The 56,569-nt window shown below is 59.7% G+C and carries 53 protein-coding genes and 1 pseudogene (2 of these 54 running past the window's edge); 31 read left to right on the forward strand and 23 right to left on the reverse strand.

What is annotated here, in order from left to right; genetic code table 11:
• The 3 genes from mazG to rlmD all read right to left on the reverse strand — a co-directional run.
• Nucleotides 1-223: the 5' end (the start) of a nucleoside triphosphate pyrophosphohydrolase gene (mazG, locus tag I6L44_RS12770; protein ID WP_216952021.1), read on the reverse strand. The gene continues 575 nt to the left of window position 1, outside the view; only the first 223 of its 798 coding nucleotides appear in the window; it begins with the start codon at nt 221-223; its stop codon lies beyond the left edge, outside the window.
• Nucleotides 224-285: 62 nt separating this feature from the next.
• A complete protein-coding gene (gene relA, locus I6L44_RS12775) occupies nt 286-2,499 on the reverse strand; it encodes a GTP diphosphokinase (RefSeq protein WP_005335588.1) in 2,214 nt (737 codons plus the stop codon).
• Nucleotides 2,500-2,810: 311 nt separating this feature from the next.
• The gene (rlmD, locus tag I6L44_RS12780; protein WP_216952022.1) at nt 2,811-4,133 is read right to left on the reverse strand and encodes a 23S rRNA (uracil(1939)-C(5))-methyltransferase RlmD; all 1,323 of its coding nucleotides are present in this window, start codon (nt 4,131-4,133) and stop codon (nt 2,811-2,813) included.
• 153 nt (nt 4,134-4,286) lie between these two features.
• On the opposite strand from rlmD, the gene barA reads away from it, so the two are divergent.
• From barA to galE, 7 genes are all read left to right on the forward strand, one after another.
• Nucleotides 4,287-7,004 (forward strand): two-component sensor histidine kinase BarA, encoded by a 2,718-nt coding sequence (barA, locus tag I6L44_RS12785; RefSeq protein WP_216952023.1) that lies wholly within the window; start codon nt 4,287-4,289, stop codon nt 7,002-7,004.
• An 89-nt stretch (nt 7,005-7,093) separates the two neighbouring features.
• Nucleotides 7,094-7,573 (forward strand): DUF1456 family protein, encoded by a 480-nt coding sequence (locus I6L44_RS12790; RefSeq protein WP_005335594.1) that lies wholly within the window; start codon nt 7,094-7,096, stop codon nt 7,571-7,573.
• 34 nt (nt 7,574-7,607) lie between these two features.
• Complete coding sequence (locus tag I6L44_RS12795) at nt 7,608-8,495, forward strand: N-acetylmuramoyl-L-alanine amidase (protein WP_216952024.1); 888 nt, start codon at nt 7,608-7,610, stop codon at nt 8,493-8,495.
• A 155-nt stretch (nt 8,496-8,650) separates the two neighbouring features.
• The gene (locus tag I6L44_RS12800) at nt 8,651-9,118 is read left to right on the forward strand and encodes a Dps family protein (RefSeq protein WP_021229540.1); all 468 of its coding nucleotides are present in this window, start codon (nt 8,651-8,653) and stop codon (nt 9,116-9,118) included.
• 289 nt (nt 9,119-9,407) lie between these two features.
• On the forward strand, nt 9,408-11,057 hold the full coding sequence (gene hcp / locus I6L44_RS12805; RefSeq protein WP_216949340.1) for a hydroxylamine reductase: 1,650 nt from the start codon (nt 9,408-9,410) through the stop codon (nt 11,055-11,057).
• Between the two features lie 121 nt (nt 11,058-11,178).
• Nucleotides 11,179-12,168 carry a hybrid-cluster NAD(P)-dependent oxidoreductase gene (locus I6L44_RS12810; RefSeq protein WP_216949257.1) on the forward strand — a complete coding sequence of 330 codons (990 nt, stop codon included), beginning with the start codon at nt 11,179-11,181 and terminating at the stop codon, nt 12,166-12,168.
• 116 nt (nt 12,169-12,284) lie between these two features.
• Nucleotides 12,285-13,298 carry a UDP-glucose 4-epimerase GalE gene (gene galE, locus I6L44_RS12815; RefSeq protein WP_216952025.1) on the forward strand — a complete coding sequence of 338 codons (1,014 nt, stop codon included), beginning with the start codon at nt 12,285-12,287 and terminating at the stop codon, nt 13,296-13,298.
• Between the two features lie 69 nt (nt 13,299-13,367).
• On the opposite strand, the gene I6L44_RS12820 is transcribed toward galE, so the two are convergent.
• A complete protein-coding gene (locus I6L44_RS12820; RefSeq protein ID WP_216952026.1) occupies nt 13,368-14,069 on the reverse strand; it encodes a phosphatase PAP2 family protein in 702 nt (233 codons plus the stop codon).
• A gap of 258 nt (nt 14,070-14,327) precedes the next feature.
• Between I6L44_RS12820 and mpl the strand changes: the two genes are divergently transcribed.
• Nucleotides 14,328-15,698, forward strand: a complete 1,371-nt coding sequence (gene mpl, locus I6L44_RS12825; RefSeq protein ID WP_005362853.1) for a UDP-N-acetylmuramate:L-alanyl-gamma-D-glutamyl-meso-diaminopimelate ligase — start codon at nt 14,328-14,330, stop codon at nt 15,696-15,698.
• On the forward strand, nt 15,695-16,306 hold the full coding sequence (locus I6L44_RS12830) for a flavin prenyltransferase UbiX (protein WP_216952027.1): 612 nt from the start codon (nt 15,695-15,697) through the stop codon (nt 16,304-16,306). Before mpl ends, I6L44_RS12830 begins: the two co-directional genes overlap by 4 nt.
• Before the next feature lie 71 nt (nt 16,307-16,377).
• On the opposite strand, the gene I6L44_RS12835 is transcribed toward I6L44_RS12830, so the two are convergent.
• The gene (locus tag I6L44_RS12835) at nt 16,378-16,992 is read right to left on the reverse strand and encodes a TetR/AcrR family transcriptional regulator (protein ID WP_042079938.1); all 615 of its coding nucleotides are present in this window, start codon (nt 16,990-16,992) and stop codon (nt 16,378-16,380) included.
• A gap of 201 nt (nt 16,993-17,193) precedes the next feature.
• Here I6L44_RS12835 and hpt point away from each other — a divergent pair, with 201 nt between their 5' ends.
• The 3 genes from hpt to I6L44_RS12850 all read left to right on the forward strand — a co-directional run bounded on the left by hpt (nt 17,194) and on the right by I6L44_RS12850 (nt 19,523).
• The gene (gene hpt, locus I6L44_RS12840; protein WP_005335618.1) at nt 17,194-17,724 is read left to right on the forward strand and encodes a hypoxanthine phosphoribosyltransferase; all 531 of its coding nucleotides are present in this window, start codon (nt 17,194-17,196) and stop codon (nt 17,722-17,724) included.
• A 111-nt stretch (nt 17,725-17,835) separates the two neighbouring features.
• Entirely contained in the window at nt 17,836-18,753 is a 918-nt protein-coding gene (locus tag I6L44_RS12845) for an ABC transporter ATP-binding protein (protein ID WP_005354634.1), read from the forward strand.
• On the forward strand, nt 18,750-19,523 hold the full coding sequence (locus I6L44_RS12850; protein WP_005362866.1) for an ABC transporter permease: 774 nt from the start codon (nt 18,750-18,752) through the stop codon (nt 19,521-19,523). Before I6L44_RS12845 ends, I6L44_RS12850 begins: the two co-directional genes overlap by 4 nt.
• Nucleotides 19,524-19,637: 114 nt before the next feature.
• On the opposite strand, the gene I6L44_RS12855 is transcribed toward I6L44_RS12850, so the two are convergent.
• Nucleotides 19,638-21,443 (reverse strand): hypothetical protein, encoded by a 1,806-nt coding sequence (locus I6L44_RS12855; RefSeq protein ID WP_254204221.1) that lies wholly within the window; start codon nt 21,441-21,443, stop codon nt 19,638-19,640.
• A 245-nt stretch (nt 21,444-21,688) separates the two neighbouring features.
• Between I6L44_RS12855 and I6L44_RS12860 the strand changes: the two genes are divergently transcribed.
• From I6L44_RS12860 to I6L44_RS12870, 3 genes are all read left to right on the forward strand, one after another.
• Nucleotides 21,689-22,096 (forward strand): hypothetical protein, encoded by a 408-nt coding sequence (locus tag I6L44_RS12860; protein ID WP_216952028.1) that lies wholly within the window; start codon nt 21,689-21,691, stop codon nt 22,094-22,096.
• Between the two features lie 119 nt (nt 22,097-22,215).
• A complete protein-coding gene (locus I6L44_RS12865) occupies nt 22,216-22,635 on the forward strand; it encodes a MauE/DoxX family redox-associated membrane protein (protein WP_216952029.1) in 420 nt (139 codons plus the stop codon).
• A gap of 4 nt (nt 22,636-22,639) precedes the next feature.
• The gene (locus I6L44_RS12870) at nt 22,640-23,167 is read left to right on the forward strand and encodes a rhodanese-like domain-containing protein (protein ID WP_216952030.1); all 528 of its coding nucleotides are present in this window, start codon (nt 22,640-22,642) and stop codon (nt 23,165-23,167) included.
• Nucleotides 23,168-23,240: 73 nt separating this feature from the next.
• Here the strand turns inward: I6L44_RS12870 and I6L44_RS12875 are convergent, their stop codons facing one another.
• From I6L44_RS12875 to thpR, 10 genes are all read right to left on the reverse strand, one after another.
• A complete protein-coding gene (locus I6L44_RS12875; protein WP_323912906.1) occupies nt 23,241-24,605 on the reverse strand; it encodes a cation:dicarboxylase symporter family transporter in 1,365 nt (454 codons plus the stop codon).
• Between the two features lie 152 nt (nt 24,606-24,757).
• Complete coding sequence (locus I6L44_RS12880) at nt 24,758-25,108, reverse strand: putative quinol monooxygenase (protein ID WP_005354654.1); 351 nt, start codon at nt 25,106-25,108, stop codon at nt 24,758-24,760.
• Nucleotides 25,109-25,132: 24 nt separating this feature from the next.
• A complete protein-coding gene (gene panC, locus I6L44_RS12885; RefSeq protein WP_204382609.1) occupies nt 25,133-25,990 on the reverse strand; it encodes a pantoate--beta-alanine ligase in 858 nt (285 codons plus the stop codon).
• A gap of 203 nt (nt 25,991-26,193) precedes the next feature.
• On the reverse strand, nt 26,194-26,988 hold the full coding sequence (panB, locus tag I6L44_RS12890) for a 3-methyl-2-oxobutanoate hydroxymethyltransferase (protein ID WP_128815565.1): 795 nt from the start codon (nt 26,986-26,988) through the stop codon (nt 26,194-26,196).
• On the reverse strand, nt 26,985-27,494 hold the full coding sequence (gene folK, locus I6L44_RS12895; RefSeq protein WP_216954449.1) for a 2-amino-4-hydroxy-6-hydroxymethyldihydropteridine diphosphokinase: 510 nt from the start codon (nt 27,492-27,494) through the stop codon (nt 26,985-26,987). Before folK ends, panB begins: the two co-directional genes overlap by 4 nt.
• Before the next feature lie 11 nt (nt 27,495-27,505).
• Complete coding sequence (gene pcnB, locus I6L44_RS12900; protein ID WP_216952032.1) at nt 27,506-28,981, reverse strand: polynucleotide adenylyltransferase PcnB; 1,476 nt, start codon at nt 28,979-28,981, stop codon at nt 27,506-27,508.
• 166 nt (nt 28,982-29,147) lie between these two features.
• Nucleotides 29,148-30,056, reverse strand: coding sequence for a tRNA glutamyl-Q(34) synthetase GluQRS (gene gluQRS, locus I6L44_RS12905; protein ID WP_118854600.1), 909 nt, complete (start codon nt 30,054-30,056; stop codon nt 29,148-29,150).
• A gap of 111 nt (nt 30,057-30,167) precedes the next feature.
• Nucleotides 30,168-30,617, reverse strand: coding sequence for an RNA polymerase-binding protein DksA (dksA, locus tag I6L44_RS12910; protein ID WP_005335644.1), 450 nt, complete (start codon nt 30,615-30,617; stop codon nt 30,168-30,170).
• 119 nt (nt 30,618-30,736) lie between these two features.
• Nucleotides 30,737-31,480, reverse strand: coding sequence for a DNA/RNA nuclease SfsA (sfsA, locus tag I6L44_RS12915; protein ID WP_216952033.1), 744 nt, complete (start codon nt 31,478-31,480; stop codon nt 30,737-30,739).
• Nucleotides 31,477-32,019 carry an RNA 2',3'-cyclic phosphodiesterase gene (gene thpR / locus I6L44_RS12920; RefSeq protein WP_216952034.1) on the reverse strand — a complete coding sequence of 181 codons (543 nt, stop codon included), beginning with the start codon at nt 32,017-32,019 and terminating at the stop codon, nt 31,477-31,479. The genes sfsA and thpR overlap by 4 nt, the downstream gene beginning before the upstream one ends.
• Before the next feature lie 178 nt (nt 32,020-32,197).
• On the opposite strand from thpR, the gene hrpB reads away from it, so the two are divergent.
• The 3 genes from hrpB (at nt 32,198) to I6L44_RS12935 (ending at nt 37,498) form a co-directional block, all read left to right on the forward strand.
• Nucleotides 32,198-34,645: an ATP-dependent helicase HrpB gene (hrpB, locus tag I6L44_RS12925; RefSeq protein ID WP_216952035.1), complete on the forward strand. Its 2,448-nt coding sequence runs from the start codon at nt 32,198-32,200 to the stop codon at nt 34,643-34,645.
• A gap of 73 nt (nt 34,646-34,718) precedes the next feature.
• Nucleotides 34,719-37,037, forward strand: coding sequence for a penicillin-binding protein 1B (gene mrcB / locus I6L44_RS12930; RefSeq protein ID WP_216952036.1), 2,319 nt, complete (start codon nt 34,719-34,721; stop codon nt 37,035-37,037).
• A 59-nt stretch (nt 37,038-37,096) separates the two neighbouring features.
• Nucleotides 37,097-37,498 carry a VOC family protein gene (locus I6L44_RS12935; protein ID WP_216952037.1) on the forward strand — a complete coding sequence of 134 codons (402 nt, stop codon included), beginning with the start codon at nt 37,097-37,099 and terminating at the stop codon, nt 37,496-37,498.
• A 78-nt stretch (nt 37,499-37,576) separates the two neighbouring features.
• Here the strand turns inward: I6L44_RS12935 and I6L44_RS12940 are convergent, their stop codons facing one another.
• The gene (locus I6L44_RS12940; RefSeq protein ID WP_005335659.1) at nt 37,577-37,897 is read right to left on the reverse strand and encodes an SMR family transporter; all 321 of its coding nucleotides are present in this window, start codon (nt 37,895-37,897) and stop codon (nt 37,577-37,579) included.
• Nucleotides 37,894-38,280 (reverse strand): multidrug efflux SMR transporter, encoded by a 387-nt coding sequence (locus tag I6L44_RS12945; RefSeq protein WP_005335660.1) that lies wholly within the window; start codon nt 38,278-38,280, stop codon nt 37,894-37,896. Before I6L44_RS12945 ends, I6L44_RS12940 begins: the two co-directional genes overlap by 4 nt.
• A gap of 158 nt (nt 38,281-38,438) precedes the next feature.
• Between I6L44_RS12945 and I6L44_RS12950 the strand changes: the two genes are divergently transcribed.
• The 3 genes from I6L44_RS12950 (at nt 38,439) to ppa (ending at nt 41,793) form a co-directional block, all read left to right on the forward strand.
• Entirely contained in the window at nt 38,439-39,320 is an 882-nt protein-coding gene (locus I6L44_RS12950; RefSeq protein WP_216952038.1) for a LysR family transcriptional regulator, read from the forward strand.
• A 110-nt stretch (nt 39,321-39,430) separates the two neighbouring features.
• On the forward strand, nt 39,431-41,011 hold the full coding sequence (locus tag I6L44_RS12955) for a DUF3369 domain-containing protein (protein ID WP_216952039.1): 1,581 nt from the start codon (nt 39,431-39,433) through the stop codon (nt 41,009-41,011).
• A 251-nt stretch (nt 41,012-41,262) separates the two neighbouring features.
• Nucleotides 41,263-41,793 carry an inorganic diphosphatase gene (gene ppa / locus I6L44_RS12960; protein WP_005335667.1) on the forward strand — a complete coding sequence of 177 codons (531 nt, stop codon included), beginning with the start codon at nt 41,263-41,265 and terminating at the stop codon, nt 41,791-41,793.
• A gap of 28 nt (nt 41,794-41,821) precedes the next feature.
• Here ppa and I6L44_RS12965 read toward each other — a convergent pair whose 3' ends face one another.
• Nucleotides 41,822-42,169, reverse strand: a complete 348-nt coding sequence (locus I6L44_RS12965) for a hypothetical protein (protein ID WP_167557563.1) — start codon at nt 42,167-42,169, stop codon at nt 41,822-41,824.
• Between the two features lie 139 nt (nt 42,170-42,308).
• On the opposite strand from I6L44_RS12965, the gene I6L44_RS12970 reads away from it, so the two are divergent.
• From I6L44_RS12970 to I6L44_RS13015, 10 genes are all read left to right on the forward strand, one after another.
• On the forward strand, nt 42,309-43,199 hold the full coding sequence (locus tag I6L44_RS12970) for a hypothetical protein (RefSeq protein WP_167557564.1): 891 nt from the start codon (nt 42,309-42,311) through the stop codon (nt 43,197-43,199).
• Between the two features lie 220 nt (nt 43,200-43,419).
• A complete protein-coding gene (locus tag I6L44_RS12975; protein WP_005343253.1) occupies nt 43,420-43,962 on the forward strand; it encodes a YtfJ family protein in 543 nt (180 codons plus the stop codon).
• A 44-nt stretch (nt 43,963-44,006) separates the two neighbouring features.
• Nucleotides 44,007-44,306, forward strand: a complete 300-nt coding sequence (locus I6L44_RS12980) for a DUF2607 family protein (RefSeq protein ID WP_201986256.1) — start codon at nt 44,007-44,009, stop codon at nt 44,304-44,306.
• Nucleotides 44,307-44,337: 31 nt separating this feature from the next.
• Nucleotides 44,338-44,934, forward strand: coding sequence for a DUF2796 domain-containing protein (locus tag I6L44_RS12985; protein ID WP_005354691.1), 597 nt, complete (start codon nt 44,338-44,340; stop codon nt 44,932-44,934).
• Nucleotides 44,935-44,938: 4 nt separating this feature from the next.
• The gene (locus I6L44_RS12990) at nt 44,939-45,628 is read left to right on the forward strand and encodes an ABC transporter ATP-binding protein (protein ID WP_115521732.1); all 690 of its coding nucleotides are present in this window, start codon (nt 44,939-44,941) and stop codon (nt 45,626-45,628) included.
• Nucleotides 45,622-46,869, forward strand: a complete 1,248-nt coding sequence (locus tag I6L44_RS12995) for an ABC transporter permease (protein ID WP_216952040.1) — start codon at nt 45,622-45,624, stop codon at nt 46,867-46,869. The genes I6L44_RS12990 and I6L44_RS12995 overlap by 7 nt, the downstream gene beginning before the upstream one ends.
• Before the next feature lie 31 nt (nt 46,870-46,900).
• Complete coding sequence (locus I6L44_RS13000) at nt 46,901-47,374, forward strand: DUF3299 domain-containing protein (protein WP_026034852.1); 474 nt, start codon at nt 46,901-46,903, stop codon at nt 47,372-47,374.
• A gap of 104 nt (nt 47,375-47,478) precedes the next feature.
• Nucleotides 47,479-48,339: a TIGR03899 family protein gene (locus tag I6L44_RS13005; protein WP_047439578.1), complete on the forward strand. Its 861-nt coding sequence runs from the start codon at nt 47,479-47,481 to the stop codon at nt 48,337-48,339.
• A 276-nt stretch (nt 48,340-48,615) separates the two neighbouring features.
• Entirely contained in the window at nt 48,616-50,253 is a 1,638-nt protein-coding gene (locus I6L44_RS13010) for a PAS domain-containing methyl-accepting chemotaxis protein (protein WP_216952041.1), read from the forward strand.
• A gap of 546 nt (nt 50,254-50,799) precedes the next feature.
• A complete protein-coding gene (locus tag I6L44_RS13015) occupies nt 50,800-52,263 on the forward strand; it encodes a hypothetical protein (RefSeq protein ID WP_216952042.1) in 1,464 nt (487 codons plus the stop codon).
• Nucleotides 52,264-52,296: 33 nt separating this feature from the next.
• Here the strand turns inward: I6L44_RS13015 and I6L44_RS20580 are convergent.
• The 4 genes and pseudogenes from I6L44_RS20580 to cysN all read right to left on the reverse strand — a co-directional run.
• Nucleotides 52,297-52,526 (reverse strand): annotated as a pseudogene (locus I6L44_RS20580) (hypothetical protein); the annotation flags it as partial.
• Nucleotides 52,527-52,728: 202 nt separating this feature from the next.
• Nucleotides 52,729-53,319: an adenylyl-sulfate kinase gene (gene cysC, locus I6L44_RS13020; RefSeq protein WP_005335698.1), complete on the reverse strand. Its 591-nt coding sequence runs from the start codon at nt 53,317-53,319 to the stop codon at nt 52,729-52,731.
• A 248-nt stretch (nt 53,320-53,567) separates the two neighbouring features.
• Nucleotides 53,568-55,292, reverse strand: coding sequence for an SLC13 family permease (locus tag I6L44_RS13025; protein WP_216952043.1), 1,725 nt, complete (start codon nt 55,290-55,292; stop codon nt 53,568-53,570).
• Between the two features lie 4 nt (nt 55,293-55,296).
• On the reverse strand, nt 55,297-56,569 hold the 3' portion of the coding sequence (cysN, locus tag I6L44_RS13030) for a sulfate adenylyltransferase subunit CysN (RefSeq protein WP_216952044.1). 155 nt of this gene lie beyond the right edge of the window; only the last 1,273 of its 1,428 coding nucleotides appear in the window; its start codon lies off the right edge, out of view; it ends in the stop codon at nt 55,297-55,299.

Consider the following 56,569-nt stretch of genomic DNA (forward strand, 5'->3'; position numbering starts at 1 on the left):
GCTGGGCGTAAAACACCACCTGAAACAGCAGGTCGCCCAGCTCCCCTTTCAGCCCCTGCCAATCTTCGGTCTCGATGGCATCGGCCACCTCGTAGGCCTCTTCCAGGGTGTGCGGCACTATGGTCTGGAAGTCCTGTTTCAGATCCCAGGGGCAGCCGTTTTGCGGATCGCGCAGGCGAGCCATGATATCGAGCAATTGAGAGAGGTCATAACGTTGGGACATGGGATATTCGCTCAAAAAGGGTCATAAATACAGACCGGCCACTGGGGCCGGTCGGTTCGATATCAAAGCCGCTTGGCGCTGATCACGTCGTTAAGCTGACTGAGCTTGGCCAACGCCCGGTTGAAGGCGTTGATGTTGTAAATCTCCAGCTCCATGTCGATCTCGGCGGTTTGCTCGCGCACGTTGGAGCGCGAGCGCACCCCCATCACATTGATCTTCTCGTTGGCCAGCACGGTAGTGATATCGCGCAGCAGGCCGGAACGATCGTTGGAGATGATCCGGATGGTGAGGCCGTAGCCGCCGGAGTAGTTCTCCCCCCACACCGCATCGATCAGCCGCTCCGGGTTGCGACGGGAAAGCTCTTTCAACTGCTCGCAATCTTCCCGGTGGATCGAAACGCCACGCCCCATGGTGATAAAGCCCTGAATGGAGTCCCCCGGAATGGGCTGGCAGCAGCGGGCGATATGGGTCATCAGGTTGCCAACCCCTTCCACCACTATGTGGTCTTTGGGCTTGTGGCGCATCGGCGCATTGGCCTTCTGCTCCAGCTTCTCCAGCAATCGGCGATCTTCCTCTTCCGCCGTCGGCTTGTTGTAGCAGGTGTCGAGATAATTGAGCACCTGGTTGATGCGGATATCGCCGCTGCCGATACCGGCCAGCAGATCGTCGGTGCTCTCCAGATTGAAGCGGCGCAGCATGTTGCCCTTGTCGATCTTGGACATGCTGAGGTTGTGGCGATCCAGCTCCTTCTCGAACAGCTCGCGACCGGCCACGATATTCTTGTCCCGATCCAGCTTTCTGAACCAGGTTGCTACCTTGGCCCGCGCCCGGCTGGAGCGCAGGAAGCCGGCGTTGGGGTTCATCCAGTCGCGGCTCGGGTTCGGCTCTTTCTGGGTGATCACCTCCACCTGATCGCCGGTCTGCAGCGCGTAGGTAAACGGCACGATGCGGCCGTCAATCTTGGCGCCGATGCAGCGGTGACCGATCATGCTGTGGACGTGATAGGCAAAATCGAGCGGGGTGGCGCCAGCTGGCAGGTCGATCACATCCCCTTTCGGGGTGAAGACGTAGACCCGGTCCTCGAACACCTGACTGCGCAGATCTTCGAGCAGCGAGCCGCTCTCGGAGAGATCTTCCTGCCAGGCGAGCAGCTTGCGCAGCCACTCGATCTTGTCTTCGAAGGTGTTGGCCTTGCCGCCAGCCTGCGCCCCTTCCTTGTAGCGCCAGTGCGCCGCGACGCCGAGTTCGGCATCCTGATGCATCTGGTCGGTACGGATCTGGATCTCGACGGTCTTGCCCTCCGGCCCCACCACTACGGTGTGGATCGACTGATAGCCGTTCGGTTTGGGGTTGGCGACATAGTCGTCAAACTCGCGAGGAATGTGGTGGAACTGGGTATGCACGATACCGAGCGCCGCATAGCAATCCTGCAGCCGCTTGGTCACTACCCGCACCGCGCGCACGTCGAACAACTCGTTGAATTCGAGGTGCTTCTTCTGCATCTTGCGCCAGATGCTGTAGATATGTTTCGGGCGGCCGTACACCTCGGCGTCAACTCCCGCCTCTTTCAACCCATTACGCAGGGATTGCACAAACTCGCGGATGTAGCGCTCGCGGTCGAGCCGCTTCTCGTCGAGCTGCTTGGCGATCTGCTTGTAGGTATCCGGGTGCAGGTAACGGAAGGCGAGATCTTCCAGCTCCCACTTGAGCTGACCGATGCCGAGACGGTTGGCGAGCGGTGCATAGATGTTGGTGATCTCCTGGGCCATCAGCACCCGGGTCTCTTCATCTGCCGTCTTCGCTTCCCGCAGGCAGGCGATGCGCTCCGCCAGCTTGATCACCACGGCGCGCACATCCTCGACCATGGCGAGCAACATGCGACGCACGTTGTCGACCTGCTCCGGCGAGGTTTCGCTGCGATGGAGGGTTTGCAGGGAGCGGATGGCCTCCATCTCCAGCACCCCTTCCACCAGCTTGGCGATCTTGGAGCCAAAGTCCTCGTCCATCCGCTCCTGGCTGATGAGACCGGCTTCGACGAAGGGGTAGATGATGGCGGCCTTGAGGGTACCGATATCCATGCTGAGCATCTGCAGGATGCCCACCATTTCGATGCCGCGCACCAGCAGCTTGCTGGTCAGCGCCTCGTCACCGAGCGTCAGACAATACTGGTAGACGGTTCGCAGCTGATCCTTTTCACTGTCACTCAGGGAGAGCGAGCTGACCCACTCTTCCAGGGTGAAGTTGTCTTTCAAATGAATATCGCGAACCGCAACCATGGTATCAATCCTTTAAATTATCGGGCCGAAAGCTGTCACTTTCTCCCCTCATGAGATTGCCTCAAATGGGGATATCCAGCGCACTTTTCAAGGCATATTGTCCAGAAAGACAATAGAGCGCGCCAACAGGCCCTGCCGAACGACGAGGGTCTAGATTACCCCAATCACATCAGCTCAAACAGCCGCAGACATGCCAGATTACACATCCGCATCGCCGTACCGATGAGCAGGATTACTTCATATACACACCTGCTCAAAGAGTAACGAACATGCCGGATGACCTATCCGGCATCGCCGAACTGATGAGTCATTTACTCCCGTTCAAACAGCGCCATGGACTCCAGATGACCGGTGTGAGGGAACATGTCGAGCATGCCGAGCCGCACCAGACGGTAACCCCCTCTCACCAGCACCTGACTGTCCCGCGCCAGGGTGACCGGGTTACAGGAGACGTAGACCACCCGCTTGGGTGAAAGTTTCACGACGTGTCCCATCACTTCCAGCGCGCCTGGGCGAGCCGGATCCAACAGCACCAGATCAAACCCTTCCCGCGCCCAGGACATGCCGACGATGTCATCGCTCAGGTCGGCTTTGTAGAAACGGGCATTGGTGATGCCGTTGCGACGGGCGTTCTCTTCGGCCCGCTGCACCATGGCCAGTTCACCTTCCACACCCACCACTTCGCGAGCCTGACGGGCCAGCGGCAGGGTGAAGTTGCCGATACCGCAGAAGAGATCGAGCACCTTGTCATCCTTGCTCGCCCCGAGCCATGTCAGCGCCTGCTCAACCATGCTCTGGTTGATGGGGCCGTTGACCTGAATGAAATCGCCGGGAGCAAATGCAAGAGACAGGCCATCCAGCGAGTAGGACGGGGAAAATTGTTGCTGCAGCGCTTCGATGCGATCATCCGCCGCCTGCAGATAGAGGTCGATCCCCTGCGTTTTTGCAAACTCCACCAGCAGGGCGCGATCCGCCTCATTGGGACGGCCGGTGTGACGCAGCAGCATCATGATCCCCTGCTCGGCCTGGATAAGCTCCGCATGGCCCAGCTCGCGCTGGCTCTTGAGGCGATTGAGGCACTCACGCAGCGGGGCAATCAGCGCAGAGAGCGGCTCGGCCAGCACAGGGCAACTGTCGATCTCCACCAGATCGTTGCTGTTGCGACGGCGGAAACCGACCCGGGTGCAGCGACCGTTTTTGTCAAATTTGATGGCCAGACGACAGACCCGGCGATAGGCACGATCTTCACCGGTCAGTACCGGCTCCAGTGCCGGCGCCTTGATGTTGCCCAACCGCTCGAACAGGCTGACCAGTCCGGCCGCCTTGGCGGCTTGCTGATCGGTAACCGACATGTGCTGGGCACTGCAACCGCCGCACTCGCGATAGTGGCCGCAAAAGGGGGCGATACGATTGGCCGCCGGGGTCACCACCTGTTGCAAGGCGGCGTGACCATACTGTTTTTTTTCTTCGGTGATGCGTGCCTTGACGGTCTCGCCGGGCAGTGCCCCTTCGACGAAGATCGCCTTGCCCTGATGGCGACCGATACCGACGCAGTGGTGATCGAGGGTGTCTATCGTAAATTCAATGCGTTGAAGCTGGGTGGACTTCTTTTGGGGCTTGAAAAACTGGGCCATAAAACTTGGTGCCTATAGGTGGCTATGTCATGATTGTGGAATCTGCTGCCGGGTATTGTCCCACAAGAATAATAGTATGACCAAATACGGCCACAGAGCCCGTGTATTGCCATCAACCCTATCGCCAACCCTGTTCACTGGTGGCCTGTTCGTATGACCAAATATGGCCTGAGAGCACGCGTTCTCGCCTTCACCATCCTGCCGACCCTGATCATCGGTGGCCTGATGGCCGGTTACTTCACCTTCCACCGCTACCAGCAGCTGGAAAACAACCTCATTGATCAGGGGATCAACATTATCGAACCGCTGGCGATCGCCAGTGAATACGGGATGACCCAGCACAGTCGCGAATCCCTCAAGCGGCTGATTGGCCTGACCCACCGCAAGAACTCCCCCTTCATCAAGTCCATCGCTGTCTTCACCCAGGACAACCAGCTGTTCGTCACCTCGAACTATCACCGGGATTTCACCCGGCTCAGGCTGCCCGATGGCGAGCCTATTCCGGATCTGACCAGCGTGACGTTTCAGGGGGACGACATCATTTTACGCACCCCGATCCAGGCCGAAACCAGTCTGGATGGCTTCCCGCTGCCCAGCGATGTAGAGCCGCCGATGATCGGCTACATCTCGATGCAGATGGCGACCGATAGGGCCATGCTGCTGCAGTACCGCGACACCTTCTTTGCGGTGATCATGGTGCTCATCGGGGTCGCCTTCAGTACCCTGTTTGGCTTCCGTCTGGTCAAGAGCGTGACCCAGCCCATCACCAACATGGTGCAGGCGGTGCACAAGATCAGGGAGGGGCGGCTCGATACCCGGGTCAGCGGCCAGCTCACCGGCGAGCTGGATATGCTGAAAAACGGCATCAACGCCATGGCCAAGGCGCTCTCCGAATATCACGAAGAGATGCAGCAGAATATCGATCAGGCCACCTCTGACCTGCGCGAAACCCTGGAGCAGATCGAGATCCAGAACGTCGAGCTCGACATGGCCAAGAAGCGGGCGCAGGAGGCGGCCCGGGTCAAGTCGGAGTTTCTGGCCAACATGTCCCACGAGCTGCGCACTCCGCTCAACGGGGTCATCGGTTTTACCCGCCAGCTGCTGAAAACCAGCCTGACCCCGAGCCAGACCGACTACATGCAGACCATCGAGAAATCGGCGCGCAACCTGCTTGGCATCATCAACGACATCCTCGACTTCTCGAAGCTGGAAGCGGGCAAGCTGCAGCTGGAGCATATCCCGTTCAGCCTGCGCGACACCCTCAACGAGACCATGCACCTGCTCGGCCCCAGCGCCCACGACAAGCAGCTGGAGCTCTCCCTGCGGGTGGATGCCGATGTGCCGGATTACCTCACCGGCGACCCCATGCGTCTGCAACAGGTGCTGACCAACCTCACCGGCAACGCCATCAAGTTCACCGAGCAAGGCAACGTGGATGTCCATATCGAGCAGACCGGCAGCGGCAACCACAAGGTGAGGCTCAACGTCCAGATCCGTGATACCGGCATCGGCATCTCCCAAGAGCAGCAACATCAGCTGTTCCAGGCCTTCAATCAGGCCGACTCCTCCATCTCCCGCCGTTATGGCGGCACGGGCCTGGGCCTCGTTATCACCCAGAAGCTGGTGCAGCAGATGGGCGGCCAGATCCGCTTCGAATCGGAACTCGGCAAAGGCTCCATCTTCTCGTTCAGTCTGGATGTGGAGGTCTCCCCCCTGCCCCAGACCGATCAACTGCCGCTGGATCGGATCCGTGGCAAACGGCTCTGGCTGCTGGAACCGGATCCCTTCGCGCAAGCCTCTCTGCTCGCCCTGCTGGCGGAGTGGCACCTCGACGTGCACCCACTGACCAGCGATGATCCCTGGCCCGAGATGAGCGAGCAGGAGATGGTGATCATCGGCAGCAGCACCCTGCATACGCCGCAGCAGGTGATCGGCCGTCTCGACAGACTGAACGGCCAGCAGCAGAACACCATAGTGCTGCTCAGCAGCCACGAGCCAGCGCTCTATGAAGCGATGTTAGCCCATGGCGCCCAGCACTGTCTCTCCAAACCGGTCAACCACCGCAAGCTGCTGCACGCCCTGCTCTCGCCGGAATCGAGCCGCCAGAAGCTGCCTGCTCAGCCTGCGCCGCGCCAGTTGCAGCCCATCAAGGTGCTGGCAGTGGACGACAACGCCGCCAACCTCAAGCTTATCGCCGCCATGCTCAAGGAGATGGTGAGTCAGGTGGTGGTGTGCAAAAACGGCAAGGAGGCGGTCAAGCAGGCCCAGAGCCAGCCGTTCGACATCATCTTCATGGATATCCAGATGCCGATCATGGATGGCATCAGCGCCACCCAGGCGATCCGCAACCAGTCCCTCAACACCACCACCCCGATCGTGGCGGTGACCGCCCACGCCATCCCCGGAGAACGGGAGCGGCTGATCCGGCAGGGGATGGACGACTATCTGGCCAAACCCATCGACGAGAGCATGCTGGCCCAGCTCATCACCGACTTTGCCCATCGCCGCCACCAGAATAATGGTGCCCAACAGATCGACTGGGCACTGGCGGTGCGGCAAGCGGCGGGGAAAGAGCATCTCGCCAGAGAGATGCTGACCATGCTGCTGGCCAGTTTCGACGAAGTGGAACCTGTGCTGGATAGCGCGCTGGCTGGCGAAATTGATGATAGCGAGGTGCTGGCCCAGCTCCATCGCCTCAACGGTGGCTGTGCCTATTCCGGGGTGCCGGGACTGCAACGGCTGCTCTCCCAGCTGGAGCAACAGCTGCGTGACGGCGTGCCGGTGAGCGAGCTGGAACCCGAGCTGCTGGAGCTGCAAGATGCGCTGGAACTGGTGCGCCAGGAGGCACCCCGTTATCTCGGCACGGCTTGATGAGCTTGACCTGAACTGTATCGGCCCCCGCTTTTTCTGACGCGAGGGCCGCCAGATGGTAAAGTTGCGCCGTTTACACAGGAGTCAGCATGACCAACAACGATATTCTGCGCCGTCTGCGCTACGCCCTCACCATCAGCAACGACCAGATGGTCGAGATGTTTGCCAAGGGCAACCTGACGGTCACTCACGCCCAGCTGCACAGCTGGTTGATGAAAGAGGCAGCGGAAGGTGAAGAGCAAGAGGCAGGCTATGTCGCCTGTCCCGACTCGGCCCTGAGCCAGTTCCTCGACGGTTTCATCATCGCCCGCCGCGGTGTGCGGGAAGATGCACCGGCCCAGGTGATCCCGAACCGGATCAACAACAACATGATCCTGCGCAAGCTGCGCATCGGTCTCAACTTCAAGGAAGAGGACATGCTCGGCACCCTCAAGCTCGCCGACTTCAACCTCTCCAAGTCCGAGCTCAGTGCCCTGTTCCGCTCCAAGGATCACAAGCACTATCAGGATTGCGGGGATCAGATCCTGCGCAACTTCCTGATCGGCCTCACGGCCAAATACCGCGGCTGACCAGCCGCGCGACTGACCAGACTGGGCCTTCGACATGTGCCAGCGACTCACACCTCCCACGTTCAGCAGACTGGCTGCGGCAGGGGGATGGCGCTGGCGCTGTCTTCTTCCCCTCTTCTTTCTGCCACTGGTTCTGCTGCTGGGTGGTTGTACCCCGTCCGAGTACCAGCTCTCGACCCGCTATCAGAGCGCCAACCAGAACGAGCGGATCGCCTTTCTGATCCTCCACTACACCGACGAAGATGATGCCAACTCCTTGCGCCTGCTGACCGAGCCGGAGCACAAGGTGAGCGCCCACTACCTGATCCCCCGCAACAGCCACGAGACCCCGCTACCGGTCTATCAGCTGGTGCCGGACAGCGCGCGCGCCTGGCATGCCGGACGCAGCCGTTGGCACCAATATGCCGGGCTCAATGCCAGCTCCCTTGGCATCGAGATCGTCAACCTCGGCTATCCAGCAGAAGATGAGCCGCTGGCCCCCGATGCCCGCCGCTGGCAACCCTATACCCCGCAGCAGATTGCCGCCGTCGGCGCCCTCAGCCGGGAGCTGGCCGCCCGCTACCAGATTCCACCGACCCAGGTGCTGGGCCACAGCGATGTCGCTCCCGAGCGCAAGCAGGATCCCGGCCCTCACTTCCCCTGGCGCCAGCTCTATCTGACGTACGGAGTCGGCGCCTGGCCAGATGAAGGTCGGGTGGCCGAGTTACTGGCCAGCCCCTTGCCCGATTGGGATGCGGCCATGTGGCAACAGCAACTGGCCCGCTATGGCTATGGCCTGCCCCAGACTGGCCAGTGGGATGAGCAGAGCCGCGCCGTCATGGGCGCCTTTCAGCTCCACTTTCGCGCCAGCAGGGTCGATAGCAAACCGGACCGCGAGTGTCAGGCCATCCTGATGGCGCTGCTCGAAAAATACTTCCCCTAATACTCATCCATTGCCCCTGTTGCTGCGTACTGTTTGATAGCCTTTAGCTATCAAACAGTTAGGCACAAGCAATTGTCCCTGCATTTTGCAAGGCGTTACTCTGACTGCGTTCCGAAAGAGAATTTCAAACCGATTTCCAAATCTGGAGGTGAATGATGAAAAGCCCGATTGGTCTTGATACTGCTCAATCACAAGCCCTGGCAGCCGAGTTGAACAAATTGCTGGCCAGCTACCAGATCCTCTACATGAACGTGCGCGGCTTCCACTGGAATATCCGTGGCAACCAGTTCTTCGAACTGCACCTGAAATTTGAAGAGATTTACAACGACCTGCTGTTGAAAGTCGATGCACTGGCCGAGCGGATCCTGACTCTGGATGGCGTGCCAATGCACAGCTTCAGCGACTATCTGAAAGTCTCTGCCATCCCGGAGCAAAAAGGGCTGCACGATGGCCGCGCCTGTGTCGAATCCCTGCTGGAGAGCTTCCGCGAACTGCTGGTCGCCCAGCGCCGTATTCTGGGCCAGGCCGCCGAAGCCGGTGATGAGGGCACTGCCTCCATCCTCTCCGACTATGTGCAGCAGCAGGAAAAACTGGTCTGGATGCTGCGCGCTTATCTGGCCTGATAGTGAACCAAGCCGACTACAGCGTACGTATGCTGGGTTGAGTAAGTTCCGGGCCGAAAGCTCCTGACCAGACCACGGCCCAATCCGTCTGATTGTTATGTTCTGTTGCAAACCTGAGTTGTCTCTCCTTTTATCCACCCGCTTGCCGCCCTGTTTGGGCGGCTTTTTTTGTTTTTGATCTGCATCAAGGGAATCTTAATTGGCAAATTGAATGCCTATTAAGTTTTCCGCGAGAGGAATAGAATCGCCACAAAACAGACAACTGAAATGTCCAATTAGGAGAGGCATGATGTTTTGTGTGCAATGTGAACAGACAATTCGTACCCCGGCTGGCAACGGCTGTGCCTACGCACAAGGTATGTGCGGCAAGACGGCTGAAACCTCGGATCTGCAGGATGTGCTGATCTACACCCTGCAGGGGCTCAGCGCCTGGGCGCTGGCCGCCCGCGAGCAGGGCATCATGGATCGCGAGATCGATGCCTTCGTGCCCAAGGCCTTCTTCGCCACCCTCACCAACGTCAACTTCGACTCGAATCGCATCGTGGCCTACGTCAATCAGGCCCTCGCCTATCGCCAGCAGTTGGCCGATCGTCTGACCGCTATGGCGGTGCAGGTGAACGATTTGCCACAGTCCGCTTACTTCGAACCCGGTGCCGAACTGCTGGAACAACTTGCCCATGCCGCACCAGCCGCACCCAATCGGGGCAAGAGCGAAGTGAACGAAGACATCATGGGGCTGCGTCTGCTCTGTCTTTACGGCCTCAAGGGCGCCGCCGCCTATATGGAGCACGCCCGGGTGCTGGATCAGCAGAGTGACGAGGTGGCCGCCGAATTCCACCGCATCATGAGCTGGCTCAGCACAGATCCGAGCGAAATGGGTCGGCTGTTCAGCTGTGCCATGGAGATCGGTCAGCTCAACTTCAAAATCATGGAGATGCTGGATCTCGGTGAAACCAGTGCTTTCGGCCACCCGGAACCGACCCGGGTCAGGGTCACGCCGATCCCCGGCAAGTGCATTCTGGTCTCCGGCCACGACATGATGGATCTCAAGCTCATTCTGGAGCAGACCAAGGGGACCGGTATCCATGTCTACACCCATGGTGAGATGCTGCCTGCGCTAGCCTACCCCTTCTTCAAGCAGTACCCCCATCTGGTGGGCAACTACGGATCCGCCTGGCAGAACCAGCAGAAGGAGTTTGCCAACTTCCCGGGCGCGGTGGTGATGACCTCCAACTGCATCATCGACCCGAACGTGGGCAACTACTCGGACCGCATCTTCACCCGCTCCATCGTCGGCTGGCCGGGCGTCACCCATCTTGAGGGGGATGATTTCTCCGCCGTGATCGCCAAGGCCCAAGCGCTGGAAGGCTTCAAACACACCGAACTCGAACACTTCATCACCATCGGCTTTGCCCGCAACGCTCTGATGCAGGCAGCACCCGCGGTGATCGAGAAGGTCAAGGCCGGGGAGATCAGCCACTTCTTCCTGGTGGGTGGCTGTGACGGCGACAAGGCCGAGCGCGCCTACTTCACCGAGTTTGCCAAGGCGGCACCGCGCGACAGCCTGCTGCTCACCCTGGGCTGCGGCAAATACAAGTTCAACAAGCTCGACTTTGGCGACATCGGCGGCATTCCGCGTCTGCTGGACGTGGGTCAGTGCAACGATGCCTACTCCGCCATCCAGTTGGCGCTGGCACTCTCCGAGGCGTTCGAGTGCGGGGTCAACGATCTGCCGCTGACGCTGGTGCTCTCCTGGTTCGAGCAAAAAGCCATCGTCATTCTGCTCACCCTGCTCTCCCTCGGGGTGAAAGACATTCGTACCGGCCCGACCGCCCCCGCCTTCCTCACCCCGGCCCTGCTCAAGGTGCTGGAAGAGCAGTTCGGTCTGAAAGGGACCACCACGGCCGAGGCTGACCTGGCCGAGATCCTGGCGGCCTGATCGGCACTTCATGTTGTAAGCGTTTGGCGAGCCGCCCGGCTCGCCTTTTTTCTGGACCCGGCTTTTTCACCAGACGTTTTTCAAACCGTTTCAAACCTTATCAAACCCAAGGAGCCTTGTGATGACCTCTCTCACGCTCACCTGCATTGGCCGCCAACAGAACACCCACGACGTCGTGAGCTGGCAGCTGGCGCCGCTTTCTGGCAGCCTCCCTCCCGTGCTGGCTGGCCAGTGCATCACCCTGCATACCGAGATCAACGGCCAGCCGGAGTGCCGCGCCTATACCCTCTCCTCCAGCCCGCAGGATGCATGCTGGCAGGTCACCATCAAGGATGTGGGACGGGTCTCCCGCCATCTGCACCAGACCCTGCAAGTGGGCGACGAGATCCGGGTGGATGGGCCGTTCGGCGATTTCAACCTGACCAACCTCCCTTGCAAACGGCCACTGCTCTTGAGCGCTGGTTCCGGCATTACCCCCATGTGGGCCATGTTGCGGGACGAGCTCGCCAAACGGCCGGATGCCGATATCCGCTTTATCCATAGCGCCCGCTCGCCAGCAGATGTGATCTTCGCAAATGACTTGGCTGCACTGGCTGAGGCCCATGCCGGTGTACGCCATGCCCTGATTCTGGAGGATGCCCCTGCAGATCACCCCTGGATTGGCCGACTCACCCCCGCCATGCTGGCCGAACTGGCCCCGGATCTGCGCGAACGCCACGTCTATCTCTGTGGCCCGGCACCCTATATGACGGCGGTCAGGACCATGCTGACGGAGCTGGGATTGCCGCCGGAGCAGCTACATCAGGAGTCCTTCGGTCTTCCCCCCGCAGAGCCCACCAAGACCACCAGCGACCACTTCTGGCTGACCCTGAAAAAGAGCGGCAATAAGGTGAAAATCCTGCCGGGTCAGACCCTGTTGGCGGCACTGGAAGCGGCGGGCGAAACCATAATGGCTGCTTGCCGCGCCGGGGTATGTGGCAGCTGTCGTTGCACCACCACAGGTGACATCGAGCGCCAGAGCGTGATGACCTTGAGTGCGCAGGATCTGGAGAGCGGCGTTGCTCTGGCCTGCTCCTGCACCGCAAAAGGGGATATCAGTCTCGATTATTGAGGCGTGGTGAAGGCTTTTTTACAGCGAGGTGAAGGCGTCATCGGTATCCCAACCTTTTCCCAAGTAGACAGGGGCGCTAGACTCTGCCCCAGTTTCACCAGAACACGGGATAAAAAATGACAATACTGGTCACAGGGGGCGCCGGCTATATCGGCTCCCACACCCTGGTTGAGCTGCTGGGCGCGGGGCAGCAGGTCGTGGTACTCGACAACCTCTCCAACTCCTCACCGGAGTCACTCAAGCGGGTCGAGCAGATCACCAGCAAACCGGTCACCTTCGTCGAAGGGGATGTGCTGGACAGAGCCTGCCTGCAGCAGCTGTTCGCCAACAACCAGATCGAATCGGTCATCCACTTCGCCGGCCTCAAGGCGGTCGGGGAGTCGAGCCAGATCCCGCTCACCTACTACCAGAACAACATCAGCGGCACTCTGGTGCTGTGCGAAGAGATGGCCAAGGCCGGGGTTTTCCGGCTGGTATTCAGCTCCTCGGCCACCGTCTATGGCGATCCCGCCTCGGTACCGCTGCGGGAAGATTTCCCCACCAGCGCCACCAACCCCTATGGTCGCTCCAAGCTGATGGTGGAGGAGATCCTGCGCGATCTCGCCAAATCCGATTCCCGCTGGGCTATCGTACTGCTGCGTTACTTCAACCCGGTCGGCGCCCACGAGAGCGGCCTGATTGGTGAAGATCCCAACGGCATCCCCAACAACCTGCTGCCCTATATCAGCCAGGTCGGCGTGGGCAAGCTCAAGGAGCTGGGGGTATTTGGCAACGACTACCCGACCCCGGATGGCACCGGCGTGCGCGACTACATCCATGTGGTGGATCTCGCCATCGGCCACCTGAAAGCACTGGCGCGCATCAAGAGCGACACCGGCGTCTTCACCTATAACCTGGGCACAGGTCAGGGCTACTCGGTACTGGAGATGGTCAAGGCGTTTGAAGCGGCCAGCGGCCGCCCCATTCCCTACCAGATCAAACCCCGTCGCCCGGGCGACATCGCCGAGTGCTGGGCAGAGCCGACGCTGGCCCGTGCCGAGCTGGGCTGGCAGGCAGAGCGCGGTCTGGAGCAGATGATGGTCGATACCTGGCGCTGGCAAAGCCAGAATCCGAACGGCTATCAAAGCTGATCTCTAGCGGACTGATAACAAAACGCCCCGATATCAAGATATCGGGGCGTTTTATTTTGTGGCACTCAATCAGTGAGTCTGACTACGTAATAGTGGTAATGGCGCGAGATAGGGAACGATGCGTCCAATCAGCCGATCCGCCAGCGGGGTCAACAGCAGCCAGGGCAGACAGAGGGTCGCCAGCCCCAGCGCGCCGACGTAGACATCGGTAAACCAGTGGGCGCCAGCCAGAATGCGCGGCGCGGAAAAGATCGGCACCATCAGCAATGCGGTGACTCCCGCCCAGCGCGGCAGATAGCGCAAGGCATAGCCGGCGAAGATCATCAGGAACAGAGCGTGATCCCCGGGGAAGCTATCACCGGAAGAGTCCTTGGTCGGAATACCGCTGATCTGGGTCACCCGCAGCGCATCAGCCACCATCAGGGTCGGGCTGGGTCGCTCCACCGGCAATCGGTGACCAAGCTGGTTGATCACCAGAGCACTCAGCAGCATCACTATCCCCATCGCCACCAGTTGGCGACGACCCGCCAAATCCCGGGCGAAGAAGCAGCGGGCCAGGATCAGCCCCATACAGGCCAGCACCGCCAGGTCGAACAGCCGGTTATTGGTGATAGCCACCAGATCGGCCCACAGAGCCGACTGCCCGAGCCAGCCATTGACGGTATGAAAAATCGCGAGGTCCCACTGATCCCAGGGACCATGAGCGGGCAGCGCAGCCCAACTGATGGCCACCAGACCACCGACCAGATAGCAAAGCAGGAACTTGCCCATGGGGACTCTCCGTTTGAAAAGGGCGATATCGTAAAACTGTAGGGTGCGTCACAAAACCGAAGAATTGTAAGAAAGTGCGACACAAAATCAAGCCTCAAATAAAACCCAACAACCCACTCCAGCCTCGCACACCGCGACAGCGACAATATTTCTGCCTCCAGTGCGTCATCTGTGGGCCTCTCACCATGAGTGCGGCTTGTGCCACCACCGCAACACCCCCTAGAATGCCCACTTCCCTTTACTGCGAAAGGAAGCGGTATGCATATTCACATTCTCGGGATCTGCGGCACCTTTATGGGTGGTCTGGCGGTGTTGGCAAAACAGCTTGGTTATCGGGTGACCGGTTCGGATGCCAATGTCTATCCCCCCATGAGTACCCAGCTCGAGCAACAGGGCATCGAACTGACCGAAGGCTATGACCCCTCCCAACTCGATCCGGCGCCGGATCTGGTGGTGATTGGCAACGCCATGAGCCGTGGCAACCCCTGTGTTGAATATGTGCTGGATCGCAATCTGCCCTACATCTCCGGCCCCCAGTGGCTGCTGGAGCATGTGCTGCAAGATCGCTGGGTTCTGGCCGTTGCCGGCACCCACGGCAAGACCACCACCGCCAGCATGCTGGCCTGGGTGCTGGAGTATGCCAAGCTGGAGCCCGGTTTCCTCATCGGCGGCGTGCCGGGCAACTTCCCGGTCTCGGCCCGTCTCGGCTCCGCCCCCTTCTTCGTCATCGAAGCGGACGAGTATGACTGCGCCTTCTTCGACAAGCGATCCAAGTTCGTCCACTACCACCCGCGCACCCTGGTGATGAACAATCTGGAGTTCGACCACGCGGATATCTTCCCGGATCTCGCCGCGATCCAGCGCCAGTTCCACCACCTGATGCGCACCGTGCCGAGCAACGGCCGGGTGCTGTTCCCGCAAGCCGATGACAACCTCACCGCCGTACGCAAGATGGGCTGCTGGAGCGAAGTGGAGCTGGTGGGTCAGGATGACGCCAAGTGGAAGGCGGTCAAGCTGGCCGATGACGGCTCCGCCTTCGAGGTGTGGCTGGATGGCGAAAAACAGGGCGAGGTGCACTGGGAGTGCATTGGCGAACACAACGTCAACAACGGCCTGATGGCTATCGCGGCCGCCCGCCATGCTGGCGTGATGGTGGAGCACGGCATCGCGGCGCTCTGCCAGTTCAAATCCCCCAAGCGACGGATGGAGCTCAAGGGCGAGGTAGCTGGCATCAGCGTCTATGACGACTTCGCCCACCACCCCACCGCCATCGAAACCACCCTTGGCGGTCTGCGCGCCAAGGTAGGCAGCTCACGTATTCTGGCGGTGCTGGAGCCTCGCTCCAACACCATGAAGCTGGGGGTTCACAAGGAGGAGCTGGCTGGCTGCTTCGATGGCGCCGACGAAGTGTTCTTCTTCCAGCCGCCCAACATCGGCTGGGATCTCGGCGAGGTGACCGCCCATATGACCCGACCGGCCAAGGTATTCAACGATCTGGAGACCCTGATCAACCGGTTGGTGGCCGAGAGCCGCGATGGCGACCATATTCTGATCATGAGCAACGGCGGCTTCGGCGGCATTCATGACAAGCTGATCGCCCGCCTCAAGGATTACCACGGCGAACTATGAACAAAGCGATCACCCTGGCGCTGACCGGCGCCTCCGGCGCCCCCTACGCCCTGCGCCTGCTCCAGTGTCTGGTGCAGGCGGACTATCGGGTCTACCTGCTCGCCTCATCGGCGGCTCGTGTGGTGCTTAAAACCGAGCAGCAGCAGGATTGGCCGGGCTCGCCGAAAGAGCTCTCTGCCTATCTTTGTCGCCAATATGGCGCCAAGGAGGGGCAGATTGTCGCCTGCGGCAAGGAGGAGTGGTTCTCGCCGGTGGCCTCAGGCTCGGCCGCACCCAAACAGATGGTGGTCTGCCCCTGTTCCATGGGCACCGTCTCGGCCATTGCCAACGGCACCTCGGACAACCTGCTGGAACGGGCAGCGGATGTGGTGATCAAGGAGCGCGGCCAGCTGATCCTGGTGCCCCGCGAAACCCCCTTCTCGGCGATCCATCTGGAAAACATGCTGAAACTGGCGCGGCTCGGGGTGACCATCATGCCTGCCGCCCCCGGTTTCTATCATGAGCCGAAAGGCATCGAGGATCTGGTGGACTTTATGGTCGCCCGCATCCTCGATCATCTGGGTGTCGAGCATGAGTTGACCAACCGCTGGGGCTATGGCCACCATTGAGCTGACCGCCACATTCGGCCATAAAAAAACGGCGCCACTCAATGAGTGACGCCGTTTTTCGTTAAGCCGTGTTAGCGAGCCTGAATTGGCGCCGTCACGTACTTGAACAGGAAATCAGTCACCTCTTGGCGCGCCGGGCGCTGAGGTTGATTGATCATCTGCATCATCACATAGCCAAAACCGGTCAAAGAGCGGGCCAGATCCTGTGCTGACAGCACGCTGGTGATCTCCCCTGCATCCATGGCGGTTTGCAGCTCGCTGGCGATCAGCTCAAGGCAGTGATCGAGCAGCCGGGTATAGCGGGGCCATACCTCTTCCCGAACCGATGAGCTCCACTCCAGCCAGATACCGGCATAATCCGGTTGATCGTAGGCGGCATCGACAGAGAGGCGTACATGACGCTGGATTTTGTCGAAAATGGAGCCCTGGTCACCGTATGCCTGCGACAGCATCTGGTTCACAAAGCGTTCGATCTCGGCCAGCACCTCATCTACCAACTCCTCGCGGGTGTTGAAATAGTTGAAGACGGTAGCCACAGAGACCTTGGCCTGTTCGGCTATCTCGGCGTGACCTGCACGGCCAATGCCGCGACGGGAGAACACCTCGATGGCACATTCCATCAATTGGGAGCGACGAGCTTCCGGCGACAGCCGGGTACGACGTCTTATTTCTGCGCGTGGTTCCATAGTTTTTATCATCTAATAGTTATTGATTATGGTGTTTATAGTATTTTAACTAATCATGCCTGAGTGCCTGCTAACTCTATCAATTAAAATAAGCCGATAAAAGCACCACGTATCTCTAGCACCCTTCAACATGAGTGGTAGAATCATCGGTTTTGATATTCATGAACGGCCAAATCCCCTTTGGCCTTATGGGAGTAAGTGATGAAACACACCGTCGAGGTGATGATCTCCGAGGCTGAAGTAGCCGCCCGGATCGCCAAATTGGGTGAAGAGATCACCGCCCGCTATCAGGGTTCTGACGAAGTCGTGATGATTGCGCTGCTGCGCGGTTCCTGCATCTTCCTGGCCGACCTCTGCCGCCAGTGCCAGCTGCCCATCACCCTGGACTTCATGACCGCCTCCAGCTACGGCTCCGGCATGCACAGCACCCGTGACGTCCGCATCCTGAAAGACCTGGACGACGACATCAAGGGTAAGGATGTGGTGATCGTGGAAGACATCATCGACACCGGTTACACCCTCAACAAGGTGCGCGAGATCCTCTCCCTGCGCGAGCCGAAATCCCTGGCCATCTGCACCCTGCTGGACAAACCCTCCCGCCGCGAAGTGCAGGTGCCGGTCGACTGGATTGGCTTCGCCATTCCGGACGAATTCGTGGTCGGCTGCGGCATCGACTACGCCCAGAAGTACCGCAACCTGCCGTTTATCGGCAAAGTGGTACCCCAGGAGTAAGCCAGGTTCAGGAATATCACGGGTGAAGCGGCCTTGCGCCCTTTACTCTGTGCAGGCGGCCTTGGCCGCCTTTTCTGTATCGAGCCGGATTCAACCATCACAGAGGTTGCAATGAACGCACTGGAAATCAGCGGCCTGAAAAAGACCTATCAGGGGGGCGTCGAAGCCCTTAAAGGCATCGATCTTACCGTCAGGCAGGGGGATTTCTTCGCCCTGCTAGGCCCCAATGGCGCGGGCAAATCCACCACCATCGGCGTCATCAGCTCGCTGGTGAACAAGAGCGCCGGCAAGGTGAAGGTGTTTGGCTACGACATCGACAGCGATCTGGAACAGGCCAAGGCCCAGCTCGGACTGGTGCCGCAGGAGTTCAACTTCAGCCAGTTCGAGAAGGTGATCCAGATTGTCACCCATCAGGCCGGTTTCTACGGCGTACCCAAGGCGGAAGCCAAGATCCGCGCCGAGAAGTACCTGCGCCAGCTCGATCTGTGGGAGAAGCGCGACATGCCTGCCCGCACCCTCTCCGGCGGCATGAAGCGCCGCCTGATGATCGCCCGCGCCCTGATGCACGAGCCCAAGCTGTTGATCCTCGATGAGCCGACCGCCGGGGTCGATATCGAGATCCGCCGCTCCATGTGGACCTTCCTCAAGGATCTCAACGAGCAGGGCGTCACCATCATCCTCACCACCCACTATCTGGAAGAGGCCGAGATGCTCTGCCGCAACATCGGCATCATCGACAAGGGTCGTCTGATCGAGAACACCAGCATGAAGAATCTGCTGGGCAAGCTGGGTCGCGAGACCTTCCTACTCGACCTTGCGCCAGGTTCTGCCGTACCTGAGGTACCAGAGTTCAACGGCCGGATGCCGGATGAGCGCACCCTTGAGGTGGATCTCGACAAGAGCCAGTCACTCAACAGCCTGTTCGAGCAGTTGTCGAACCAGCAGGTGCAGGTCGTGAGCATGCGCAACAAGGCCAACCGGCTGGAAGAGCTGTTCGTCAATCTGGTCGAAGAGGGGAGAAAAGCATGAATCTGGCCATCTACTACATCGCCTTCAAGAGCATTCTGGCCAAAGAGGTGAGCCGCTTCACCCGGATCTGGATCCAGACCCTGGTGCCACCGGCCATCACCATGAGCCTCTACTTCGTCATCTTCGGCAACCTGATCGGTTCGCGCATCGGTGACATGGGTGGCTTCACCTACATGGAGTTCATAGTGCCCGGCCTCATCATGATGTCGGTGATCACCAACTCCTACTCCAACGTCGCCTCTTCCTTCTTCAGCGCCAAGTTCCAGCGCAATATCGAGGAGATGCTGGTGGCGCCGGTGCCCAACTACGTCATCATCGCCGGTTACGTGGGCGGAGGCGTGGCACGCGGCCTCTGTGTCGGCCTCATCGTCACCCTGGTGTCGCTGTTCTTCGTGCCGCTGCAGATCCACCATCTGTTCAGCGTCTGCGTCACCGTGCTGCTCACCGCCATCCTCTTCTCGCTGGGTGGCCTTATCAACGCTGTGTTTGCCAAGACCTTCGACGACATCAGCATCATCCCCACCTTCGTGCTGACACCGCTCACCTATCTGGGCGGGGTGTTCTACTCCATCAGCCTGCTGCCCCCCTTCTGGCAGGGTGTCTCCCAGGTGAACCCCATCATCTACATGGTGAACGCGTTCCGTTACGGCTTCCTCGGCATCTCCGACGTGCCGCTCGGCACCGCCTACCTCATCATCATCGGCTTTATCGTGGCCCTCTACGGTATCGCCTGGTGGCTTATCTCCCGCGGCACCGGCCTGCGCCACTAATAACCAAAACGGGCACCTCGCGGTGCCCGTTTTCATTGTCCTGCCCGCCTCGGGATGACTTAGACCCGGATGGCGTGATCCTTGAGCAGCCGGGCGGTGAGCTCAAGCTTCTCGTTACGCTCGGCAGCCCGCTCGGGAACCGTGACGCCCCCCCTGCTCATCGACCCGCTCCTGACCGAAAGCATCGTCGATAGCCTGCGCCATGGCGGTGCGACCAGCCGCGAGATCGGGATCGATCAGGCTCTCCTGCATCCGGATCCGGTTCTCGCTGGCCGCCAGCTGCAGTTCCTCCAACTGGGTGGCGAGAGTGACAATCCGGTTATCGACCCGCTGGGCCAGTTCGAAGAGACGGTTTTCATTCCCTGCCGCCATCGCCAGTCCATCTAGCAGTTCCCCTTTGCGCTGATCAAAGTTGCTTACCGCACGAGCGGCCAGCTCCAGTGCATAAGCCTTGGTAGCCTTGGTAGCCATGGCATTGACTCCGCCCTCCCAACCGACATCGGACCCCACCCCCAGTGTCACGCCAAGGGTAGTATGAAACTTTGCTCCCTGTGGCCCGAAAGCCGCAGTGGCACCGGCCGATGCACCGACCCCCAGATTGGCGGAGGCGCGTACCTTGGCCGAAAGGCTATAGGCATCCGCATACTGGCTCTTGAGCAGACTGAGCTGGGCACTCCCCTCAGCTTTCATACCAGCAAAGGCCGAGGCGTTGGCCGTCACGCTGACCACTGGCCCATTGGGGGTCATGATAGCCGCAGCACCGGCCTCCAGCTTGGCATTGGCGACCACCTCGGCCGAGCCTGCCAGCTTGGCGTTAAGCAGATTGCCGATAGTCCAGCTCCCCTCAACCGACAGCCCCAGCCTGCTCACCAGCTCGGCACTGGCACTGACCAGCCCGAGCCCGCCAAAAGCCTTCTGGCTCACGGGTTCACCCGGTTTCAGCTCCTTGCTGGTAGCAGAGAGAGGGCTCTTGAGCTCGGCCCGTACACCACTCTGATAGTGCTTGCCTGATGCGGCCTCTCCCTGCCAGAGCGCCTTCTCCTGCGCCTCGCGCTCAAGCCAGGGCTCATTCAGTCCATCCACAAGCGCGGTCAGCAGCTCGGTCCTGAGCAGGCCAATCTCCCCCTGCTTGCTCACCTGCTGCTGAATGCTGAGATCCAGAACCTCCTTGAGGTGGCCGAGCTCCAACAACTGACTGTGGGTCAACAGGATATCGCGACCATTCTCATCGGCAGTGGCTTGCGGCTTGAGCTCACCCAGTGCGGGCAGAGCCTGACGCAAGGTCCCGCAAAACAGCTGCCACTCGTGGCTTGCTGCGACCTCTTCACGGGTCGGCGCCCGCTCCAGCCGTCGCACCATCATCCCCTCACTCACCCCGAACATCAGGTCTAGCCCCCCTTGCAGCTCCCGCTTGAACAGGTCGTTGGCCCCCTCCTGTTGCAGGCGAGCCAACTCGCTGCACCACTGGCGGATCTGCTGGTTACTCTCGATAGGCTGATTGACTCTCCCCTGCTCGTTGCAGACCCACGCCAGCTGAAATGAGGGAGGCTTGCCACCCTGCGCCAACGCCTGACGGCGGACAGCGATGTCATCGACCAGTTTTTGCAACACGGGATCCTGCTGACGGGAGCGGTTCTTGCCCGAGTCGATCCAGAACTGCAGCGCCTGTTCGATCTTCGCCAACCCGGCCAATGAAGGCATTGACTGGGCCTGGTAGTGCCGCACTGCCTGCTTGACCGCCTTGAGTTCCGGGCTCTGCCGATGGCCAATACCACGGCGGATCCCCCTATCGAACTCCCGGCTACCGGCATCCAGCAGCCGTAGTCTGGCGTTGCCAAGGCGATCAGTAGCAGGAGGTGTAGCATCAGAGCTTGTCTGCTGATGACGGCTTACATCGATATCCGGGGAGGCAATTTTCATGGCAAGAAACCTGCGTTGATGAGAGAGAAGATCCTCAGCGTACGCCGACCCCCCTTGTCACCCTGTCAGCGATGGTCCCGCTTTTTTAGGATTCGGACTGACCCGTAAAAGATGTATGTCAGCTCACAATTTCGGCACAACCACCCGCCCCGCCGACCAAAAACGCTAAAAAAATGACGACAAGTGATAAGCAACCACCGATCAGCCGCATAGGGTGTCACTCTCTCCCTGCCCGAGGTTTGGCCATGTATCACGCTCTCATCACCGCCCTGTACACACAACTTGGACTTCCGCTTCCGGTGGCCGGACAGACAGCCACCACCCTCGCCATCAACGACGAACTGGTGCTGACGCTGGCAGAGGATGAGGGCCATCTGGTGATCTATCTGCTGCTACCGGGCCACGCCATGCCCAACACGCCCCTGCTCAACCACCTTGGCGACGCGCCGGTGTTTCTGCTGGATCAGACCGAGCAGGGAGAGACCCTGATCTGGGCCCGCGAGTGGCTCGATCATCTGACGGTCGACAGCTTGCTGCTACTGCTCGAGCGGGCCATCGAGCTGGCTGCCGAACTGCTGACCCACCAGCACGACCGGGAGCAATCGACACAGCCACAGCATCCCGCCTCTACAACCGCCACCATCAGGGTCTAGCGCCCCCATTCTGGTCACTGCCCCGCAAAATCGAGATTTATCTTGTCCAGCATGGGTTTAGTCATTGCGGCTCAATCGGGAATTGTTAGAATTTACCACTCTCTATAAAGAGGTAGAACATGCCTGCGTTGTTGCGCATGCTGGCCAATCTGGCGCTGGGGGGATTCTTCCTCGCCTCCGCCGGGTTCAAGCTGGTCTCCCCCGCCCTGTTTGTCGAACAGATCGGCGCCTTTGGCCTGATCTGGCCGCAGCTGATCCCGCCAGTGGCCTGGGGGCTGATCGCCCTTGAGCTCTGTGCTGGGCTTGCGGTCATCGCCAACCGGCGCTGGGGATTGTGGCTGGTGATCGGGCTGCTCGCCCTGTTTATTCCGGTGTTGGGCTATGGCGTTGCCATCGGGCTCGACATCTCTTGCGGCTGTCTGGGCAGAGCTGATCTCAGCTCGTTGCCGGAGGCCATTGTGCGGGATCTGCTGCTACTGACGCTTGCGGGCGCCCTGCTGCGAACTTCCCGCCCCGTTTTTCCCGTACTGAAGGAGTAGTGACATGATGACATTGCGATCCCGCACCCTGCTGGCCTCGCTGATCGCCGCCAGCTTTGCCCTCACGGGCTGTGGCGACAACCAGTTCGAGCAGGAGGTGAAGCTGGAGCAGTCGGCGGTGCAACTGGCGCAAGAGACACAGCAAGGGGGCTATCAGCTGCTGACCGTGGCCGAGCTGAAGACCCGGATGGACAAGGGTGAGGAGCTGGTGATCATCGACACCATGCCCTATGAGGACTCCTACAAGAAGGAGCACATCCCGGGCGCCAAGAACTTTGTCTTCGTGAAAGAGGCGAAAGCGGGCGACAACTGGAGCGAGATTGTCGAGGGAAGCGGTACACCGGAGCAGTTCCAGGCGCTGCTGGGTGAAGACAAGTCCCGTCCTGTGGTGATCTACTGCGGCTTCGTCAAGTGCGGTCGCAGCCACAACGCCGCCGCCTGGGCGGTGACTCAGGGCTATCAGCAGGTCTATCGGGTGCCGGGCGGCATCTTCGCCTGGAAAGGCGCCGGTTACCCCGTCTCTGCCGAGTAACCGAGCCAGGCAACTCGGCCGACATAAAGAAGCCCGCAACTGCGGGCTTCTTTCATATTGGGTAACGCTGGGGTTAGCTGGCGGCCTGCTGCTCCAACACCTGCGTCTCGGCCAGCTGCTGTTTGCCCAGCAAGCGCTTGGTGATCATCGCCGCCATGATGGAGCCGTTGACGTTGAGAGCGGTACGGCCCATGTCCACCAGCGGCTCGATGGCGATCATCACCCCCACCAGCGCGATGGGGAAGTTGAGGGTGGAGAGCACGATCAGCGCGGCGAAGGTGCCGCCACCGCCTACCCCCGCAACCCCGATGGAGCCCAGTGCAATCACCGGCAGCAGGGTGAGCAGGAACAGGGGATTAAACGGGTTGATGCCGAGCATGGGGGCAATCATCGCCACCATCATGGCCGGATAGATGCCGGCACAGCCGTTCTGGCCGAGGTTGGCACCGAACGAGGCGGCAAAGTTGGCGATGCTGGCGGGCACCCCAAGGCGCTGCTGGGTCTCGATGCTGAGGGGAATGGAGGCGGCGCTGCTGCGGGAGACAAAAGCGAAGGTGAGCACGCCCCACACTTCCCGCAGGTAGTGCAGCGGGTTCTGGCCGATCAGCAGCAGGATCACCATGTGCACCGCAAACATCGCCAGAATGGCGACGTAGCAGACCAGAATAAAGCCGAGCAGGCTGAGGATCTCGCTCAGCGGATAGTGAGCCACCACCCGGGCGATCAGTGCCATCACGCCATAGGGGGTGAGCGCAATCACCACCCGCACCATCTTCATCACCCACAGTTGCAGGGTGTCGATGGCCACGGCGGCGCGAGCCCCCGCCTGCGGATGCTCCGCCTTCAGCTGGAGCAGAGCAACCCCGGCCAACACGGTGAAGATCACCACGCCGATCACCGAGAGACCGCGGCTACCCGCCATATCGGCGGCAAAGTTGGTGGGCACCAGCGAGAGCAGCAGGGCAGGCAGGGTCTGGGCACTATCGATGGTGCTCATGCTCTGTTGCAGGGTGACGCTGTCGCTACCGTGGCTCAGCAGCCCGGCTGCGGTGAGACCGCTCAGGTGGGTGATGGTCATCCCCACCATACCGGCGATCATCACCAGGGTCAGCATGGAGCCGATCAGCACGGCGCTGATCTTGCCGAGGGACTGGGCCTGCTCCAGCTTGTTGATGGCGGAGAGGATCGAGGTGAACACCAGCGGCATCATCACCACCTTGAGCAGGCTGACATAGCCGCCGCCGATGATATTGACCCACTCCAGGGTCTGCTGAACGCCGGCATCATCGGCGCCCCAGCCCAGTTGCAGCGCCAGTCCGAACAGGGCACCAAGCAACAGACCCGCAAGCACCTTCCGCGAGAGCGGCAAACCGGTAGGCAACCGGGTGAGAGCAAAACAGAGCAGACAGAAAAAAAGCGATGCAATCAGGACAAACATCATGAATACCTGTAGCGGCCATCAGGCCGAAAGTGGATAGAAACGAAGGGAAATGCGGGCTGGGCCGCAGAACAAAACGCCGGAATGCAGGAGAGTGCAGGCGTGAAAAAGCAGCGGACGCCCGAGGGGGCGTCCGCTGGCATTCGGGGGAATTACTTCTTTACGGGGGCGTCGTACTGTTCGGGTTCGTCGCTATAGACGCAGACGTTCCACTTGGCGGCCAAACCATCTTCCGCCAGACAGTAACGCTCGAAGAAAGCCTTGATCTCCGCGCGCTGGCAGTGCGCCTCGAAAGCCGCCATATCTTGCCAAATCTCGTTGAATACGATGGGAAAGCTTTCCCCCTCGGCAAACGGGCTCGCGATGTGGCGGGTTACCCGATATTGCAGGCAACCATCCTCACGCAGGGTATTGGGCTCGAGCGCCTGCAGCACCTGAAACAGGGCCTGCTCCTGACCGGGTTTGGGCAGGAATTGGGCAATGCAGTAAACCTTCTTGGACATGGAGTCCTCCTGGTTGTGGCGGGCTCAGGCTTGCTGCAGCGTGACCACTTGATTGTCGATAAGGCGGGCCTTGCCAAGATAAGCAGCCATCAGGATCACCAGCTGCGCGCTCTCGTCAGTGGCGGATTCGAGGGTGGCGGCATCGACGATGTCGATGGCATCGGTACGAAAACCGGCGTTGTCGAGACGCTGGCTGGCCTGCGCCACCAAGGAGGGCAGGTGGTGGTCACCCGCTTCAATCTGCTCGGCGATCCAGTTCATGGTGCGCGCCAGCTCGGGGGCGATGACCCGCTCGGCAGCTGTCAGGTAGCCGTTGCGCGAAGAGAGCGCCAGCCCGTCTTCGGCCCGCACGGTGGGCACACCGACGATCTCGATGGGCATCGCCATGTCGGCCACCATCTTTCGAATAAGCGCCAACTGCTGGTAATCCTTCTGGCCAAAGCAGGCCACATCCGGCTGTACCAGATTGAACAGCTTGGTAACGACTGTGCTGACCCCGCGGAAGTGACCCGGGCGCAGCGCTCCCTCCAGCAGATTGGAGAGGCCCGGCACCTCGACGAAGGTCTGGCTGGCCAGACCCTGCGGATACATGATCTCCGGGGTCGGGGTGAACACCATATCGACGCCGGCCGCTTCCAGCGCAGCGCAATCCTGCTCCAGGGTGCGCGGATAGTTGGCAAGATCCTCGGCCTTGTCGAACTGCATCGGGTTGACGAAGATGCTGACCACCACCTTCTCGGCGTGGCTGTGCGCCTCTTTCACCAGCGTCAGGTGGCCCTGATGCAGGTTACCCATGGTGGGCACAAATGCGATGGCACGCCCTTCACGGCGCCATTGGCTGATCTGCTCACGCAGAACGACGGGATTATTTACGACCAACATCAGCAGTTCACCTTCCGATAAATCAAAAAGAGAGACGGGTTGCATCTACCAGTAGCACTCGGGCGGGATGAAGCACGAAAATGGCTATCAGCAGTTCACCTTTAGATGAATCAATAAGAGACGGATTAGCTATACGGGTTAACTGTGCGAGGCTGAGAAGCAGAGACGGGGGCCGCAGCCCCCCCATCATGCAACTGCCAGGGTCAGTTGAAGCTGTGCTCCGGGCCGGGGAAACTCCCCTCGCTCACCTGCTGGACATAGAGGCGGATGGCGGCACGCACATCGCCGGTCTCGGCCAGGAAGTTCTTGGTGAACTTGGGCACATAGCCAGAGGTGACGCCAAAGGCATCGTGCATCACCAAAATTTGACCATCGGTCGCGGGGCCGGCACCAATGCCAATCACCGGGATGCGAAGCGCCTTGGTGATGCGCTCGGCCAGCGCAGTGGGCACACACTCGAGCACCAGCAGCTGGATACCGGCCGCTTGCAGTTCGAGGGCCTGGCGGTAGATCTCCTGCGCCTGAAACTCGTCACGCCCCTGCACCTTGAAGCCGCCAAAGACATGAACGGATTGCGGGGTGAGACCGAGGTGACCACACACAGGCACCCCGTTGCGGGTAAGGTGACGGATAGAGTCACAGAGCCAGTCGCCCCCTTCCATCTTGACCATGCGGGCACCGGCCGCCATCAGGCGGGCAGCGTTCTGGTAAGTCTGCTCGGGGGTGGCGTAGCTCATGAACGGCATGTCGGCGACCACCAGTGCCTTGCTGGCACCGCGCGCCACACAGCGGGTGTGATAGACCATCTCATCCATGTTGACCGCCAGGGTATCCTGACCCCCTTGCAGCACCATGCCCAGCGAATCGCCGATAAGCAGCACGTGGGCCCCCTCGTCGTCGAACAGCTTGGCAAAGGTGGCATCATAGGCGGTGATGGCGGTGAACTTTTGACCTTCCTGCTTCATCTTCAGCAGGCTGGCGGTGGTGATCTTGCTCATAGAGGCTCCTGTACGTCTGCACGCGGGGCAATGATGGCCAAATCATTGTGCGGGCAGCGGGCAACCAGTCGGGCGAGCGGGGTGCCGCAGGGCAGCACCAGAGCAGGCGCAATTTCGGCAAGAGGCAGCAGCACGAACTCCCGCTCCTTCATGCCGTAGTGGGGTACGATCAGGCGCTCATGGTTGATCACCTGATCTCCATAGAGCAACAGATCGAGATCCAGGGTTCTGGGTCCCCACCGCTCATCTTTGCGCACACGTCCCTGTTCCAGCTCGATTTTTTGTAATTGATCCAGCAGCGCAAGGGGTGCGAGCCGGGTGTTGAGCCGGGCCACGGCATTGACGTAGTCCGGTTGGTCAGCAGGCCCCATGGGGCGGCTGCTGTAAAACGACGAGGCCTGCACCAGCACAGATTCCGGCAACCTTGCCAGGGCGGCAACGGCGCGACGAGCCTGACCCAGCGGATCAGACAGGTTGGAACCAATGGCGATGAAGACCTCGGTCATCACGTCTGTGGTCACTCGGCCGTTTTCGGTTTACGACGGCGCGGGCGGCGGCGGTTGCGGCTGTTGCTGCTGCGCTTCTCGCCATCTTGGCTACGGGCTTCGCCGGCCCGACCGCGCTCACCGCTGGCAGGGCGACGGGTCGCTTCACGCTGCAGTTGCGGGCGCACATCCGGATTGGAGGCAACATAGCGCTCCCACCAGCTGGCCAGCTCGCCGAGACCGCGCTCGACCCGGTTGCGCAGCAACAGGAAGTCGAACGCCGCGCGGAACTTGGGATGCTCCATGGCGCGCTCGGGGTGCTTGCCCTGACGACGGGTCAGACGCTGTTGGAGTGCCCAGATGTCGCGGACATCGGTAGTGAAACGGCGAGGTACGGCAATGATCCGCACCTGATTGTCCAGCACCTCGTTGACCGCCAGCATGAAGGCGTCATACCAGGGCAGACCGCTCTCGTTCTCCAGCACCCGACCGCGAGCCTCGACGCAGCCCCACAGCAGGGTGGCGTAGAGGAAGGCGGGGGTGACGCGCTTATCTTCACGAACGCGGGTGTCGGTATCGATCAGCGCCTGCTCGATAAACTGCTCGTAGGGCGAGTTGCCGTGCGGGGTAAACAGCGCAGCCACTTGCGGGAAGAGCTGCTGGAACAGACCATACTCGCGCAGCAGCTTGTAGGTTGCCAGACCGTCGCCAGCCAGGAACAGCTTGAGGGTCTCCTCAAACAGGCGGGCCGCCGGAATATCCTGCAGCAGAGGCGCCAGCGCCTTGATGGGGGCGGCGGTACGCGGGCTGATGGTCATATCCAGCTTGGCGGCGAAGCGCACGGCGCGCAGCATCCGCACCGGATCTTCACGATAACGGGTCTCGGGATCGCCGATCAGCTCAAGCTTGCGCTCGGCCAGATCTTCCAGACCCCCTTCGAAATCGTGCAGGGTGAAATCTTTGGCGCTGTAGTAGAGGGCGTTGACGGTAAAGTCGCGGCGCTCGGCATCCTCTTCGATGGTGCCGTAGACGTTGTCGCGCAGCAGCATGCCTTCATCAGACTGGGCCGACACATGTTTGCTGGTATTGACCTGATGGTGGTGACCCCGGAAGGTGGCCACTTCGATCACGTCACGACCAAAGACAATGTGGGCCAGGCGGAAACGACGGCCAATCAGGCGGCAGTTGCTGAACAGCGCCTTGATCTGCTCCGGCGTCGCATCGGTTGCGATGTCGAAATCCTTGGGCGTCTTCCCGAGCAGCAGATCCCGGACTCCGCCGCCGACCAGGTAGGCTTCGTAGCCGCCCTTGTTCAGGCGATAGAGCACCTTGAGTGCATTCTCGCTGATCTCTTTGCGCGAAATAGGGTGCTGATCACGGCTTAAGGTACGACGTTGACCGGCGACACGGGCTGGAATGGGGGATTCCACCGACTGCTCGCCGTCTTCCTTGCCGAGCACCTTGCGGCAAAAGTTTGCGATCTGGGAAAAAATGGTACACCTCTTCATGACTTCTAGATTGACGGGAGGCCAAAAAATAGCGGCCTATCATAGCTCACGCCTAACCAAATGAAAAACCGTGCCGACAATTGATCCCGCATGAAACCGTCTGCCAGCGAAAATAGCGGTCTATCAGCGCCCAGCTCACGCCTTATTACACGAAAACCGGCTCTTTTTACTCAAGGTCCAGCGGGATTTTCTCGCTGGCGGGCACCCGTTCTAGCTGCCAGTTGGCGATGCCCCATTCGATGATCTCGTCGATCCGGCTTGCCATCAGCTCGGGCGGCGGGCACTGGCCGAGGAAGTGCAGCGCCTGCCACAGGGCGGGTCGCACCTCATCGAGCGCCAGAGCAGGCGCATGGTTCTGCTTGGAGAGCTTGTTGCCATCGGCCAGTACCGCCAGCGGCAGGTGCACCCAGTCGGGCACCGGCGCCCCCAAGGTCTGGTAGAGGGCAATCTGGCGCACCGTGGGCTCCAGCAGATCGGCACCGCGCACTATCTCGGTGATGCCGCTGTCCATATCATCCACCACCACTGCCAGGTTGTAGGCGTAAAGCCCGTCGCGGCGACGGATAATAAAATCCTCCTCGGCAAGCGCCGCCGGGACCGCGATATGGCCCTGCAAGCGATCGTCGAAGTGGTAGACCGGATGGTGCTGGCGCAGCCGGGCGGCGCAACCTTCGGCCGCAAGCCCGAGGGTGCGGCAGTGGCCGCTGTAGAGACCGCCCGCGGCCATGATTTCTCGCCGGGTGCAGCGGCACCAGTAGAGATCCCCCGCCCGATAGAGCTGGTCGATGATCTCGTCATAACGACTATGGCGCGCGCTCTGGAACATCACCTCCCCATCCCACTCGAGGCCATATGCCTCAAGGGTTTTGAGGATCAGGTGCGCTGCCCCCGCCATTTCCCGCGGCGGATCGATATCTTCGATGCGAACCAACCAGCGTCCCTGCTGCGCTCTGGCCTGCAGAAAGCTGCCGAGGGCGGCGATCAGCGAACCGAAATGAAGCGGGCCTGAGGGTGAGGGGGCAAAGCGGCCGACATAGGGGCGCACAAGGGGTGAGGACGGGAAATTCACTGGCATGACTATTCGGGTAAGCGATTCATTGAGGCTGCATTCTGGGGCGCGACCGCCAAAAGCTCAATAAAAAAGGGAGCCCGCGAGCTCCCTTTTTCATATACCAGAGGGTCGGGATCAACCGGCCATCTGTTTTTCCTTGATCTCGGCCAGCGTCTTGCAATCGACACAGAGGTCGGCAGTCGGACGGGCTTCCAGACGACGGATACCGATCTCGATACCGCAGTGTTCGCAGTAACCGAAATCATCGTCTTCAAGCAGCTGCAAGGTCTTCTCGATCTTCTTGATCAGCTTGCGTTCACGGTCGCGGGTACGCAGTTCAAGAGCGAACTCTTCTTCTTGCGCGGCACGATCCACGGGATCCGGGAAGTTGGCAGCCTCGTCTTTCATATGGTCGACGGTACGATCAACTTCCTGCATCAGTTGGTTGCGCCAGGCACCCAGGATCTTGCGAAAATGCGCCTTTTGTTGGTCATTCATGTACTCCTCACCCGGCTTTTCCTGGTAAGGCGCGACACCCGCAATGGCCAGGGGGCCCAGAGATTTCCTGTTTTCGCCTGTTGGCATGCCCTGTCTCCTAATTCAGCACGCTACCCGTGCCATCCATAAATTGAGGGCGACATCTATAGCAGAAGGGTAACGGGTAAGCAAACGAGCCGTACCAATAATGTTACCCACTCCAATATTTATGCACTCCCCTCGGGTAACAGGTGACCAGATTCAAACGGGATAAACCCTTGAGCCACCATGCCTTGCACCCCAACATGGGGCCGATAGCATAAAATTTCAACCCCCGCCGCGATTGCCTGCTCAATTAGCAGACTATAGTGCGGATCTATATGGGTTGCAGGGCGCATCCGGCTTATTCCGGAGTGCAACACCATAAAGAGCAGCACGGCCCTGTGGCCCGCCGCTTTCATCGCCATCAACTCGCGCAAATGCTTGGCACCACGGGCGGTGACCGCATCGGGGAAGTAGCCCATACCCGGATCTTCACGTTCGTCGAGCAGGGTGACCGATTTTACCTCGATGTAACAATTGCCCTTCTCGTCATCTTCCAGCAACAGATCGATGCGACTGTTCTCTTCGCCATACTTCACCTCGGTGCGCAACCGGCTGTAACCCGCCAGCGGAGCGATGGCCTCCTGCTCGATCAGCTCCCGGGCAATCAGGTTGGCGCGTGCCGTGTTGACGCAGATAAAGTGGCCCGCCGGGCTTTCGGCGATCTCCCAGCTGTTGGGCAGCTTGCGCTTGGGGTTATCGGAGGTGGAGTACCAGACCCGGGTGCCCGGATCGGCACAACCGGTCATGGCACCGGTATTGGCGCAGTGGATAGTGATGACCTCGCCGTTATCGAGTTGCACATCGGTCAGAAAGCGCTTGTAGCGGGCCACCAGCTGGCCCGATTGCAGGGGGGGATCAAAGATCACGGGTTAGCCCTCCGCGCGTCTTCTTTTACCCGGGCGCGCAGCGGCCAGCAGGCAAGCGGCTCGTAGCGCACCCCGTCCGGGGTCGAGATGGATTGATAGAGGCAGAACTCGTCAGCCTGCAGCAGAAAATTTGGGGCAGGCAGGGTGGCAGGGGCCTCGACCGCCTTGCGCGACAGGGTGACATGGGGGCGATAACCCTGCTCGCCATTGCCAAGACGCAACTTCTCGCCGTGGCGGCGCAGCGCCCTAGCCAGCACGTTCAGCTCGTTGGGCCACTCTTTCGGGCCAATCCAGGCGGCCTTGGCCCGGCTGAACCAGCCGGTCTCATCCAGCCTGATGGAGAGCGGCGGACAGTGCTGACGCTCTACGGCGGCGATCAGGCGGCGGGTGGTCAACTCGTCCGCCTCACCCAGAAAAGCCAGGGTCAGGTGGAGGTTGGCTTGCGGCACCGGCTGACCGGGCCAGGGCAGCTGATCGCGCCAGGCGATGAGCTCGGGGGCGAGCTCTTTGACGGGCAGGGCAAAGAAGAGTTTGGCCATGTGGTGATAATGCCTTTTTCACGCTCATTGGATGGGCCCATTCTATGGCAGCCATCCGGCCATGTCTCGCCACCCTCCCACCCGAGTGACCATCTCCGCACATCCACTCACGGTGGTGCGGGTGGCTGTGGCAGAATAGGCGCCGTTTTACCGGTTGCCACAGAAGGTGCTCATCGCTTTGTCCCAGCTCCCCATCGTTTCGGTATTACCCGAACTCTTTGCCGCCCTCGACAGCCACACCAGTGTGATCCTGCAGGCGCCCCCCGGCGCGGGCAAATCGACCCTGCTGCCGCTGGAGCTGGTGCGTCAGAACCGGCTGCCCGGCCGCATCATCATGCTGGAACCAAGGCGCCTTGCGGCGCGCAATATCGCCACTTTTCTGGCGCGCCAGCTGGGGGAGAAGGTGGGCGAGCGCATCGGCCTGCGAGTGCGTGGCGAGAGCCGCACCAGCTCAGCGACCCGGCTAGAGATCGTCACCGAAGGCGTGCTGACCCGGATGTTGCAGCAAGACCTTGAGCTGAATGGCGTCTCGCTGGTCATCTTCGATGAGTTCCACGAACGCAGCCTGCACGCCGATACCGCATTGGCCTTCGCCATCGAGAGCCAGCAGGGATTACGCGATGACCTCAAGCTACTGGTGATGTCCGCAACCCTGGATGGCATGGCGCTTGAGCGTCTGTTACCGGATGCCCCTGTAGTTCGCTCCGAGGGGCGCGGTTTTCCCATCGACTACCACTACCGCCCCGCCAATCGCCAGCAGTGGCTGGAGCCGCAGGTCGGCGCCGTGGTAATCGAAGCGCTGGCCGAGCAAGATGGCAGCCTGCTGGTCTTTCTGCCGGGACAGGGGGAGATCGAGCGACTGGCGCAATGGTTGGCAGACAAACTGCCGGACGACGTGACCCTCGCCCCCCTCTACGGCCGCCTCGACATGGCGGCGCAGCAGGCAGCCATCGAACCGGCGCCTGCCGGCCGCCGTAAGCTGGTGCTCACCACCAATGTGGCGGAGACCTCCCTCACCATCGAAGGGATTTCGGTGGTGATCGATAGCGGGCTGGAACGACGGGCCTCCTATGATCTGAAAAGCGGTGTCACCCGACTGGAGACTCGCCAGATAGCCAAATCCTCCGCCACCCAGCGGGCCGGTCGCGCCGGTCGTCTCGGCCCCGGCGTCTGCTACCGGCTCTGGAGCAGCGAGGTGCAGGAGCGACTCGCCGAGCAGAGCCCGCCAGATATCCTCACTCAGGAGCTGACCGGCCTGCTGCTGGACGCCGCCCAGTGGGGAGCAAAGGTGGAAGATCTGCCGCTGCTGGACATGCCCCCCGCCGCTGCGGTGGCCAGCGCCCAGCGGCTGCTGGTGGCCCTTGGCGCCATGAAGCCGGAGGGTGAGCAACAACTCACTCCCGCTGGCCGCGCCATGGCGGCCTTCGGTACCCACCCTCGCCTCGCTCGCATGCTGCTGCGCGCCCGCGAGCTGGAGTCCGAGGGTCTGACAGGGATTGTCGCCGATGCCGCTTATCTGGTGGCGTTGCAGGAAGAAGATCTGCGAGGATCGGAGCGCCTCTTTGTGCTGTTCCACCGCCGTCAAAGTGCCCTGCGTCAGGGGGCGGCTCGCTGGTTTGAACGGCTTGGCGTGCGCCCTGCCAGTGCGCAGGGTCAGTGGCTGGGGCTACTCTGCGCCCTCGCCTGGCCGGATCGCATCGGCAAACTGCGTAGCGGCAGTCGCTATCAACTCAGTGGTGGGGTGAGCTGCGATCTGGTAGAAGGTCATCCCTGTCAGGGACAAGGGGCGCTGATCGCCATCGAGATGGGGCAGAACGATCGCGGCAGCCGCATCTTTATCGCCGAACCGGTCGATCTGGACGAGCTGGTACGCCTGCTGCCGGAGCTGGTGAGCGAACGGCAGTGGTTCGACTGGGATGAGCGGGAAGAGCGGGTGCGCGCCGAGCGCCAGCAGGTGATCGGCGAGCTGGTGCTGAGCCAGCGACCGCTGACCGAACTCTCTGACGAGCAGAAAGGGCGCTGCCTGCTGCAGGGCATCCGCCGCAAGGGGCTGCACGTGCTGCCGTGGGACGAGAGCAGCGAAGGGCTGCTGGCCCGTCTGCGCTGCGCCCGTGAGTGGCTGCCCGATGAGGAGTGGCCAGCCATGGATGACGACAGCCTGCTGGCCGACCTAGAACAGTGGCTGCTGCCAGCGGTGAGCGGTATGACCCGGCTGGAGCAGCTGAAGAGGCTCAATATGAGCGACATCCTGCGCCAATCCCTGCCCTGGCCGTTGCCCAAACGGCTGGACGAGGCGCTGCCGAGTTACTTTGCAGCGCCCACCGGCAGCCGGGTGCGGATCCGCTATCAGCCAGGGCAGGCACCGGTGATCCCGGTGCGGATTCAGGAGATGTTCGGGCAAGGCTCGACCCCCTGCGTGGCCGATGGCCGGGTGCCGCTGGTAGTGGAGCTGCTCTCCCCTGCCCAGCGACCGCTGCAGATCACTGCCGATCTGGCTGCTTTCTGGGCTGGATCCTACGAACAGGTGAAAAAAGAGATGAAGGGACGCTATCCCCGCCACTACTGGCCGGATAATCCGCTGGAGGCGATGCCGACCAGGGTCACCAAGAAGAAGATGGGTATCTAGGTTCGATTGGCCAGGCCCGATCGGACGTTCGCGAATGCGACATAACAAGTAGAAAAGAAAGCAAAGAGGATTTATGGCAACCCAACGACGCAAGCGAGCCCCCAAGAAGGCAGCGCCCAAACGCACCATCTGGCGCAAGCTGTTCTGGCTTGGCTTCAAGCTATCTCTGGTGGTGGCGGCCTTTATGGTGGTGTTTGGCATCTACCTCGATACCAAGGTGCGCGAGCGCTTCGATGGCGAGAAGTGGCAGTTGCCGGTGATGGTCTACAGCCGCCCGCTGGAGCTCTACCCCAGCCAGCGCCTGTCGCGAGACCAGATGCTGCGCGAGCTCAACATGCTGAGCTACAAGCAGGTGCGCCAGCCTCACACGCCGGGTGAATACACCATCAACGGCAACCGCATCGAGCTGATTCGCCGCCCGTTCGAGTTCTATGATGGCGCCGATGGAGCCCGCGGCCTGCGCCTCACCTTCAACGGCCCGCGCCTTGAGGGGATCCAGTCGCTGGAGAACCAGCGCCAGCTCGGTTACGCCCAGATGGACCCGGTGCTGCTCGATCGCCTCAATACCGAAGATCGGGAAGATCGCCTGCTGGTGCGTATCGCCGAAGTGCCCGACAGCCTGCTGGTGACCCTGCTCACCACCGAAGATCGCGACTTCTACCAGCATGGCGGCGTCTCGCCAGTGGCCATCATGCGCGCCATGTTCGCCAACCTGATCGCGGGTCGCACCGTGCAGGGGGGCAGTACCCTGACCCAGCAGCTGGCCAAAAACTTCTTCCTGACCCGTGAACGCAGCCTGTGGCGAAAGCTGCAGGAAGCCTATATGGCGGTGCTGATCGACTATCGCTATAGCAAGGACGAGATCCTGGAGTCCTACCTCAACGAGGTCTATCTGGGGCAAAACTTCTCGCAAGGGGTCTATGGTTTCGGCCTCGCCTCCTACTTCTACTTCGGCATTCCGGTCAACGAGCTGGATATCGATCAGGTCGCCCTGCTGGTCGGTCTGGTGAAAGGCCCCTCCTATTACGACCCATGGCGCTTCCCGGATCGGGCCAAGACCCGCCGTGATCTGGTGCTGAAGCTGCTGATGGATCACGGCAGCCTGACCCAGGCCGAGTATGAACTGGCCAGCCGCCAACCCCTCGGCATCATCGCCCGTGGCCAGATGAGTTATGGCCGCACCCCGGCCTTTATGGGACTGCTCAAGCGAGAGATCCAGAGCCGCTTCGGCGCCGATCTGCTCAAGCAGTCCGGCCTCAAGATCTTCACCAGTCTCGACCCCATCGCCCAGCACGCGGCCGAGCGGGCGGTCGAATCGGGCCTCGCCGATATCGAAAAGCTGCGCGGCAAGAAGAAGCTGGAGGCGGCCATGGTGGTCTCCGACTGGCATAAGGGCGAAGTCGTCGCGCTGGTGAGTGGCCGCGATCCCCGCTACGCAGGGTTCAACCGGGCGCTGGATGCCCGCCGCCAGATCGGCTCGCTGGTGAAACCGGCGGTCTACCTCACCGGTCTCTCCAACGGTCTGACGCTCGCGACCCCGCTCAAAGATCAGCCGATCCGCATTCGCGGTCAGGATGGTCAGGTCTGGACGCCGCAAAACTACGATCGCAAGTTCCGCCAGAGCGTGCCGCTGATGGATGCGCTGGCCAGCTCCCTCAACGTGCCGACCGTCAATCTCGGTCTGCAAGTCGGGCTGGAAAAAGTGGTCGATACCCTGCACAAGCTGGGAGTCCAGCAGGAAATCAAGCCCTACCCGTCGCTGGTGCTGGGGGCGGTGGCCCTCTCCCCGCTGGAGGTGAACCAGATGTATCTGCCCATCGCCAATCAGGGGCTGACCCAGCCGCTGTCGGCCATTCGCGCCGTGGTGAACGGAGATGGCAGCCTGCTCTATCAGCATGATCAGACCGCCAAGCGGGTCACCGACCAGCAAGCGAGCTGGCTGACCCTGTTCGCCATGACCAAGACAGTGAGTCAGGGCACGGCACGCGCGCTCAGTGCCAAGTTCCCCGGCGCCACCATGGCAGCCAAGACAGGCACCACCAACGAGCTGCGCGACTCCTGGTTTGCCGGGATGGACAACAACGAACTGGTCAGTATCTGGGTCGGTCGCGACGACAACACCCCGGCAGGTTTGACCGGTGCCAGCGGAGCCCTGCAGCTCTTTAGCGGCTACATGAGCCAGCGCGGCGTCAACAGTCTGGGATTGAAGATGCCGGAAGGGGTCACCTGGGCTAACTTCTCCCGCGCCAGCGGCACCCGCGTCACCAGCGACTGCCCGGGCAGCCTGCAGGTGCCGGCCAAGGTATCGACCATGGGCTCACCGACCAGCTGCAGCAGCCCGGGTACGCCACGCAGCGCACTGGACGACTGGTTCGGTGGATTCTTCAACTGACCGAGGGAGACGGGTAGCCCGGGCTGCCCGTCTCGCCATCCCGCTTACAAGGAGTCACCATGCACCAGCCGCTGTTTGAGGCCATCCACCACGTTGCCATCATCGCCAGCGATTACGCTCGCTCGCGCCACTTCTACCACGAGGTGCTGGGGCTACCCATTATCGCCGAGACCCTGCGCGAAGCACGCCAGTCGTGGAAACTGGATCTGGCCCTGCCGGACGGCAGCCAGCTGGAGCTGTTCAGCTTCCCCGCGCCTCCCGAGCGCCCCTCCCGCCCCGAGGCGTGCGGCCTGCGCCATCTCGCCTTTCGGGTCAGCGATCTTGACCGGGTTATCGCCCATCTGCTGGCCCATCGGGTCGAGGTAGAGCCGGTCCGGGTAGACGAGCTGACCGGCAAGCGCTTTACCTTCTTCGCCGACCCCGACGGCCTGCCGCTGGAACTCTACGAAGCGCCGTGCTGAGCCTGAGTCGGTCAAACAGTCGGCCAAACAAAAAGCCGCCCGGCGAAACCGGGCGGCTTTTCTTATTGCTTCAGGTTATCAGGCGGTAGTCAGCATAACGACAGCCAGCGCCATCACCATCATGCCAGCCCAGCCGATGGGCTTGAGCCGCTCACCGAAGAAGAGCAAACCGCCAAGCGCCGTACCGACGATGCCGATAGCCCCCCAGGTGGCGTAGGCAACAGCCAGGTCAATCTGGCCGCCACTTACCGCTTCCGAGAGCAGGGTAAAGGCGCCGAGTACCAGCATGATCCCGAGGAATCCCCACCCCTTGTAACGAAAACCCTTGGAGCGGTTGATGGCCATGTTGGCGCCGATATCGATCAGTGCGGCACCCAGTACAATCACAAACGGACTCATGCTGTGGCCTCCGCTTCTACTGACTTGTCTGCGGGCTCATCATGGGTCTCCCCCATGGTCACCATAACAATCCCCACTATCGCGAGAGCCAGGCCAATCAGCTCCTGAACGGTCACATCGTAACCAAGGAACATGACCGACACTATGGTGATCAAGGTGATCCCGAGCCCCTCCCAAAGCGCAAACGCAATACCAATGGAGATTGTTTTGGCGGCTTTCGCCAGCAACCAGTACGAGAAACCGATCAACAGCCACATCGGGATGTAGTTCATCCAGCCAGCTCCCTGCTCGGGGATCATGGCCATGCTGGAGGTACCGGCGACCTCGGTCACGATGGCGCCGGTCAAAAACAGCCGGGCCAGAAACATACGACTTAATAACATATAAGATGCCTTTGTTGCTTCGACGGGAGAGATGGTAAACGGGGAGAAGCAACTCGCGACAATCGCTCAGCGTCGATTATTCCGACGCCACAGGTTTGCCTTGCCTTGGTTCGACACGCTAAGGTGATGGTGAAAAACTCCGCCATAGCCTGTAAAACATGAAGCTATATCAGATAGAACTCTTTGTAGAGTCCGCCAATAGTGGCTCTATTGCCAACACTGCCCGTCGCCTCGGCAAAAGCCGCAGCGCCGTCAGCACCTCCATCGCGGCGCTGGAAGTTGAGCTTGGCGTCGAACTTTTTGAACGAGGTGCCAATCAGAGTCGCCTGACCGAGATCGGCGAGCTGGTGCTGGATGATTGCACTCGCCTGCTGCAGGCAGCCAACAGCTTGCAGCAGAAGTGCAAACATTACGCCTCGGGGGCCGAAGTGGCGCTGCGGGTTGCCCGCGATGACGCCATCCCCGAGCAAGTGTGGCGCGAGATGCTGGCCGCCTTGCACAGCCAGTTTCCCGGCACCAGTATCTCGCTGGTGCTCGCCTCTCCGCCTGAACTGCCAGCGCTGGTGGAAGAGGGGTTCGTCGATGCCGCTTTTGGCCTTATCACAGAAGATCAGGAGCGCAGCGGCCTCAATATCGACGTGCTCAACCCGATCCGCACCCTGATGGTGGTGGCCCCCAGCCATCCGCTGGCCGGACTGAAGCGGGTCAAACAGCAGGATCTGACCGATCACACCCAGGTCACCCTCTCGTATGTAGATGAATTTTCGGTAAAAAGCCTGCTACCTGTGGGAGGCCAGCATATAGGTCTCTCCAGCTTCGAGTTGATGCGCAATGCGGTGCTGGACGGACTGGGCTGGGCGGTGCTCCCCTCGCCACTGATCCAGAGCCAGCTGCGACAAGGCACCCTGCTGACCCTGAAGCACAAGTTCAGCCTGCAGTGGCGAGACTATGGCGTCTATCTGGCAGAAAATGCCTATCACGGCAAAGTATTGGCCTGGTTGAAAAAATCGATCCAGAGTTATCTTGAGCCTTTCGAGTAAAGATGAAAGAGGCGGTGCCAGCTCACGATATCTGCTTATCCTGATGATCCTGACAGAGGTGATCGTGCATACTCTTCACATACTCATTGAGCGCCGGAGGCGTAACCGATATGAGCAGTGCCCAAGACAAGGACGATATCTGGCTGGATGACGACATCATCGAACTCGATGATGAAGAGGTCGTGGTCCCCAAGGCACTCAATCCCTGGCAAGTGCTGATCGTGGATGATGAGCCGGATATTCATCACGCCACCCGGCTTGCCCTCTCCAATATTCAATACAAATCTCGCCCGCTCGAGCTGCTCAACGCCTATAGTGGTGCAGAAGCCGCCACCATGCTGGAGGCCAATCCCAGGATTGCCCTGATCCTGCTGGATGTGGTGATGGAGACCGAAGATGCCGGTTTGCGGCTGGTGCACCGGATCCGCAACGAGATGCGCAACTCGCTGGTGCGGATCGTGCTGCGTACCGGCCAACCCGGTCAGGCACCGGAACAAAGGGTGATCCTCGATTACGACATCAACGACTACAAGACCAAGACCGAGTTGACGGTACAAAAACTCTTCACCACCGTCATCGCCTCCCTTCGCTCCTACGAAACCCTCAGCGCCATCGACAAGAGCCGACAGGGACTCGGCAAAATTCTGGAGGGCGCGGGCGATCTCTACCATCTCCATTCACTCAAGGAGTTTGCTTCCGGCGTGCTCAAACAGATCAGCGCCATTCTCGATGTGGGCACCGAAGGGGCCATCTGTGCCGAACGCCGTCCAGGCGAACATGGGCTTGAGATCCTGGCGGCAACCGGAGACTACGAGGCGCTGCTGGAGGAGAAGAGCCTTGATGAATTTTCTGCCCTGAAAGAGTCGGTCATGAAGGCGTTAAACGAGCGCTGCAACCGCTTTGAACACCCGCAGGACTCTCTCTATATTGCAGCCCAGAATGGCCGCGAGTTCGTGTTGAGCTTCACCCCGACCCAGCCTCTGGATCCTCTCGAGTGCGACCTGCTGGATGTCTTCTGCCAGCGCATCTCGGCGGCCTACGACAATCTCTATCTCTACAACCAGCTGCTTCGTGCCCAGGAGGCCACCGTGGTGGCGCTGGCGGCGCTGGCGGAGTTTCGTGATTCCGATACCGGCGAGCATGTCTTGCGGGTGCAGAAGCTCTCGGATGCCATCGTGGCCGAATTGAAGCAGATGGCGGTCTACCCGGAGCAACTGACTCCGGAGTTTGTCGAAATGATCGGTATGGCTTCCATCCTGCACGATGTGGGCAAGGTGGGCACCCCGGACCATATCCTGCACAAGCCCGGCCGTTTCGACCCGGAAGAGCGGGCCATCATGGAGCAGCACGCCGGTATCGGCGCCAATATCCTGCACAAGGCGGGCGAAATGGTGGAGGGAACCAGCTACCTCTCGCTGGGGGCAGAGATCGCCCGGGGCCACCATGAGCACTTCGATGGCAAGGGCTACCCGCAGCAGCTGGCTGGCCAGCAGATCCCGCTGTCGGCGCGGATTGTGGCGGTAGTCGATGTGTTCGATGCCCTGCTCAGCAAGCGCCCCTACAAGGAGCCCTGGACGCTGACGCAGACCATGGAGTATATCCAGTCCCGCTCCGGTACCCAGTTTGACCCTCATGTAGTGACAGCCCTGTCGCGACTGGTCAACGAGTCGAGACTCCCCTACTCGCTCTGACCCTCTTTACTCGCAACTCCACATGCTCTGCCGGTGACCTTGCTCACCGGCAGAGCATCAAAACAGCCGTTTTGTTGCATCCCGCACACATCAAAGTGCCGCAAAGTTGTTGCATCCCGCACACATCAAAGTGCCGCAAAGCGGAAACATCCCCCTTCTTTGTTAACGATAACCGCTGAAATATGGTCATTTAACATCACATCGCTATAATATCGGCCTGCAAACCTGATACTAACAACGAAGGAATTATCATGAGCCTGAACCTGGTACCGGCTGGCAAGAGCCTGCCCGACGATATCTATGTCATCATCGAAATCCCGCAGAATGCCGACCCGATCAAATACGAAGTCGACAAGGACAGCGGTGCTATTTTCGTTGATCGCTTCATGTCTACCCCGATGTTCTATCCGTGCAACTACGGCTACGTGAACGCGACCCTCTCTCTGGATGGTGACCCCGTCGACGTACTGGTTCCGACCCCCTACCCGCTGCTGGCCGGCTCCGTCATTCGCTGCCGCCCGGTTGGCGTGCTGAAGATGACCGACGAATCTGGCGAAGATGCCAAGATCGTTGCCGTGCCGCACTCCAAGCTGACCAAGCAGTACGACCACATCCAGGATGTGAACGATCTGCCGGAACTGCTGAAAGCCCAGATCCAGCACTTCTTCGAGCGCTACAAAGAGCTGGAAGCGGGCAAATGGGTCAAGGTGGAAGGTTGGGGCGACAAGGCCGCTGCCGAAGCCGAGATCAAAACCTCTGCCGAGCGTTACGCTGCCAAGTAAGCATCACTCGGTTTGTAAAAAAGGCGCCTTATGGCGCCTTTTTTGTCGGTGTTTGCGGCAGCAGACCGGCCGCCTCTTCGGCAGGATTGCCCTGAATGTATATTTCACGGCCATCTTTCTGGTAGGGACGATAGTAATCACCGCCACAGCGATAGCCGCCGCCCGGCTGGCTCATCAGCTCGCAGTTGACCGGCAACACCTCCAGCCACTTGATGGCCTGCTGGTAGCGCAGCCACTCCTGCCATTCGTGTTCGCGCGCCAGCTGGTCACGCAGGGCAAAGGTATCCGCAACGGACATCCCCTTGTTGACGATCACCTGACCCGCCATGGCTGGCAGGCTGAGCAGCCCAAACAGCACTATGATCCAAGGCTTCATAACCCCTCCAGAGTGACTTAATTTCACAATTAAATTAAAAGTCACATCAATCTGTTATCCAGATCACAAAACGAAACATCACCAAAGTGGTGCCGGCTCACCTAGTTGTTAATTATCGTCCACGGCAGGAAGCACCACCATGAAGCTGACCCCCGCGCTGTTGCTCAGCCTCACTCTCTACACCACCCTTGGCGCCACAAGCAACGCCAGCGAGATCAACATGAGCTGGCAGTGGCAATCCACCGATGGCCAGCGCAAGCACTTCCAGCTGACCACCGACGATCAGGTGATGGCCGCCAGTCGCCACGAGATGAGCCTGCTGAAGGCCTCTCTCACCAATCCGCTGGAGACCCTTTACGCCTATATCAGCCCACGGCTCTACAACAGCATCAACCTGATCAATCAGAGCAGCCCCGAGACAGCTACCAAGTTTCGCAATCTGGAGCAGGCCTTCACCCTGCGGGACGACAGCATGGAGTCGCTGCTATTCTGGCAAGCCTACCAACAGTATCAGGAGGATGCCTTCTACCAGATGAGGGTGATACCCTGCGTCCATCCTGCCAATCGCAAACTGCCTTGCGTACGCCCCGATTACTCCCAGCTCTTCTACCACTTCAAAGGGCACCTCAAGCCACTGGCGCAGCAGTTTGCCGCCAAGGATCTCGCCACCAGCGTCAGCCTGATGCAAGAGTGGCTAAACGCCATCCCCACCCAGCCGGAGCAGCTGGATCACTTCGCGCCGCCGCTGCAGGCACTGCAAGATAACAAGGCCGACAGCGATGAGAAGGCTCTGCTGATGGCCAGCCTGCTGGCAGAGCTGGCCCCGCAATATGTGCTCAGCATCATCTATCCGGATATCAGCATCGGCAGCGTCTCCCCTGCCTGGCTGGCCATTACGGCAGACAGTGGCGTACCCGGTGATGTGGTGGTGATCAACAATCAGCGCCATGTGCTGCTGACCGGCTCGTCCCTGCTGGCCCAGCAGATGACCATGGCCAAGATCCCCCTCATTAGCGAGTCGCTCTACTGACGCAGACAGCTCAGACCAGCAGCCAATTCATTGATTTTTATCGATGTCATGCCATCCTAGCCGCCCTTGCCAGCCAACCACCTGACTGGCGGGGCGCCGACGCTTCTGAATTGCGATCTTATTTAACACTTTTTAAACAGATCCGATCAGTTTAGGATGAAGCTCGCCCATTCCCTCAATCCGAAACTCGTTATAACATAACAAATGGAGTGTCATCAGGATGAAACATCTCGTACTTACTTTGGCGCTGCTGCCATCTCTGGTCTTTGCTCACAACTTCAAGGATGGCAACCCGGTGCCGCTGGTCAATGTCAGTGACAAGGGCGAGCTGGTACTGAATGGCAAGGATATCGGCTACCAGCCGTGGCAGAGCACCTCGCTCACCGGCAAGGTGTTTCTGATCCAGCATATTGCCGGCCGCTCCAGTGCCAAGGAGCTGAACGCCCCGATGATCGAGGCGATCAAGGCCGCCAAGTTGCCGCAAGACAAGTACCAGACCGTTACCGTCATCAACAGCAATGACGCCATCTGGGGCACCTCCGGCTTCGTGAAGAGCAGTGCCGAGGACAGCAAGAAAGAGTTCCCCTGGTCCGCCATGGTGCTGGATGCCAAGGGCATGGCGCGCAACGCTTGGGATCTGACGCCGGAAAGCTCGGCGATCATCCTGCTGGATAAAGAGGGCAAGGTGCTGTTTGCCAAAGATGGCCAGCTCGACGCCAACAACATTGCTACCGTGATGGGGCTCATCAAGTCCCATCTCTAAGTCAGAGAGAAAGGGCGCTGATGGCGCCCTTTCCATAAGGGTCTATGGGTCGTATCAAGCTGAAAATCTGGATCTTGCTGCTGGGCTGGTTATGGCTGCAGCCTGCCCTTGCCCGGCACCAGTTTGAATCTGCCCTGCCCGGCCACGACGACCATCACTGCCTGGTTTGCGCCCTCCATCTGGATGGCAAGCAGGTCATCACCGCCACCCCCTATTGCTTCCCCGGTTCGACCTCTGTTCTGCCCGCAGTTGCAACCATGCAGCGCTCGGCAGATACCGCCACGCTTCACAGCTATGCCATCCGTGCGCCGCCCGCCTCTGTTTTTCTCTATCCCTTTGTTTAATTTAGCTATTTGTTTTGAAAAAGGATTAAAGATGAAAGCAGTTACTCTGTTGCTGGCCGCTGCGGCCTTTGGCGCTCACGCCAATCACGACGAACACGAGAGCCACAGCCACGGCGCCCACGAGCATGGCCACGGCCACCTCAATCTGGTGGTCGATGGCGACCAGCTGATGATCGAACTGCAGGCCCCTGCTGCCGATCTGGTGGGCTTCGAGCACGCCGCCAAGAGCGATGAAGAGAAGGCACAGTATGCCAAGGCGGTCGCCCGCCTCCAGCAGCCTGACGCCCTGTTCCGCTTCGACCCGGCCGCTGGCTGCAAACTGACCCAGCAGGAGTTGCAAGCCGCCAAAGAAGAGCATGATCACGACCATGACCATGACCATGACCATGACCATGACAAGGCTGCCAGCGACAAACATGAAGACCACCATGATCATGACGAAGCGGGTCACGCCGACATGGGCGCAATGTACACCTACACCTGTGCCACCCCGGCCAAACTGACCGGCCTTGAGGCGACCCTGTTCAGCGTCTATCCGAGCCTTGAGAAGCTGAGCGTGCAGGGGATCCTGCCCACCGGCCAGACCGCAGGCGAGCTGACCCCGTCCGCCAACAAGCTGAGCTGGTAACGCCATGAAAAAAGCCGTGGTTGAGATCCGCGATCTGGCCTTTGCCTGGCCAGGTGGCGACGCTGTACTCGATCTGCCCGCCCTCACCATCCGCGAGGGTGAGCGGGTCTTTATCAAGGGCCCATCGGGCTCCGGCAAATCGACCCTGCTCGGGTTGCTGGCCGGGATCCAGACCGCCAACCACGGCACCCTGGAGGTGCTGGGCCAACCATTGGCCCGGCTCTCTGGCCGTGCCCGTGACCACTTCCGGGCGGCCAATCTGGGTTATATCTTCCAGCAGTTCAATCTGCTGCCCTTTCTCTCGGTGCAGGACAACGTGACCGCTGCCCTCACCTTTTCGCCCGCCAAACGGGCTCGCCTGCAAGGGAGTCCGGAGCAGGAGGCGCGCCGTCTGCTGGCGGAGCTGCAACTGCCGGATGACGCACTGCATCGCCCCGTCCATGCCCTCAGCATCGGCCAGCAGCAGCGGGTTGCTGCCGCACGGGCGCTGATCGGCTCGCCGCCACTGGTGATCGCCGACGAGCCCACCTCGGCCCTCGACACCGACAACCGGGCGGCCTTTATCAAGCTGTTGTTCGAGGAGTGCGACAAGCAGGGCTCGACCCTGATCTTCGTCAGTCACGACCCTTATCTCGAACCCCTGTTCCCGCGGGTCGAAAACCTGCAACAGCTCAACCGGAAGGCATCATGCTAAAGCTAGCCCTACAAAGTCTCTGGGCCCGCCGACTCACCGCCGGGCTCACCCTGCTGGCCGTCGCCATCAGCGTCACCCTTCTACTCGGGGTGGAGCGGGTGCGCACCCAGGCCCGCGAAAGCTTCTCCAATACCGTCTCGGGAACCGATCTCATCGTCGGTGCCCGCTCTGGTCAGGTGAACCTGCTGCTCTACTCGGTGTTTCGCATCGGCAACCCCACCAACAACGTGGGGTGGGACTCCTATCAGGCCATCAAGCAGAAACCCGGCGTCGCCTGGACCATCCCGCTTTCCCTTGGTGACTCCCACAAGGGATTTCGGGTTCTCGGCACCAATGGCGACTACTTCACCCACCTGAGGTACGGTCAGCAACAGTCGCTGCAACTGCGGGAAGGGCGACCGTTCGAGACGCCGTTTGAAGCTGTGCTCGGCGCCCAGGTGGCCGAGAAGCTCGGCTATCACCTTGACCAATCCATCGTCATCGCCCACGGCGCTGGCAACACCTCGTTCAGCCAGCACGACAATCTGCCATTCAAGGTGGTGGGTATTCTGGCGCCGACCGGTACGCCCATCGATCGCACCATCCATGTGCCGCTGGCGGGGATCGAGGCGATCCATCTGGGCTGGGATACCGGCCGCCACAGCAAGAACGTGACACCTGAGCAGGCGCTGGCGCAGGATCTCACCCCGAAAACCATCACCGCCTTTATGGTGGGCTTGAGCAACCGGATCCTGGCGTTCCAGCTGCAACGCAGCGTCAACACCTATCCCAAGGAGCCGCTGATGGCGATCCTGCCGGGGGCCGCCCTGCAGGAGCTGTGGAGCCTGATGAGCGTGGCGGAAACCGCGCTGTCGGTGATCGCCGGTTTTGTGGTAGTCGCGGGCCTGATCGGCATGCTGACTACCCTGCTGGCGGGGCTTAACGAGCGGCGCCGGGAGCTCGCCATCTTGCGATCCCTCGGCGCAGGCCCTGCCCACCTGTTCCTGCTGCTGGCGCTGGAGGCCATGACGCTGACCACGGTCGGCATTACTCTCGGGGTCGCCGTGCTCTATCTGGGGCAGGGGCTTGCCTCGCCCTGGCTGCTCAGCCACTATGGCCTGCAACTGAGTCTGGGGCTTCCGAGCGCCTACGAGTGGCAGTTGCTGGGGGTAGTGTGGCTGGCAGGCATGGTGATCGGCCTGCTCCCTGCTGCACGCGCTTACCGCTACAGCCTGAGCGATGGCATGAGCATTCGCGTCTAGCGAGACGCCCAAAATCGAAACAGAAGGACAGATGATGAAGTGGAAAATTGTGGCGCTGCTCGCCAGCCTGCTGGTGCTGCCCGCCCTGGCCGCCGATTACAAGACCATCGACTGGGATGTGCTCATCCCGGAAGGGGAGAAACTGCTGCCACCGCCCCAGGTCAATCACGAAGATCCCATGTCGGTTCCGCAACCGGTGGGTGGGGTAAACAAGAAGCTGGACAACCAGGATGTGCGCATTCCGGGCTTCGTAGTGCCGCTGGAAGGAGATGCCAAGAAGATCACCGCCTTCCTGCTGGTGCCCTACTTCGGCGCCTGCATCCATGTGCCGCCGCCCCCCACCAATCAGGTGATCTATGTGAGCTACCCCAAGGGGGCGCCGGTGGATGATCTGTGGGATGCCATCTGGGTAAAGGGCAAGATGCGCACGGTCAGCTCCAGCCACGAGATGGCCACCGCCTCCTATTCGATGGAAGCGGTCGAGGTGAGCGTCTACGAGGAGTAATCCTCCCGTTGCAAAAAAAGCGGCCTCCACGGAGGCCGCTTTGTTATCTTGGCATCCCGGTTGGAGTAACATTCAGCTCCAGAACCTGTGCGAATGGAGTCAGCATGGCAGACCTCCCCCCCCCGAAAAAAGAGAGTTCGATCCTGAGCAGCCAGGAGCAGACCCTGCGTCTGGCACGCAGTCGCGGTATCGACGGCATGCTCACCCGCAATACCGACAGCACCTTTGAACAGCGCGCCACCTTTCGCCATCTGGCGGATCAAGCTGCCCGCCAGCGTAATCTGGAAGCCATCATGGTGATGGCCTCCCGCCACTGCGAAGAGACCGCCGCCGGCGGCGAGATGGACAGCGACTGGCTGACCCGCTTCCTGCAACTGGCGGAAGATATCAGCATGGTGCCGATGCAGCAGCTGTGGGGGCGGATCTTCGCGCTGGAAGTCGCCACGCCGGGCCGCTTCTCCATCCGGGCGCTCGCCACCCTCAAAGAGATGACCCAGCGCGAGGCCCAGCTGTTTCAGCGCATCTGCTCGCTGACCTGCCACTACACCGGCAGCGACGAGCAGCGACTGCTGCTGGGGCTGCACAAGGGGGCCACCCTGCTGAGCCGTGCCAAGGCAACCCGCCTTGGCCTTGGCAAATACCGACTGCCCTACAACGCCCTGCTGCAACTGTTTGAGCTCGGGCTGCTGCATCGCGCGGAGCTGGAGTCCGGCCCGCTGCCCGCCGATGGGGTCGAGCTGGAGTTCGGCAACCAGCGCTGGCGGCTGCAATGCAAGCAGAACAACATCACCCTGCTCTACTACCGGCTCACCCCTGTGGGCAACGAGCTCGCCCAGCTGCTGCAAGAGTCGCCGCTGGAGGAGTACCTGCAGGATCTGAAAACCGTGCTGGTGCAGGGTATCCAGATTGAAGTAATGCAGCTCGTCAGCGCCCCCTCCTCACCCGCTCCCGACCCTCTCCCCTGATCTCTGGCGGGGCAGCGGATGCCCCGTCGGTTCGTGGCTCCTTCGCATCAAGCTTCTGGCTCCCAGCTCATGGGCTTGACCAGAATAGGTTGCAAATTGCAGATGCCGCAGAGGCACACCCCGTCAGCTCCGTTGCATATTGCAAACAGCAACGATCTTTTCCTGCCAAAACGGCACTAATAACACATCAATCATTAGCTTTTGCCAGCTGGCCCGCCCTTTGCACACGTCTTGATGCAGATCAAAATTTAACCACCACAGCTCGGGAGCAAGGCCATGAGAATCAATCAACCGGTTACCCAAAGAGAGCGTCTCTATCCAGACCACCAGAGCCTCATCTCCACCACGGATCTGGAGAGCCGCATCACCTACGCCAACGATGAGTTCTGCGATATTGCAGGCTTCTCGCTCGACGAGCTGAAGGGGGAACACCACAATCTGGTGCGCCATCCTGACATGCCGAAACAGGCCTTTGCCGATCTGTGGGGTCACATCAGGGATGGCAAGAGCTGGATGGGGCCGGTGAAAAATCGCTGCAAGAATGGCGATCACTACTGGGTCAGCGCCTTTGTCACCCCCATCAAGGATGCCAGTGGCCGGGTGGTGGAGTATCAGTCGGTACGCACCGCCCCGAGCGAGGAGATCAAGCAGCGGGCCGAGAAGGTCTATGCCGAGCTGCGCAACAACAAGCTGCCGCTGGCGCTCAAGTTGCCCACCTTCTCCCATACCCTGGCCATCAACCTCTGTCTGCTGCTGAGCCTGCTCGCCATGTTTGCCCTGGGCTACAGTCACGATATGAACTGGCAACTGGCGCTGGCCGCCCTGCCGCTGGCGATAGCGGCCATCACCCTGAATGCCCTCTCCCGTCGCCTCGGCAAGCTCAACAAGATGGCCCGCAGTCGCTTTGACAACCCGCTGATGCAGCTGCTCTATACCAACAAGGTGGACAACATCGCCGCCATCGAACTCTCGATGGTGATGAATCAGGCCGAGTTCAACGCCGTGCTGGCCCGCACCCAGCAGACTTGTAGCAAGATCCTGCAGGCCGCCGAGGGGGATCTGCGCAACGCCGAGTCCATCACCGACAACCTGCAACAGCAGCAGGCCGAAACCAATCAGGTAGCGACCGCCGTGACCGAGATGTCGGAATCCATTCGCGAGGTGTCGCAAAGTTCGACAGACTCCTCCAGCCTGCTGGATGAAACGGCCGTGCTGTTCAAGAGCGGCAACAGTAGCGTGGCCGAAACCGTGGCCGCCGTGGCGGGCATGAACAGCGAGCTGACCACCTCCAAGAGCGTGATCAGTGCGCTGGTCGGCCACTGCCGCGATATCGACGGCATCCTCGATGTGATCAACAACATCGCCAACCAGACCAACCTGCTGGCCCTCAACGCCGCCATTGAAGCGGCACGGGCTGGCGAAGCAGGTCGCGGCTTCTCGGTAGTGGCCGACGAGATCCGCACCCTCGCCATCAAGACCCAATCCTCGACCAGCGAAATCCAGAAAATGATCACCGAGCTGCAAACCAGCGCGGGAGATGCAGAACAGGCGATGGAGAAGGGCTGCCAGCTCTCCGAAAGCTGCCAGCAAAAAGCCTCGGCAACCGGCACCATACTCCAGCAGATCAACGATATGCTGCAGCAGGTGGCCTCCGGCAGCGGCCAGATTGCCCAGGCGGTGCAGGAGCAGTTCCACGTCACCGCCGAGATCAACCGCAACGTGCTCAGCATCAAGACCCTGGCCGATGACTCCAGCGTCGGCAGCCAGCACGCCGTGCACGGCATCACCCAGCTGGTAAACCAGTTAAGCGATCTGGACCGGCTGGTACGCCAGTTCCAGAAGGGGGCTCCGGCAAGCCAAAGCCACTACGAAGTGGCCACCACCCGCGCCGTGCCGGTACGCCAAGCCAGATAACTACTACACAAACAATCACCGCAGAAAAACCCTATGGGCCCACAGGCCCATAGGGTTTTTTAGTGTTCTCCAACAAGAAGGAGAGACTCCCGCTTATGCCTTCCCCCTGCACTGATGAGCAGCTGCTCTTGAGCGAACGCATCGCCGCCCGTAAATGATTAGTTTGTTGATCTTGCTCAGGAAATTTCCCGTATCCGCTTTCTTCCGCAGCTCCATTCGGTAACATAGCCGCTTGGCAACCTCTTGTCGGAGTCAGCCATGAGTCAAGCCAGTGTCATATGGCAGGTAAAAAGCAGCAGACTGGAGGCTGAAATTCAGGGGCGGTAGCGTGTTTTTTACTAGCTGGCTCTGAGCGAAGCCCAACAGACAAGCATGATCAGCTCAACCAGAGCGGGATACACATGGATTTGGTCAAGCTGTAAAAAATTTTCAGATACGTTTTGCAGTAAACGTTGGGCTTCACTTCGTTCAGCGCCCACCTACGATTTTCAGCCAAAAATACGAGACGAAATATTATTTATTTAAATTTACGGACATCAGAAACATATGATAAATATAAACCTTAAGGATAAGAAATTATTTGGTAATGAGGCAGGTGAGGATGAAAGCCTTGAAATACTAAACTCATATTACATTGACAACAATGATTTTGGAGATTTTTTTGACGTTGATGAAAACCTCTCGATTGTCAGCGCCCGTAAAGGCATGGGAAAATCAGCACTACTATCCAGACTTGAATATAAGTTAAAAAATGAAGGCCAGTACAACAATCCCATTATAATAAGAGTTAAAGGTAATGACCTGCTAGGGTTAGGGAAGTTCGCTGGTGAAGATCATTCCTATTTAGAAAATTATTGGAAGCAAATAATATGCAAGCAAATTATTGTTGAGATTGGAGATAAAATAGGATTTGCTTTAACTAGTGATGAAATGTCAATGGTTGAACTTGCGGAGATTGATGGACTTAAAAGTAAAAATCTCATTGGCGGGTTAGTCAGCAGATTAATCGGTAAGATCCCAAACACCAATATAGAAGTTAAAGGATTCCAACCTGATGACCTAAAAAAACTTCTTCATAGATATCAAGAAGGTCATCAAAATTCCAGAGTATGGATACTAATTGATGATATTGATGCCAAATACCAGAACACGGCTGAGTTACAGGCTCGTATTGGTTCATTTTTTAGTGCTATTAGATCCTTATCTTTCACAATGAAAGGACTAAACATTAGGGCAACTGTACGCAGTGATGTATGGTCAAGCTTGAAGCATTTAGAAGATTTAGACAAGTTAGAACAATACATTATTGAAATCGTATGGACACGACGTCATATGAGAGATATGCTGGCAAATAAAATTCTTTCGTATATTAAAAGGACTGCTCCTGAATCAGAAGAGTCGAAATATAAACTTAGCAGAGACTACAATAAATTAATAGATCTAGTGTTTCAATCACCAATCGAATGGAATGGTGATTATAATGCAAATATATTTGATGCCATATCTGCCTTTTCAAATAAACGACCAAGATGGATGGGGCAGTTAGGTAGAATGGCAGGGAAAAAGGCAAAAGAAAGAAGCCCTTATGCAAAGAGAATAACTCTTGATGATATAAAGTTCATTCTCGAAGATTTTGGAAAAAACAGAAGAGATGATTTAATAAAAGAACATCAACATCAATTCATGGAATTAAACAACCTAATAGATGCTTTAAGAGCAACACAAAGGCTATTCACTTGTAGTGAACTCCACAAAATTTTAGAAGATAACTTTATCAGAGGGAGAGATATAAGTGAAATACCCACCATTGATGGAAAGTCATTTGCTGAAACAAAAGATTTAGGAGCATTCCTATACAAGCTTGGACTAATATCTAGAATACATGACGATAAAAAAACATTCACGCACTTTACTGATGACCCAGATCTTTACAATTCAAATGAAAATATGAAAGATAACATTGTATGGTCAATTCATCTTTCATACAGAGAGTTTCTTAACATTCATTAAATATTAGGGAAACAATATATCGAGTGTACAGATCTAGTTATCATCAGACACTGGCCTCAAGCCGGTGTCTGTTAACTCTACGTTAGTGTCTAATTCCTTCGGTATCAATTTCAAACCCGTCTTGAACATGTTGTAGGGTCCATCATCCTGCCATGATGTGGTCGCTGGCTGTTGTAGTGAGCTAGGCCTGCCTTCATCTGCGCCACCAACTCATACTAGGTCGATCTCTCCTTGATACGGAAGTGTTCATCCAGTAAAGCCCGTAGGTTCGGATAGCGCAGTGTATTCGAACAATCGTGAATACCCTCACCACGATATAGGTAAGGATCGGAAGATCCCGTTGTAGGGTTTCTGTATTTAGGTGGTTCAATGCCCACCTCGCCTGTGCTTTGCTTAGAGCCAGGGTAATTACTTGGTTGCCGGAATATAAATCCGGCTCCTGTGTAAGACAGCTCAACTCAACAACTACAGGTAGTTCCCCTGTCGCAGGGCTGTCAGCAACTCATCCACCAGCACCTCTACCGGTTTACCGGCATTGAGCAGATGAATTTCCGGCTGCTCCGGCGCCTCGTAGGCGGAGTCGATACCGGTAAAATTCGTAATTTCCCCCGCTCGCGCTTTTTTATAGAGCCCCTTGGGGTCGCGCTCTTCACAGATGGCGAGCGGCGCATCGACAAAGACTTCGACAAACTCACCTTCACCCAAGAGGCTGCGCACCAGCGCCCGCTCGGCACGAAATGGCGAGATAAAGGCGGTGAGCACGATAAGGCCCGCATCCACCATCAGCTTTGCCACCTCGCCGACCCGGCGGATATTCTCCTGACGGGCCGCATCATCGAAACCGAGATCGCCGCAGAGGCCGTGGCGCACATTGTCCCCATCCAGCAGATAGGTGTGCTTGCCTTGCGCGGCCAGCGCCTGCTCCAGCGCCCCCGCCAGGGTGGATTTGCCCGCCCCCGACAGCCCGGTAAACCAGATCACCAGCGGTTTTTGCCCTTTAAGCTCGGCCCGGCTCTGTTTGTCCACGGCATGCTTGTGCCACACGATATTGCTCATCCAACACTCCTTGATTGGCGCTCACGCCTCAAAACTTAAACTGTCCGGTACCACGGGGAGCCGCCTCGGACTATCCGCCGACAACGTGCTGGTGCCATGGCATTGCTCATCCAACACTCCTTGATTGGCGCTCACGCCTCAAAACTTAAACGGTCCGGCACCACGGGGAGCCGCCTCGGGCTATCCGCCGACAACGTGCTGATGCCATGGCATTGCTCATCCAACACCCCTTGATTGGCGCTCACGCCTTAAAACGGAAACAACAGGGGCACCATCACAATCACCCCGAGGCTATAGGCCAGCGAGACCGGCAGGGCCAGCTTGAGGTAGTCAGGCATCCTGTAGTTGCCCGCGGCATAGACCATCAGGTTGGTCTGGTAGCCATAGGGCAGGATAAAGCTGGAGCTCGCCCCGAACAGCACCGCCAGAATAAACGGCATGGTCGAGACATCCATGCTGAGCGCCAGCTGGTAGCCCATGGGGAAGGCCAGCGCGGCGGCGGCGTTGTTGCTCATCAGCTCGGTCAGCACCAACGTAAACACATAGATACCGATAAAGGCGATGACGGGGCTGGCACCGTTGAACTCCCCCATCAGCCAGTCGGCGATAAGCTTGGCCAGTCCGCTCTTTTCCAGCTGATCGGCGATGGCGAGCGCCCCGCCCACCACCAGCCAGATATCCAGCGGGAAGCGGCGGCGGATCTCGTCCAGGGTCAGAATACGGGTGAGCAGCAGCGCTACCAGCATCAGCAGCAAGCCCTTGAACAGCGGTACCAGATCGAATACCGAGAGCGCCAGCACCCCGAGAAAGCCCAGCACCACGGCGGCGCTGCGCTTGCCATCGAGACGGGTGGAGGCTTCCAGCCCGCTCACCACCACAAACTCCCGTCCCAACGATTTGTTGCGGGCAAACTGGGGGCCGGGGGCCAGCAGCAGGGTATCACCGGCATGCAGCTCAATCTGGCCGAGGCCGCCGGTGAGCTGGGTTTCGCCGCGGCGCACCGCCAGTACCACCGCATCGAAGTGGGTGCGAAATTCGGCATCCTTGATGGTCTGACCCACCAGCCGCGAGCTGTGGCTGACGATCACCTCCACCAGATGCTGGCCGTTGAGGCGGTGCTGGCCGTAAAGATCCAGCCCCTTCATCTCCTGCAACACGCCGACGCTCTCCACGTCGCCGCAAAAGAGCAGCACGTCCCCTTCATGCAGCTCGTGTTCCGGCTGCACCGGGCAGATCACCTGATCGCCGCGAATGATTTCCGCCAGATAGAGGCTTTTCAGGCTGCGCAGGCCGTTCTCCTTGACGCTGCGCCCCGCCAGCGGCGAACCGGCGCCCACCTTGGCCTCGAGAAAGTAGCCGGATTCACGGCTCATCTCGGTATCCTGCTCCGGCAGGTGACGGGCAAACAGCAGCACGGCCACCAGACCGGTCAGCAGGGTGCCAGCCCCCACCATAAAGAAGTCGAACATGCCGAGTGGCGGTGCCCCCATCTTGATGAGGAAGCTGTTGACGATAAGGTTGGTGGAGGTGCCGATCAGGGTCAGCACCCCGCCAAAGGTGGCCGCGAAGCACATGGGCAGCAGCAGCCGCGACGGCGCATGGTTGGGGTTGCGTTTGACCGCTCCCAGCATGGAGGCCACCACGGCGGTGTTGTTGACGAAGGCAGACAGGAAGGCGGTGGAGAACCACACCTTCACCAGCACCTTGTTGAATGACCCCGTGCCCACCAGATTGGCGAACCAGCTCATGATGCGAGTCTTCTCCACCGCCAGCGACACCAGCAGCAACAGCACCAGCGTCAGCAGGGCGCTGTTGGTGTAGCCCGCCACCACGGCGTTGATATCCGCCAGCCCGCTCAGGTAGGTGATGAGCACGGCGCCCGAGAAGAGCAGCGCCGGGCGGAGTTTGCCCTGGATCAGCAGGGCCACGAGAGCAGCCAGCAGACCCAGCACCAGGAATTGTTGCCAGGTCATGGGCTTACTCCTTGCTTGTGTCGTTACCGATGGCAAGGGCTTGCCAGTGGGGGAAGTGCTTGCGTACCAGGGCGTTGAGCTCGATTTCGAACTCGCTGTAGTGCCCTTTTACCGCTTTGGCGGCCAAGCCTTCCACTATCATGCCGGCGCCGACGGTGACGTTGGTCAGCCGGTCGATCAGGATAAAGCTGCCGGTATCGCGGATCTCCTGATACGGGTCGAACGCCACCGGGTCGGTGAGGCTCAGCTCGCACAGGCCGATCTCGTTGAGCTTGAGCTCGCTGGCGGGCAACTCGTCCAGCTTGTTGATCTCGATGCGGTGACGGATGGCCTCCACCTGACCGCGACTCTTCTTGGTGGCCAGTTTGACGTCGTAGACCCGACCCGGTTGCAGGGACTCCTCCCCCATCCAGACGATATGGGCCAGCAGATTCTGGGTCACTTGCGGCCGCTTGGCGGCATCCACCAGCAGGTCGCCCCGGCTGATATCGATCTCGTCGGCGAAGGTAACCGTGATGGCCTGACCCGGCAGGGCGTACTCCAGATCCCCGTCGAAGGTGACGATGCGGGTGACTGTGCTCTCCTTGCCCGACGGCAGCACCGCAAGCCGGTCGCCCACCCGCAGGATGCCGGAGGCGAGCGTGCCCGCAAAGCCGCGAAAATCGAGGTTGGGGCGGTTCACATACTGCACCGGCAGGCGCACCGGATGGCGCTCCAGCTCGCGCTCAACCTCGGCAGACTCCAGCAGAGCAAGCAGGGTTTCGCCCTGATACCAGGCCAGCTTGTCGCTCTGGTTGACCACGTTGTCACCGTCCAGCGCCGAGACCGGCACGATATGGATGGTGTCGACGCTGAGCTTCTTGGCGAACTCGCGGTAATCGGCACTGATGCGCTCGAACACCTCCTGACTGAACTCCACCAGATCCATCTTGTTGACCGCCACCACGAACTGCTTGATGCCGAGCAGGCTGGCGATAAAGCTGTGGCGGCGGGTCTGATCCAGCACGCCTTTGCGGGCGTCGATCAGGATGATGGCCAGATCGCAAGTGGAGGCGCCGGTGGCCATGTTGCGGGTGTACTGCTCATGGCCCGGGGTATCCGAAATGATAAATTTGCGCTTGGCGGTGGAGAAATAGCGGTAGGCTACGTCGATGGTGATGCCCTGCTCACGCTCCGCTTGCAGGCCGTCTACCAGCAGCGCCAGGTCCAGCTTCTCGCCGGTGGTGCCGAGCTTCTGACTGTCGGACTCCAGCGCTTTGAGCTGATCTTCATAAATC

The sequence above is a fragment of the Aeromonas sp. FDAARGOS 1414 genome, from assembly GCF_019047065.1.
Lineage (GTDB): Bacteria > Pseudomonadota > Gammaproteobacteria > Enterobacterales > Aeromonadaceae > Aeromonas > Aeromonas veronii_A.

Excerpts from the sequence above, each read along its gene's own strand:
- mrcB (WP_216952036.1), top strand. The coding sequence starts at position 34,719 with ATGGCAACCCAACGACGCAAGCGAGCCCCCAAGAAGGCAGCGCCCAAA.
- I6L44_RS12995 (WP_216952040.1), top strand. The coding sequence starts at position 45,622 with ATGCTAAAGCTAGCCCTACAAAGTCTCTGGGCCCGCCGACTCACCGCC.
- I6L44_RS12820 (WP_216952026.1), bottom strand. The coding sequence starts at position 14,069 with ATGGGCAAGTTCCTGCTTTGCTATCTGGTCGGTGGTCTGGTGGCCATC.
- I6L44_RS12835 (WP_042079938.1), bottom strand. The coding sequence starts at position 16,992 with ATGGAACCACGCGCAGAAATAAGACGTCGTACCCGGCTGTCGCCGGAA.
- panC (WP_204382609.1), bottom strand. The coding sequence starts at position 25,990 with ATGTTGGTCGTAAATAATCCCGTCGTTCTGCGTGAGCAGATCAGCCAA.
- I6L44_RS12955 (WP_216952039.1), top strand. The coding sequence starts at position 39,431 with ATGAGCAGTGCCCAAGACAAGGACGATATCTGGCTGGATGACGACATC.
- I6L44_RS12830 (WP_216952027.1), top strand. The coding sequence starts at position 15,695 with ATGAACAAAGCGATCACCCTGGCGCTGACCGGCGCCTCCGGCGCCCCC.
- I6L44_RS13010 (WP_216952041.1), top strand. The coding sequence starts at position 48,616 with ATGAGAATCAATCAACCGGTTACCCAAAGAGAGCGTCTCTATCCAGAC.
- pcnB (WP_216952032.1), bottom strand. The coding sequence starts at position 28,981 with ATGAAGAGGTGTACCATTTTTTCCCAGATCGCAAACTTTTGCCGCAAG.
- I6L44_RS12970 (WP_167557564.1), top strand. The coding sequence starts at position 42,309 with ATGAAGCTGACCCCCGCGCTGTTGCTCAGCCTCACTCTCTACACCACC.
- I6L44_RS13005 (WP_047439578.1), top strand. The coding sequence starts at position 47,479 with ATGGCAGACCTCCCCCCCCCGAAAAAAGAGAGTTCGATCCTGAGCAGC.
- dksA (WP_005335644.1), bottom strand. The coding sequence starts at position 30,617 with ATGCCAACAGGCGAAAACAGGAAATCTCTGGGCCCCCTGGCCATTGCG.
- I6L44_RS13025 (WP_216952043.1), bottom strand. The coding sequence starts at position 55,292 with ATGACCTGGCAACAATTCCTGGTGCTGGGTCTGCTGGCTGCTCTCGTG.
- I6L44_RS12810 (WP_216949257.1), top strand. The coding sequence starts at position 11,179 with ATGACCTCTCTCACGCTCACCTGCATTGGCCGCCAACAGAACACCCAC.
- I6L44_RS12975 (WP_005343253.1), top strand. The coding sequence starts at position 43,420 with ATGAAACATCTCGTACTTACTTTGGCGCTGCTGCCATCTCTGGTCTTT.
- I6L44_RS13000 (WP_026034852.1), top strand. The coding sequence starts at position 46,901 with ATGATGAAGTGGAAAATTGTGGCGCTGCTCGCCAGCCTGCTGGTGCTG.
- I6L44_RS13015 (WP_216952042.1), top strand. The coding sequence starts at position 50,800 with ATGATAAATATAAACCTTAAGGATAAGAAATTATTTGGTAATGAGGCA.
- I6L44_RS12790 (WP_005335594.1), top strand. The coding sequence starts at position 7,094 with ATGACCAACAACGATATTCTGCGCCGTCTGCGCTACGCCCTCACCATC.
- rlmD (WP_216952022.1), bottom strand. The coding sequence starts at position 4,133 with ATGGCCCAGTTTTTCAAGCCCCAAAAGAAGTCCACCCAGCTTCAACGC.
- galE (WP_216952025.1), top strand. The coding sequence starts at position 12,285 with ATGACAATACTGGTCACAGGGGGCGCCGGCTATATCGGCTCCCACACC.
- I6L44_RS12875 (WP_323912906.1), bottom strand. The coding sequence starts at position 24,605 with ATGTTTGTCCTGATTGCATCGCTTTTTTTCTGTCTGCTCTGTTTTGCT.
- ppa (WP_005335667.1), top strand. The coding sequence starts at position 41,263 with ATGAGCCTGAACCTGGTACCGGCTGGCAAGAGCCTGCCCGACGATATC.
- relA (WP_005335588.1), bottom strand. The coding sequence starts at position 2,499 with ATGGTTGCGGTTCGCGATATTCATTTGAAAGACAACTTCACCCTGGAA.
- I6L44_RS12965 (WP_167557563.1), bottom strand. The coding sequence starts at position 42,169 with ATGAAGCCTTGGATCATAGTGCTGTTTGGGCTGCTCAGCCTGCCAGCC.
- I6L44_RS12990 (WP_115521732.1), top strand. The coding sequence starts at position 44,939 with ATGAAAAAAGCCGTGGTTGAGATCCGCGATCTGGCCTTTGCCTGGCCA.
- I6L44_RS12980 (WP_201986256.1), top strand. The coding sequence starts at position 44,007 with ATGGGTCGTATCAAGCTGAAAATCTGGATCTTGCTGCTGGGCTGGTTA.
- I6L44_RS12860 (WP_216952028.1), top strand. The coding sequence starts at position 21,689 with ATGTATCACGCTCTCATCACCGCCCTGTACACACAACTTGGACTTCCG.
- hcp (WP_216949340.1), top strand. The coding sequence starts at position 9,408 with ATGTTTTGTGTGCAATGTGAACAGACAATTCGTACCCCGGCTGGCAAC.
- thpR (WP_216952034.1), bottom strand. The coding sequence starts at position 32,019 with ATGGCCAAACTCTTCTTTGCCCTGCCCGTCAAAGAGCTCGCCCCCGAG.
- I6L44_RS12985 (WP_005354691.1), top strand. The coding sequence starts at position 44,338 with ATGAAAGCAGTTACTCTGTTGCTGGCCGCTGCGGCCTTTGGCGCTCAC.
- I6L44_RS12935 (WP_216952037.1), top strand. The coding sequence starts at position 37,097 with ATGCACCAGCCGCTGTTTGAGGCCATCCACCACGTTGCCATCATCGCC.
- panB (WP_128815565.1), bottom strand. The coding sequence starts at position 26,988 with ATGAGCAAGATCACCACCGCCAGCCTGCTGAAGATGAAGCAGGAAGGT.
- I6L44_RS12845 (WP_005354634.1), top strand. The coding sequence starts at position 17,836 with ATGAACGCACTGGAAATCAGCGGCCTGAAAAAGACCTATCAGGGGGGC.
- I6L44_RS12940 (WP_005335659.1), bottom strand. The coding sequence starts at position 37,897 with ATGAGTCCGTTTGTGATTGTACTGGGTGCCGCACTGATCGATATCGGC.
- folK (WP_216954449.1), bottom strand. The coding sequence starts at position 27,494 with ATGACCGAGGTCTTCATCGCCATTGGTTCCAACCTGTCTGATCCGCTG.
- I6L44_RS12945 (WP_005335660.1), bottom strand. The coding sequence starts at position 38,280 with ATGTTATTAAGTCGTATGTTTCTGGCCCGGCTGTTTTTGACCGGCGCC.
- gluQRS (WP_118854600.1), bottom strand. The coding sequence starts at position 30,056 with ATGCCAGTGAATTTCCCGTCCTCACCCCTTGTGCGCCCCTATGTCGGC.
- I6L44_RS12850 (WP_005362866.1), top strand. The coding sequence starts at position 18,750 with ATGAATCTGGCCATCTACTACATCGCCTTCAAGAGCATTCTGGCCAAA.
- hpt (WP_005335618.1), top strand. The coding sequence starts at position 17,194 with ATGAAACACACCGTCGAGGTGATGATCTCCGAGGCTGAAGTAGCCGCC.
- I6L44_RS12800 (WP_021229540.1), top strand. The coding sequence starts at position 8,651 with ATGAAAAGCCCGATTGGTCTTGATACTGCTCAATCACAAGCCCTGGCA.
- mpl (WP_005362853.1), top strand. The coding sequence starts at position 14,328 with ATGCATATTCACATTCTCGGGATCTGCGGCACCTTTATGGGTGGTCTG.
- I6L44_RS12795 (WP_216952024.1), top strand. The coding sequence starts at position 7,608 with ATGTGCCAGCGACTCACACCTCCCACGTTCAGCAGACTGGCTGCGGCA.
- I6L44_RS12880 (WP_005354654.1), bottom strand. The coding sequence starts at position 25,108 with ATGTCCAAGAAGGTTTACTGCATTGCCCAATTCCTGCCCAAACCCGGT.
- cysC (WP_005335698.1), bottom strand. The coding sequence starts at position 53,319 with ATGAGCAATATCGTGTGGCACAAGCATGCCGTGGACAAACAGAGCCGG.
- barA (WP_216952023.1), top strand. The coding sequence starts at position 4,287 with ATGACCAAATATGGCCTGAGAGCACGCGTTCTCGCCTTCACCATCCTG.
- I6L44_RS12950 (WP_216952038.1), top strand. The coding sequence starts at position 38,439 with ATGAAGCTATATCAGATAGAACTCTTTGTAGAGTCCGCCAATAGTGGC.
- I6L44_RS12865 (WP_216952029.1), top strand. The coding sequence starts at position 22,216 with ATGCCTGCGTTGTTGCGCATGCTGGCCAATCTGGCGCTGGGGGGATTC.
- I6L44_RS12855 (WP_254204221.1), bottom strand. The coding sequence starts at position 21,443 with ATGAAAATTGCCTCCCCGGATATCGATGTAAGCCGTCATCAGCAGACA.
- I6L44_RS12870 (WP_216952030.1), top strand. The coding sequence starts at position 22,640 with ATGATGACATTGCGATCCCGCACCCTGCTGGCCTCGCTGATCGCCGCC.